Consider the following 57100-nt stretch of genomic DNA (forward strand, 5'->3'; position numbering starts at 1 on the left):
AACCGGTCGGCGGGTTGGCGGTACACCTGCTCGGGGGTTCCGACCTGAGTGAACCTGCCCTCACGCATCACCGCGACCTGATCCGAGATCGAGAGCGCCTCCTCCTGGTCGTGCGTCACGATCAGGGTGGTCACCCCGGTGTCGGACAGCGCCCGGGCCACCGACTTGCGGGTGGCCGCGCGCAGCCCGGTGTCCAGGGCGCTGAACGGTTCGTCTAGCAGCATCACCACCGGCCGGCGGGCCAGGGCCCGAGCCAGTGCGACGCGCTGCTGCTGACCGCCGGAGAGCTGGTGCGGCCGGCGTTGCGCGAACGAGGAATCCAGGGACACGGTAGCCAGCAACTCGTTGACCCTGGCCCGGGCCGCGGCACCGCGCTCGGGTAGGCCGTAGGCCACGTTCTGGGCCACCGTCAGGTGCGGGAACAGCGCGCCGTCCTGCGCCACGTAGCCGACGTCGCGGCGGTGGGGAGCGACAGTACTTGTGGGGCTTGTCATCTGGCGCCCACCGATGGTCACGGTGCCCGCGTCGGGGGATTCGAAGCCGGCGATCACCCGCAGCAGCGTGGTCTTGCCGCAGCCGGACGACCCGACTACCGCGGTGATGGTCCCCGGCGTCAGGGTCAGGTCGATGCCGTCGAGCACGACGGTGCCGTTGAAGGACTTGTGGAGTCCACGTACCTGCAGAACGTCCTCGGTCACAGGGCGGCCACCTTCGTCGACTGGCGCAACAACATCAGGGTCACTGGGATCGACAAGGCGATCAGCATCAGGGCGTAGGGCGCCGCTGCGGCGTAGTCCAGTTCGCTGCTCAACGACCAGAACCGCATCGCCAGGGTGCGGGTGCCGGTGGGCGCGAGCAGCAGCGTCGCCGTCAATTCCGTTGCCACCGCGACGAATACCAGCGAGGCGCCGGCAGCCGCGGCCGGGGCGGTCAGCCGAAGCGTGATACGCACGAACGTGCGCGCAGACGAGGCTCCGAGTGAGCGCGAGGCCTCTTCCACCGACGGCGGCACCTGCGCCAGGCCCGAGCGCAGGCTGACCAGGGCGCGCGGCAGGAACAGCAGCACGTAGGCGCAGATCACCAGAGCCGCAGTCTGATAGAGCGGGGGAGCGTAGTGGATCGCCACGGTGACCAGGGCGAGTGCGGTGACGATGCCGGGCATCGAGCTGGTGATGAAATTGGCGCCCTCGATCGAGCGGGCCAGCAGGCCGCTGTAGCGGACGGCGACCCAGGCGAACGGGAAGGCCAGCACCGTGGTCAGGACCGCGGCAGCAGCGGCCAGCGCGGCCGTCTGGGCCAGCGCGGTGCCGATCGGTGCGGGTTCCCACACCTGCGCGCCGCCGATCCACAGCCACCGTGTCAGCGTCCACAGCGGCACTCCCAAGGCCAGTGCGGCCAGGGTCAGTAGCCCGGTGGTGGCCGGCAACATGGTGCGGCCCAGGCGCATCGGTGTGCTGGAGCGTTGCGCTCCGGAACCGATCCGCGCGAAGCGCGCGTTGCCGCGGGCCGCCGCCTCGGTGACCAACAGCAGCAGGCACAACAGCACAAGGACGGCGGCCAACGTGGCGCCGGCGGCGCCGTCGAAGGTGGCCTGGAACTGTTCGAAGATCGCGGTGGTGAAGGTCGAGAAGCGGATCATCGCGAACGCGCCGTATTCGGACAGTAGGTGAACACCGATCAGCAGGGCGCCGCCCAGGATCGCCAGGCGTAGCTGGGGCAGTACCACCCGAAAGAACACCCCGGACGATCCGGAGCCCAGCGCCCGGGCCGATTCCTCCAGTGCCGGATCGATGCGGCGCAGTGTGGCCGCGGCCGGCACGTAGACGAACGGGAAGTACGACAGCGTCGCGATCAGGATGCCTGCCGGCATTCCGTGCAACGTCGGCAATACGCTGACCCAGGCGTAGCTGTTGACGAACGCCGGTACTGCCAGCGGCGCGACGAACACCGGCCGCCACCACGTGCGCCCCGGCAGGTCGGTGCGCTCAACCAGCCACGCCGCGCCGACTCCGAGCACCACGCACACCGGCACGGTGATCAGCACCAGGCCCGCGGTGTTCAGCAGGAGCTCCCCGACGCGGGGCCGCACCACGAGCTCGATCACGCGGCTCGGACCGGTGGTGATCACCGACCACGCGACGTAGCCCAGCGGGATGAAGGTGGCCGCCAGCAACAGCGCCACGGCGGTGCCCAGTACCGGCCCCGGCCGTGCGCCTGCGGAGCGCTGCAGCGTCGCCGGCGGCGTTGACGGGGGCTCTGTCGCGACCAATTAGAGCAGGCCAGCCTTCGTCATCAGATCGGTGACCTTGGCGGCATCGAGATTGGACGGGTTGACCGCGGGCGCCTGCAACGTGTCCAACGGAGGCAGGGCCGGGTTGGCCGCGACGCCGCTGGCGACCGGGTATTCGAACGAGGTGCCCTTCTGTAGCACCTCCTGACCGGACTTGCCGGTGACGAACCGGAGGAACTGCTGGGCCTGATCCTGCTTCTTGCTGGATTTCAATACGCCGCCGCCGGACAGGCTGACGAAGGCCCCGGGATCCTGGTTCTTGAAGTAATGCAATGCGGTGTTGCCGCTGATCTCCTTGGTCTTGGCCTGATCGCGGAACCAGTAGTAGTGGTAGATGATTCCGCCGTCCACCTGGCCGTCGTTGACGGCGCGCAGCGTGGCGATGTTGTCCTGGAGCACAACGGCATTGGTCTTCAAACCGGCCAGCCACTGCGCGGTGGCCGGCTCGCCCTTCAGGTCGAGGATGGCCGCGACGATCGCCTGGAAGTCCGCCTTGGCCGGCGGTGCACCCCAACGGCCCTTCCACTGTGGCTGCTGCAGATCCATGATCGAGTGGGGCAGCTGGTCGGCCGGGAGCTTGGACTTGTTGTAGACGAAGACCGTCGAGCGGGCCGCCACGCCGGTCCACTTGCCCGACGACGGCCGGAACTGGTCCGGGACCTGATCGAGGGTCTGCTGCTGGACGTCGGCGAACAGCCCGGCCTTCTCGACAGCCGCCATCGCCGGGGAGTTCTCGGTGAGGAACACGTCGGCGGGTGAGGCATTGCCCTCGGCCACCAGCTGGTTGCCGAGCTCGGTGTCACCGCCCTGCCGGTAGGTGACCTTGATCCCGGTCTCCTTGGTGAACGCGTCGATCCATTCCTTGGTGAGGGACTCGTGCTGGGCGTTGTAGATCAGCAGCTCGTCAGACTCCGAACTGGAACACGCGACCATGCCGGCCGCGACCGCGACGGTCGACAGGACAACAGCAACCCGGCGGGTCCAACGTGTGCGCATCAAGTGAATCCTCTCGGTATTAGCTGAGCATCACCTAAGGACACTACCGGGGCCGGCGGGTGCGAAACCTGAGACGCCGTGAATCGCTGACCGACGGCCATCGGCATCGACGGTGCCGCTACCGGATGTGTCGGAGCGCCTTCAGGCCTTCCTGCACCACGACGTCTGGACTGTGCTCGTATTCGGATCGAAGTCTCTCGTATAACGGGGAGTTCTCCTGGCTTGCGGGAGTGTGTAGTTCGCGTGCGGCCGCCTGCGCCGTAGCCGCGCAGCCGAGAACGTAGTTCGACATGGCATAGGCGGTCGTTAGTACGTTGTCGACACCGTCCTGCTGCAGTCGTTTACAGAGAGTCTCGGAGAAGTTGAGGTAGGCGGGTCCGCGAGGAGGGCGCAGTGTCACGACAGTCACCGCCCACGGATGCGCGATCAGGTGACGGTAATAGGCCACCAGCAGGTCGAGGTGGCCTACTTCATCCATGGCCCGTCGAAATGGGGCATCGGTTGTCAGCGCGTGGTCGAGGGCGAGGTCGAGGACATCGTCGACACTGCTGATACGGGAGTAGAGGCTCGCGGGAGCTACGCGCAACGTTCCGGCAAGGCTGCGTAGCGAGAGCGCCTGAATGCCATGTTCGTCCAACATGTCGACTGCTTCGCGGGCGATGTCCTCGACCGCGACTGCCCGAGCGCGGCGGACAGGTTTGGCGCGTAACCAGTAACTCACACCCAAGCTTAACCGAACACTGTTAGTTTAAAGGGGTGTTCGACTCCACACTGCTGCCGCTCGCCGGCTCCCGAACCAGCCTCCGCCCTCTCGCCGCACGCGATGCCGCCATCTATGTCGAGGGCACTCGCGACCCTTCGGTTCGTGCCTACGCGCACCTACCGGAACCGAACTACACGGTCGAGTTGGTGACTCGACTGGCGAATACGGTTGTTCCAGAAGGGCTTCGCCGAGCGGATCTGGCAATGTTGAGCATCGTCGACGCGACGACCGATGACTTCCTGGGCAGCCTCGTCATCTTCGACGTGACTGCCGAGAGTGCCGAGGTCGGCTTCTGGCTCCACCCGGATGCCAGAGGCTCGGGCCGATCAATTGACGCTCTGGAACTTGCTTCCGAATTCGCATGTCGTAGTGGTCTCGTCGCGATCACCGCCCGAACCGCCACGGACAATCGCGCATCGCAGAAAACCTTGACACGTGCGGGATTCGAAGTGCTGACAACGGCTACCGGGATTGCTCCATCCGGACATGAAGTCGAACTTGTCCACTACGAACGCCGACTCTCCCCGGAGAAGGGCGGGGACCATAGGCGCCGAGCGTCTCTGGGAGCGCCTACCGAGGAGAAGTCCATATGACAGACCGCAACGCGCCGTATCGACTATCGAGAGGTTTCAGCCCATGCCCACCATCGCGCTGGGTGGCACGAGCTCGGTCAGAACTTCCTCACCGATCGCACAGCGGTTGACAGGATCGTCGGCCTTGTCACCAAGGCAGACGGACCCATCATCGAAATTGGCTCCGGCGGAGGGGCATTGACGCTTCCTGAGCAAACCCTGTGTCGGCCGATCACAGCAATCGAGGGCGCAGTACCGCGTGGTGTCATGGGGTGAGTGCGCCGAAGATCTCCGCCCAGTTTCCTCCGGCGGCATCCATCGCATTCCGAGTCTCAACGAGAACGTCCCGAGCGATCTGCTCGAGCGTGGTCTCCGCGGCAGGGCTCTCAGTGCCCTTGATGACCCTCATGCCCTCTGCGGTTGCGGTGAACTGCTCTTTCCATTGCCCGGCGGATGACAGCAGGAATCTGAGGTGATAGGGGTAGTGGAAGTCAGGCACCGGCACTCCGGCTTCTGCAACATTCTTCAGTGAGATGACGATCAACCGCAGTTGTTCGGACTCGAACGAACAAGATTCCGGGTCCGCCAATCCTGAGGATTCAGGTGATCCATCAACGAGATCCCGCCAGTACGCACGATCGTGAAGGCCGTCCCGTTGCTCCATGTGTGTCTCCGCGAAGACCGACATGAGTTCGTTGTCGTTGATGAGTGGGGACAGGACCAGATCTTCGCTGTAGTCGTAACCGAAGAAGTACCGAGTGCCGTCAACCTCGATCGATTCGATTCCTCCGATGTGGCGGTAATCCCGAAGCAGCGGTGCGGGAATACCTGTCGCCGCTGTTTCTTCGCCGTCGGGGGTTCCGCTGTCGCATCCCTGGATGCTCATCATCGCTCCATTCATCCGCGACTCCGACCTCGTTGATCGCAGTTCGCCCTTGCCCCCATGTAGTGGACACGGGATTTCGGTTGATCGGCTTGACAGCGTAGCGGCCGTCTGGGCAGCCCGGGTCGGTTGCCGGACGGCATCTTTGATGCGGCTCGTCAACACGCATCAGATCGGGGCCCTGTGGATGAAATCGACGCTGGGGATAAGTCGGCCTGATTGAGCCGGTTCTGTCGGACCGTGTCCGCACGGTGTGGGCATGAGTTCTCTGACACGGGCCGAGATCGGCGCACTGGGTGAACAGTTGGCCGTCGAGCATCTGGCGGCACAGGGGTTGCGGACGTTGACGCGCAACTGGCGGTGTCGATACGGCGAGCTCGACGTGATCGCCGAAGAGGTCGCCACGAACACGGTGGTCTTCGTCGAGGTGAAGACCCGTACCGGGGACGGTTTCGGTGGGCTTGCCGAGGCCGTCACGGCGCAGAAGGTGCGCCGTATCCGCCGGTTGGCGGCGCTATGGCTGGCTGAGCAGGAGTCTCGCTTCGCCGCGCTGCGTATCGATGTGATCGGGGTGCGCGTCGGCCGGCGCCGAGAACCGGAACTGACGCACCTCAAGGGGGTGGGTTGAAATGGGTTTGGGTAGAGCCTATTCGGTGGCCGTACGCGGCGTGGACGGCGTCATCGTGGAGATCGAGGCGGACATCACGTCGGGGCTGCCCAGCGTGAACCTGGTGGGGCTGCCCGACACCGCCCTGCAGGAATCGCGGGACCGGGTGCGCGCGGCGATCACCAATTGCGGCAACACGTGGCCGATGTCGCGCCTGACGTTGGCGTTGTCCCCGGCCACGCTGCGCAAGGTCGGGTCGGTCTACGACGTGGCACTGGCGGCGGCGGTGCTCTCGGCGCACACCAAGTCGGCGTGGGCACGGCTGGAAAAGTCGGTGTTGCTCGGTGAACTCGCTCTCGACGGCCGGGTCCGTCCGGTGCACGGCGTATTGCCGGCGGTACTGGCGGCCAAGCAGGAGGGCTGGCCCACGGTGGTGGTGCCGGTCGACAACCTGGCCGAGGCCAGTCTGGTCGACGGCATCGAGGTCTGCGGTGTGCGAACCCTGCGGCAACTGCAGGCCTGGCTCGACGGTAAGGGCGATCTGCAGGCCCGGGTCGCTGCGCCGGGCCACGCTCTGGAAGCGACGGCGGATCTCGCCGATGTGGTCGGGCAGGCCCAGGCTCGTTATGCCGTCGAGGTGGCGGCCGCCGGTGCCCATCACCTGATGTTGACCGGGCCGCCCGGTATCGGGAAAACGATGTTGGCGCAACGGCTTCCGGGCTTGTTGCCGCCGCTGTCGTCGGCTGAATCGCTTGAGGTGACCGCGGTTCATTCGGTGGCGGGGCTGTTGGCGGGGGACACACCGCTGATCACCCGGCCTCCGTTTGTGGCTCCGCACCACACCTCGAGCGTGGCGGCACTGGTCGGCGGCGGCAGTGGGTTCGCGCGTCCCGGGGCGGTCAGTCGGGCGCACCGGGGTGTGTTGTTTCTCGACGAGTTCGCCGAAATGGGATCCAGTGCCCTGGAGGCGTTGCGAACTCCCTTGGAGGACGGCGAGATCCGGTTGGCTCGCCGCGATGGGGTGGCCTGTTATCCGGCCCGGTTCCAACTGGTTCTGGCGGCGAATCCCTGCCCGTGTGCCCCACCCAATTCGGCCGACTGTGTCTGTTCGGCCCAAGCCAAGCTCCGGTATAGGGGCAAGTTGTCGGGGCCTCTGGTGGATCGTGTCGACTTGCGGGTGGAGCTGTATCCGGTCAGTGCAGGGGCGTTCATGCCACAGTCGGGCGAGTCCAGCGCGGTGGTCCGTGAGCGGGTCGCCGCGGCGCGCCTGGCCGCCCGGGAACGGTGGAAACCGTACGGGATCGGCACCAATGCGGAGGTCGGCGGACCGTTGCTGCGGCGCGAATTCCGATTGCCCAAAGCCGCGATGGAGCCGTTACGGTCGGTACTCGACCGTGGCGTGATCAGCATGCGCGGTGCCGACCGTTGTTTGAGGGTCGCTTGGACCCTGGCGGATCTGGCCGGACGGACCATGCCCGCCCATGAGGACGTCGCCACCGCATTGAGCTTCCGGCAGGCCGGGGGTGTGGCATGACCGACGAGGTGCGGCGTGCATGGGCGTATCTGTCGCGGGTGGCCGAACCGCCGTGCCCGCAGTTGGCGGCCTTGGTCACGCAGGTGGGTCCGGTCGAGGCGGCCGGCCGGGTCAAAGCCGGACAGGTCGACACCGAGGTGTTGCGCCGAGTCGAGGCGCGGCGGGAATTCGATTGTGCGGCAGAGGACCTGGATGTCCTCGACAGGATGGGCGGGCGATTGATCACGCCCGATGACGACGAGTGGCCGCTGCTGCGCTTCCGGGCGTTTCGCGGGGATGCGGTACCCAAACGCTCGAACGGACACCCTCCGCTGGTGTTGTGGGCGGTCGGGCCCGTGCGCCTCGACGAGGCGGCCGAGCGGGCCGCGGCGATCGTCGGGACCCGTGCGGCGACCGCCTACGGCGAGCATGTCGCCGCTGAGCTGGCCGCCGGTCTCGTCGAACGGAACGTGACGGTGGTGTCCGGCGGGGCCTACGGCGTCGATGGGGCAGCCCACCGCGCGGCGTTGGCATGTGAGGGAGTAACGGTCGCGATCGTGGCCGGTGGTATCGACAACCCGTACCCGGCCGGGCACAGCGCGCTGTTCCACCGGATCCGCCAGGACTGTCTGCTGGTCAGCGAGTACCCGCCCGGGACATCGCCGGGCCGGTTGAGGTTTCTCACCCGCAACCGGTTGGTGGCCGCGCTTTCCGGTGCGACGGTGGTGGTGGAGGCGGGGGTGCGCAGCGGCGCGGCCAATACCGCGGCGTGGGCCAGGTCGCTGGGCCGGGAAGTGTGTGCCGTTCCGGGGCCGGTGACCTCGGCCGCATCGGCGGGCTGCCATGCGCTGTTGCGGAACGGCGCTGTTCTGGTCGACCGGGCCGAGCAGATCGTCGAACTCGTCGGTCGGATAGGCGAACTGGCGCCAGAGGAACCCCATCCGGCTGGGCCCCTCGATGGGCTCGCACCGGTTGAGAAACAGGTCTACGACGCGCTGCCGGCGCGCGGTGCACACACCGTGGACGAGATCGCGATGCTCGCCGCGCTTCCGCCGCACCAGGTGCTGGCGCCGTTGACGATGCTGGAGTTGGCCGGGCTGGTCGAGAGCGTCGACGGATGCTGGCGGATCGCGCGTCGGCGCCGGGTCCGCGCAGCAACCCCCGGGTCGGTAGGGGAGGGCCAGGTATCCGCCGATTTGTTGTGAGGCCGGCCGGGGTCCGGGGGAGATCCGAGGCCTGATTCACGTAGCACCCAGGCTGGCCCGTGGTCTCCGTATAGTCGATGAGGTCGGCTAATAAACGAGCGGCAGATGATCTTGGAGGCGCCATGGCAGGACGACCAATGCATACATTCCAGGTGGTGCATCGCGAGCAATTGACCCCCCATATGGTCAGGTTGGTGCTGGGTGGATCGGGTGAGGGGACGGGCTTCGACACGTTCTCGCCCAACGACTTCAGCGATGCCTACGTCAAACTCGCCATCGTTCCCGCTGCGGTGGATGTGTCGGCGCTGCCGAAACCCTTGACGCTGGACAGCTTTCAGGACGTGCCCGCCGAACTGCGCCCCACGGTGCGGACCTACACCGTGCGCAAGTTCGACGAGGAGCGCCGCGAGATCACCATCGACTTCGTCGTGCACGGTGAGCAGGGCGTGGCCGCACCCTGGGCCGCGGCAGCGGTGCCGGGCCAGCCCGCCTACCTGATGGGGCCCAGTGGGGCCTACAACCCGGACCCGGCCGCTGACTGGCACCTGTTGGCCGGTGACGAGGCCGCTCTGCCGGCCATCGGTGCCGCCCTCGAAGCCTTGCCCGCCGATGCGACCGGCAAGGTCTTCATCGAGGTCGCCGGCCATGAGGACGAGGTCGAGCTCACCGCTCCGGCCGGGGTCGAGGTCAACTGGATCCACCGAGGGGGGCGAGCCGACCTGGTCGGTGACGACAAGGCCGGAGACAACGCACCGCTGATCGCCGCGGTCAAGGAGGCGGCCTGGCTGCCGGGTCAGGTTCAGGTGTTCATCCACGGCGAGGCCCAGGCCGTCATGCACAACCTGCGTCCCTACATCCGCAAGGAGCGCGGCGTCGCGGCGAAATGGGCGGGGTCGATCTCGGGGTACTGGCGCCGCGGGCGCACCGAGGAGACGTTCCGGCAGTGGAAGGCCGAGCTGGCGAAAGCGGAGGCCGACACCGCGGGCTGAGACCAGGTGGCAAGGTAGCCGTCATGGCGTACGGCGACTATCAACTCGAGATCTACCTGCAGGGGCTGTCGGGCGTGCTGCCGACCATGCCGATGGACTACGCGGGGCTGGAGGCCAAGGCCCAGGCGGCCATGCCGGCCTCGATCTGGTCCTATGTGGCAGGCGGGGCCGGCGACGAGCGCACCCAGCAGGTCAACCGCACCGCTTTCGACCGGTGGGGGCTGATGCCCCGCATGTTCAACGCCCACCGGGAACGCGACCTGTCCGTCGACCTGTTCGGGCTCAAACTGCCGACGCCGTTGTTCATGGCACCGATCGGGGTGCTGGGCATCTGCGGGCAGGACGGTCACGGTGATCTGGCCGGCGCCCGCGCCGCCGCGCGCACCGGGGTGCCGTTGGTGTTGTCCACCCTGACCGAGGACCCCCTGGAAGACGTCGCCGCCGAATTCGGGGACACCCCAGGCTTTTTCCAGCTGTACACACCGACCGACAAGGATCTGGCCGCCAGTCTGGTGCAGCGCGCCGAGAAGGCCGGATTCAAGGGCATCGTCGTCACGCTCGACACCTGGGTGCCGGGTTGGCGGCCGCGGGACCTGGCCACCTCCAACTTCCCGCAGTTGCGGGGCAAGTGCCTGGCCAACTACACCAGCGACCCGGTGTTCCGGGCCGGGTTGCCGCAGCCGCCCGAGGAGAACCCGCAGGCCACCGTGCTGCGCTGGGTCAGCCTGTTCGGCAATCCGCTCACCTGGGACGACCTGCCGTGGCTGCGGTCACTGACCAAGCTGCCGCTGATCCTCAAGGGCATCTGTCACCCCGATGACGTCCGGCGGGCAAAAGACGGCGGCGTCGACGGTATCTACTGCTCCAATCATGGTGGGCGCCAAGCCAATGGCGGCCTTCCCGCGATCGACTGCCTGCCCGGCGTGGTCGAGGCCGCCGACGGGCTGCCGGTGTTGTTCGACTCGGGAATCCGCAACGGCGCCGACATCGTCAAGGCGCTCGCACTGGGTGCCACCGCGGTAGGTGTGGGCCGCCCGTATGCGTACGGGCTGGCGCTGGGCGGCGCCGACGGCATCGTGCACGTGCTGCGGTCGATGCTCGCCGAGGCCGACCTGATCATGGGCGTCGACGGGTACCCGACGCTGGCCGATCTCACGCCCGACGCGTTGCGGCGGGTCGACTGACCGGACCGGCGTTGCCGGACGGCAGATCACCGGACGTCCCCGGGATTACGGTCAAAGGGTGCGCTCCGTAGTCGCTCGCGGTTTGACGATCGCGGCTGTCGCCGTGCTGGTCCTCGGCGGGTGCGGCGGCGGGCCCCGGCAGCCGTTTCCGCCCGCCGCGGGGCGCGGGCCGTGTCAGGTGACCGAACAGACGGATGTGCCGGCGACCATGCGCGACGGCACCGTGCTGCGCGCCGACGTGTACCGGCCGCGTATCGACCGTCCCGTTCCGGTGCTGCTGATGCGCACCCAGTACGGGAAATCGGGCGCTCAGGCCGAGACGCGCTACCGGCCACCGGATTGGTTCGCGTCGCACTGTTATCTGGTGGTCATTCAGGATGTCCGCGGCCAGGGCGCCTCGGGCGGAGTCTTCGAAGAGTTCACCCACGACATGGACGACGGCTACGACTCCGTGGAGTGGGCTGCGGCGCTGCCCGGGTCCAGCGGCAAGGTCGGCATGTACGGGTCGTCGTATGTCGGCGCCACGCAGTGGTTGGCGGCAGTCACCGCTCCGCCACATCTCGTGACGATCGCGCCGGCCAACACCGCCTCGGACTACTACGACGGATGGACGTATGAGGGAGGGCAATTCCGGCTGGCATTCGTCCAGCCGTGGGCCATCGGCTCGCTGGCGTTGACCGCCGCGGAGAACCGTCACGATCAGGCCGCGGCAGCGCAATTGACCGCGGCCGCGGCCGATCCCACCCGCTGGATGAACTTCCGGCCGTTCAAAGACGTGCCGTCGCTACAACCGGGCAACCCCGCTGTCGCGCCCTGGTATTTCGACTGGATCCGGCATTCGACTCGTGACGACTTCTGGCAGCGGGTCAGCATCAGGGAGCGCTACGGTTCGGTGCGGGTACCCGTCCTCGACTTCGAAGGCTGGTATGACGCCTTTCTCGCCGGCGGTGTCGAGAACTTCACCGGCATGGTCGCACACGGCGGCACCCAGACGGCCCGGGGCAACCAGCGCCTGGTCATCGGTCCGTGGGACCACGTCAACTGGGGTCGGCCCGACTCCGAACCGGCTCCACTGCTCCGCGGGATCGGGGCGGTCGGCAACAGCCCGATCAATGAACTGATGGTGGCCTGGTACGACCACTTCCTCAAGGACACCGATGCTCCCGACGGAAATCCGGTCACGACCGGTCAGCCCCGCGTCGACTACTTCCTCATGGGGGCGAACAAGTGGAAGTCGGCGACGCAATGGCCACTGCCGCAGACCCGGTGGACGACCATGTACCTGTCCGGTCCGGGCGGAATCGCCGATCGCCAAGGCCAACTCGTGGCCGCCGCACCCGGTGCACAGGCAGCCGACACCTACACCTACGACCCGGCTTTCCCGGTGCCGAGCACGGGCGGGCATTCATGCTGCGGCGCGCTGAGTGGCCCGCAGGGCCCGTACGACCAGACCCCCGTCGAACAGCGTTCCGACGTCCTGGTCTACAGCAGCCCACCGCTCGACCATGACACCGAGGTGACGGGGCCGGTATCGGTGCGGCTGTGGGCCCAATCCAGTGCCGTCGATACGGATTTCACGGCCAAACTTGCGGTGGTGAAACCAGACGGCCAGGTGATCAACCTCAACAACGGCATCGTGCGGACGGCGTTTCGGGATTCGCTGTCCAACCCCACTCCGATCCTGCCCGGGCAGCCCTATCCCTTCCAGATACAGGTCTGGCCGACCAGTTACCAGTTCGGCACCGGTGATCGCATTCGACTGGAGATCTCCAGCAGCGACTATCCGCAGTTCGCGCCGAACCCGAACACCGGCGCGCCGTTCGGGCAGGACACCCAGGTCCGCACCGCCAACCAGACCGTCCTGCATGACGCGCAGCACCCGTCCGCGGTGACCCTGCCCGTCATCCCGTGACGCTCGGGTCGGTGTAGCGCTGAAGTTCTGAACAGGTAAAACGCCAGGTAATTGGGGGTGGCGCCCAGAATATTCATGCGTGTAGCATTTTCCTTCATGAGTGTAGAAACCGTTCGCGGGCGGGCCGCTCACCTGGGCCCCGAGCGGCGGCGCCCGCAGGTGCTGGATGCGGCCCTGGCGATTGCGGTGTCCGAGGGGGTCGCGGCCGTCACGATCGGCGCGGTGGCTCAGCGACTCAAGGTCACCCGCCCGGTGGTGTACTCGTGCTTTCCCGATCGGGTCGAACTGCTGAGGGCCTTGCTCGAGCGGGAGTTGGCGCTGTTGGTCCAGGGGGCGGTCGATGCGCTGCCCTACGGCCGCGCGGACGCTGACGAAGCCGTCTTCGTCGAGGGCTTCCAGGCGCTGCTTGAGACGGTCGCCGGCCGGCCCGATTCCTGGCGGCTCGTGATGAGCGCCGACCCGGATCCGGCCGTGGCCAAACACTTCCGCAACGGTCGCGCGCTGATGGTCGGCAAGGTCTCCCGACGGCTGGCGCCCACGCTGGAACGTTGGGGCACCACCGACGCCGACAGGAAGCTGCCGGTGCTGGTCGAACAGTTCGTGTCCACCTGTGAAGGCGCGGTGCGGACCTTGTTGCACGACGACGGAAAGAACTGGACCCCAACCACATTGGGTGAATTCATCGGATCGGCCACCTATCGGGCGTTTCGCACCGCCTGATCCAGAACAGAGGAGTTATCGCATGTCTGATCTCCAGCCGATGGCTGACTATGGGTTCTTCGGGCCGGATTCGGTGACCTGGAAGGTCTGGGGTCATGCGACCACGCCGATCATCGGACTGCAGCGCGCCGTGGTGGTCGAGGAACTCGATCCCGCCCTGATCGCCGCGGTCGACACCACCGGCGCCAACTACGACCGGCCCCGCACGCGTTACGACCGGACTGTGCGCTACTTCGCGATGGTCGCGTTCGCCGACACCGAATCGGTGCTCAAGGCCGCCGATGTCCTGGTGAAAGTCCACTCGAAAGCCATTGGTACCGAACCGCTCAGCGGCAACAAGTACGACGCCAACGACCCCCAGTCGCAGCTGTGGATCCTGCTGACCGGCTGGCACTCGGTGCTCAAGGCCTACGAGCTGTACGGCGGCGGAACGCTGACGGCCGAGGAGGAGGCCCGCTACTGGCAGGACTGCGCCCGCGCGGCCGAGTTCCAGACCTGCGATCCGGCCGACGTCCCGCGGACCCGCGAGGGCATCAACGAGTACTTCGAGCAGATGCGGCCACACCTCGCCGTCAGCGAGGCCGCCCGCGCGATGATGGACCACCTGCTCAACGCCAAGGTGGTGCTGCCGCCCGCGCCGCGGATCGCGAAGCAGGCCGTCGAGATTCTCAACTGGTTCCTCCGTGCGGGCACCATCGCCACGATGCCGAGGTGGATGCGCAGGCTCAGTGGATTCGATCAGCCGCGCGTGGTGGACCTGGCCGTGCGGCCGGTGCTCAAGCTCGGTTTCGGCGTGGTCAACCGCGTGCCGCGGCTGAAGCTCTTGGTGGCCAAGATCATTTCGCCGTCCGTGGTGCCGATCGCGGGCCCTTACATCATGGGCATACCGCCGCGGTCGACCGAGGTGCTCAGCCCCGAAGAGGGCCGCAAGCGTTACGGCTACGCCAAACCCGCCGATGCACATCACGAGCTGCGGGCCCGCCAGCACGAGCGGGTGTTCGGGCAGGGGCAACTGCCCAGCGACGAGGGCCTCGTCGAATCTCAGTCCTACCTAGGGAGTTTGGCGTGACCGCACGATCTGATGTCCTGTTCGACCCGAACCGGACCGACTTCGACCAGTTCGACACCAGAACCCGGGAGATCTTCCGGGCCACCATCGACTTCTTCGAGTCCCACGGCAAGCGGTGGCTCAAGCAGCAGGACCGGGATCGGGTCTGGTACAGCGACTTTCTCGACCTGGTCAAGCGGGAGGGCATCTTCGCGACGTTCCTGACCCCGGCATCTGAGGCCGACGGCGACCCCGACAAACGCTGGGATACCGCGCGCAACGCCATGTACAGCCAGATCCTCGGGTTCTACGGCATGCAGTACTGGTACGTCTGGCAGGTCACGATCCTCGGGCTTGGCCCGATCTGGCAGTCGGAGAACGCGGCGGCGCGGAAGAAGGCGGCCGCCCTACTGGATTCGGGGGAGATCTTCGCTTTCGGGCTGTCCGAGCAGGCCCACGGCGCCGACGTCTACTCGACCGACATGGTGCTGACACCGAATGCGGACGGGTCGTACGCGGCGAGCGGTGGCAAGTACTACATCGGCAACGGCAACCTGGCGGGCATGGTCTCGGTGTTCGGCCGTCGCTCCGACAAACCCATCATCGACAGTGCCGACCTCGACCGGCGCCGTCCTGAGCAGGATTTCGACGGATACCTGTTCTTCGCCGCCAACAGCCAACATTCGAACTACCACCTGCGCAAGAACGTCGTCGATGGCCAGATGTACGTCGCGGCGTTCGACCTGGAGAACTATCCGGTCAGTGCCGACGACATCCTGCATGAGGGTAAGGCGGCCTTCAACGCCGCGATCAACACGGTCAACATCGGCAAGTTCAACCTCGGATTCGGGGCGATCGGGGCCTGTGAGCATGCGATGTACGAGGCCGTCACCCACGCCGAGAACCGCGTGCTGTTCGGCCGGCGGGTCACCGAGTTCCCGCAGATCCGCCGCATGCTCGCCGACGGCTACGCCCGGTTGATCGGGATGAAGCTCTACAGCGAGCGGGCCATCGATTACATGCGCAGCGCAAGCCCGGACGACCGGCGCTACCTGTTGTTCAACGCGATCGAGAAGATGAACGTCACCCGCGAGGGCGAGAAGATCGTGACGTTGCTCGCCGACACCATCGCGGCCCGGGCCTTCGAATCCGACATGTACTTCACCATGGCGCTGCTGGGGCTCACCGGCTTGCCGCGGCTGGAGGGCACGGTGCACGTCAATATGGCACTGTCGCTGAAGTTCATGCAGAACTACATGTTCGGCGCATCCGATGCGGGGCTGGCGGCGCTGTCCGTGCTGCCTGTCGGCCGGGCTCCGGCGCCGCTGGTGAGCGCGCTCGCCGGTGGCCTGCGTGCGGCCGGGGGTGCGATCGCAGGTTCGCCTGTGGCGCAACGTATTCCTCAACTCAAGTCGCTGCTGGCCGAGGTGCCGGAGATTCCGACGCGCAGGGATGCGACCAACGACGACTTCCTGTTCCGGCAGGGGCCGAGCAGCGGGTTGGGGAAGATCAGGTTCGGGGACTGGCAGTCGGTGCTGCGCCAGTTCTCGTCGACGCCGAATGTCGCGGTGTTCCTCGACCAGGCCCTGGCGTTGCAGACCCTGCTGGCGGTGGCGACACCCACCGCCGATCAACAAAGCAATGTCGACTTCCTGTTCGCGATCGGTGAGATGTTCACCCTGATCCCATACGCCCAGCTGATCCTGGAGCAGGCGGAGATCGAAGCGATCGACACCGATCTGATCGACCAGCTCTTCGAGGTGCTCGTCACCGACATGTCCACGCACGCGACCAAGCTGCACTGCCATCCGGATGCCACCGCCGTGCAACAGCAGCGCGCCCTCGACATCGTCAAGCAGCCGGTGGCCGACGCCGCGCGCCGGGATCGCGTGGTGGCAGGTGTGCGCGGACTGGCCGGCCGCTACGAGATGAACCCGTGATGGTCACGCGACGGTAGCGGCTCGGCGCGTCAGGTGCGGGGCGGGCGTACTTCTGCCACCGTGGCACGGTGCCCGCAGTTCAGGATGTGCTCGCCGAGTTCGACGAATACCTGGCGCTGCAGTGCGGCAGGTCTGAGCACACTCGCCGGGCGTACCGCGGTGACCTGTCGGCGTTGTTCGACTTCACCGGCGGTGGCCTGGAGACCGTGACCCTGCCGGCGCTTCGGTCCTGGCTGGCCGGCCAGGCCACGGCCGGAGCAGCGCGGACCACGCTGGCGCGACGCACCTCGACGGTCAAGACCTTCTGCACCTGGGCGGCCCGGCGGGGATTGCTGTCGGAGGACGTCGCGGCTCGGTTGCACGTACCCAAAGCGCACCGCACCCTGCCCGCGGTGTTACGTCGCGATCAGGCGATCGACGCCATGGAGGCGATGAATTCCGCTGCGCGCGAAGGTGATCCGCTGGCCCTGCGGGACCGGCTGATCGTGGAGATGCTCTATGCCACCGGGATCCGGGTCAGCGAGTTGTGCGGGCTGGACATCGACGATATCGACACCTCACGCCGGGTGCTGCAGGTGCTGGGCAAGGGCAACAAGCAGCGCACCGTCCCCTTCGGGGAGCCCGCACACATCGCGTTGACGGCCTGGCTCGCCGAAGGCCGCCCCGCCGTGGCGACTGCCGATTCCGGCCCGGCGCTGTTGCTCGGCGCCCGCGGCAAACGGCTCGATCCGCGTCAGGCCCGCACAGTCGTGCACCAGACCGTCTCTGCCGTCGACGGCGCCCCCGACATCGGCCCGCACGGGCTGCGCCACAGCGCGGCCACCCACCTGCTCGAAGGCGGTGCCGACCTGCGCATAGTGCAGGAGTTGCTGGGCCACACCTCGCTGGCCACCACGCAGCTCTACACCCATGTCACCGTCGAAAGGCTGCGGGCAGTGCACGACCAGGCCCACCCGCGGGCCTGACATCCCGGAACGTGAAGAACTAGGAGAACGCGCAATCCGATCCATCGTGGACCTGCCGTCCGGACCCGTCTCGTATCTCACCTGGGCGCCCCACCAACCCATTTCGACCGTCGTATTGCTGCACGGCGGCGGCGTGGACAACGCGTCGTTGTCATGGGGCGGCATCGGCCCCCGACTGGCCGACGCGGGTTACCGCGTCATCGCCCCGGACCACCCCGGCTACGGTCAGAGCCCGCCGGCGCACCGGCCGGTGACCCAGGACCGGTTGGTCGCCTACGTCGCGGAGTTCGTCGACGGGTTGGAGCTGGACCGCTATGTGATCGGCGGGTTGTCGCTCGGTGGCGGTATGACGATCGGCCACGTGCTGGACCGCCCGGACCGGATGGCCGGCGCGATGCTGCTGGGCAGCTACGGCATCATGCCCCGGCTGTCGGACGGAGCGCTGTCGGGTGCCCGTCAACTGGTCACCTGGGCGATGGTGCGCACGGGTCTGCTCGGTGCGGTGACCCATTGGGTCGGCACCAACCGGGCTGCGATGACCCGCAGCATGCACGCGCTGATCAGGGATCCGCGGCAGCTGACCGACGCGTTGATGGACGAGATCATGGCTGCGGCAGCACAACCCGACGGATTCGACGCGTTCGAACAATGGCAACGCGACCAGGTCGGGTGGAACCGGCTGCGCACCGACTACACGTCACGGCTGTCGGAGGTGAGGTGCCCTGCCCTCGTCATCCACGGCGATCGAGACCCCGGCGTTCCCGTCGCGCGAGCCCGCGCCGCTGCCGAGCTGATCCCGGATGCGCAGCTGAAAATCGTTGGCGGTGCCGGACACTGGGTTCAGCGTGACCAGCCGGACGTCGTACTCGCCGCGATCAGCGGATTCCTGCGGGACATCAGCGCAGCAGCCTGAGCACCTCGGCCAGGTGCGGCAGAGCTGATTCGCGGCCGGGCCATTCGTCGAACACCGTCCAATAGCTGATGCCGAATCGGTGCTGACGGTCGGCCAACGCCTCGGCCATCTGCTGATACGTGCCCAGCAGCACGAACGGGGACTCCAGCAACAGCTCCGGATCTGTCTCCAGCTGGGCGGCGAGCTCCGCGGCGGCCTTCGCCGGATTCTCCGTGGGCACCACGAACTGGATGAGCGCGTTCAGTTCGATGTCCTCGAAGCGATCGCCGGCCGCCTCGCGCACAACCGAGATGCGGTCCTGCAGGCCCGCCGCATCGAAATGGGTCAACCGCACTTCGGTGGCGTCGTGGTTGTGACTGAAACCTGCCAGGCCGGCGATATCGGCCACCCGCCCCGCCAACCGCAACACCCGGGTGCCGTTACCCCCGACGAGCAGTGGAACGGCAACGTCTGGCGCCGCGACCAGCTCGCCGGCGGCGGCGCGCACACAGTAGTGCGCCCCGTCGACGTTGATCGGCTCGCCGGCGAGCAGCGGGCGGATCACCTCGACCGACTCGACCAGACGGTCCACGCGCGTGCCGGCGGAATCGAACCTGAGGCCGGCGGCGTCGTACTCGGATTTCATATGGCCCGCGCCCAGACCCAACTCGAACCGTCCGCCCGACAGTGCCGCCGTCGTCGCCGATTCGCGCGCGACGTCGACCGGGTGCCGAAGATCGTTGTTGAGCACCAGAGTTCCGGTGTGCAGTCGGGTGGTCACCGCGCACGCCGCTGCCGCGCCGGCGAACGGTGACAGTGACCCGATCAGATGGTCGGGAATGGTCAGTACGTCGAATCCGGATTCCTCGACTGTGACGGCGAATTCGGCGAAGTCCGTGCCGCGGGGCAGCGCGGTGTGCAGACCGAATCGCATGGGCCGGTTGCGGTGGGATCGCGACGCGGTGGTCATGGTTCCGACAGTAGGCCGCCCTGACTGCGGTGTGAGTGTGCGCAAAACTGTCACCGGTGGAGCGGTTTGAGCCGGATCGGGGTCTCGGCCAGCAGCCCGAGCGGGTCGACGTAGTCGGCCCGGGCCGCCGCACCCCACATCGCACCCCAGTGCAGGCACGCGGCCACCCCACATCCGGGATGGCCGGCCAAGAGCGTGCCGAGCAGCTGGCCCGCACTCACCGTCTGACCGGGCCGTACCGCGGCCTGCACCGGCTCGTAGCTGGTCCGTAGCCCACCCGGGTGGGCGACCGATACCACCGGACGCCCCGCGAGCACGCCGGCGAAGACGACGGTGCCCGGGCCGGCGGCGTAGACGGGTTGCTGGGGCGCGGCCGCCAGATCGACGCCGCGATGGCCGCGGTTCCAGTTGGGGGAGGGGGCGTCGAAACCCCTGGTCACCGCCGGTCGCGGTGATACCGGCCAATGCAGCCGCGAGCCCTCGGCGTTGGCGGTGACCGGCAAGATCGATGCCAATCCCAGCATCAGCACGGCGGCGCCAAACCTCACCATCTCAGTTCAGCGCCGTCCCGGCGCGGGCGAAAGCCCCGAAACCCGGGTTGTGGATGAATGCGTCCGGCTTCGCTGCGTGGTAAAAGCACCCCTGTTCAGCGTGTAAACTTCTACCCGCAGCTCGCTTGCGGGCTGACTTCGCGTGTCTGCGCATTCGACTGCCGCAACGGGGTCGTACACGGGTGCCGACGGTCCTGACCTGGGATTCCCCAGATCGGGTTCGGCAACCAGTGGGCACCAGGGCCTGGCATCACCCGACGCCGGGCGACAACCGACATAAAGGAACCACCAACTCATGGCTGTTGTAACCATGAAGCAGCTGCTTGACAGCGGCGCTCACTTCGGGCATCAGACCCGTCGCTGGAACCCCAAGATGAAGCGGTTCATCTTCACCGACCGCAATGGCATCTACATCATCGACCTGCAGCAGACGCTGACCTACATCGACCAGGCGTACGAGTTCGTCAAGGAGACGGTCGCCCACGGTGGCACCGTCCTGTTCGTCGGCACCAAGAAGCAGGCGCAGGAGTCCATCGCCGAAGAGGCCACCCGCGTCGGCATGCCCTACGTGAACCAGCGCTGGCTGGGCGGCATGCTCACCAACTTCTCCACCGTGCACAAGCGCCTTCAGCGTATGAAGGAGCTCGAGGCCATGGAGCAGACCGGTGGCTTCGAGGGTCGCACCAAGAAGGAAATCCTCATGCTCACGCGTGAGAAGAACAAGCTTGAGCGCAGCCTCGGCGGTATCCGTGACATGGCCAAGGTGCCGTCGGCCATCTGGGTCGTCGATACCAACAAGGAGCACCTGGCGGTCAATGAGGCCATCAAGCTGGGCATCCCGGTCATCGCGATCCTGGACACCAACTGCGATCCCGATCAGGTCAACTACCCGATCCCGGGCAACGACGACGCGATCCGTTCGGCCGCCCTGCTGACCAAGGTCGTCGCCTCCGCGGTGGCCGAGGGCCTGCAGGCTCGCGCCGGCCAAGGTGCCGGTGAGAAGCAGGACGCCGCGGGTGTCGAGCCGCTCGCCGAGTGGGAGCAGGAGCTGCTGGCCGGTGCCACTGCAGGCACCCCCGAGGGCGAGGCCGCTGCTGCACCCGAAACATCCACTGACGCTTCGTAATTCCAGGAGAAGTCTTTAAATGGCTAACTACACCGCTGCCGACGTCAAGCGACTGCGGGAGCTGACTGGCGCCGGCATGCTCGACTCGAAGAACGCTCTGGTCGAGGCCGGCGGCGACTTCGACAAGGCTGTCGAGCTGCTTCGTATCAAGGGCGCCAAGGACGTCGGCAAGCGCGCTGAGCGCGCCACTGCCGAGGGCCTGGTCGTGGCCAAGGACGGCGCGCTGATCGAGTTGAACTCCGAGACCGACTTCGTCGCCAAGAACGCCGAATTCCAGGAGCTCGCCGAGCAGGTCGTCGCGGCTGCCGCCGCTGCGAAGGCCGGCGACGTGGATGCCCTCAAGGCCGCGAAGGTCGGGGATACCACCGTCGAGCAGGCCATCGCTGACCTGAGCGCCAAGATCGGCGAGAAGCTCGAGCTGCGTCGGGCCGCCTACTTCGACGGCACGGTCGAGACCTACCTGCACAAGCGTGCCGCGGACCTGCCGCCGGCCGTCGGTGTGCTGGTCGAGTACCAGGCCGGGGACGCGGACAAGGGCAAGGAGGCCGCGCACGCGGTCGCTCTGCAGATCGCCGCGCTCAAGGCCAAGTACCTCACCCGTGAGGACGTGCCCGAGGACATCGTCGCCAACGAGCGTCGCATCGCCGAGGAGACCGCGAAGGAAGAGGGCAAGCCCGAGCAGGCTCTGCCCAAGATCGTCGAAGGTCGCGTCACGGGCTACTACAAGGACGTCGTGCTGCTGGACCAGCCGTCGGTGTCCGACAACAAGAAGACCGTCAAGGCACTGCTGGACGACGCCGGGGTCACCGTGACCCGCTTCGTGCGGTTCGAGGTCGGTCAGGCCTAACACACCAGAAGACCCGGGCGGCACACCCACCGCCCGCCGCAAAACCCCGCGCTCATTCCGGCGATCCCGGAAAGTGCGGGGTTTTGTTCATTCGTGATGCGGTCGGTGCCGGGTAGTTGCTTTCGCAGGGGCTAGGGGCTTTGCCGATGTGGGAGTGTGGCAGGTACCAATGGTGTTGGAGGTGACATGCGCGTAGGTGTGGTATTTCCGCAGACGGAACTCGGCGGAGATCCGGGAGCCGTGCGCGCCTACGGCCAGCGTGTCGAGGAGCTGGGCTTCACCCACATCCTGGCTTACGACCACGTCGTCGGCGCCGATCCGGCCGTACACCGGGACTGGGCGGGGCCCTACGACCTGTACACCACATTCCACGAGCCGATGGTGATGTTCGGTTACCTGGCCGCCGTCACCTCGCTGGAGTTGGTGACCGGGGTGGTCATCCTGCCGCAGCGTCAAGCCGTACTGGTGGCCAAACAGGCGGCCGAGGTTGACCTGCTCACCGGCGGGAAGCTGCGCCTGGGCGTCGGGCTGGGCTGGAATGCGGTCGAGTACGAGGCGCTCGGCGAAGATTTCGGAAACCGCGGCAAGCGGTCCGAGGAGCAGGTTGAGCTGATGCGCCGGCTGTGGACCGAATCGTCGGTCACGTTCGAGGGCCGTTACCACCGGGTGACCGGTGCCGGCCTGGCGCCGTTACCCGTGCAGCGCCCGATCCCGGTGTGGTTCGGAGCGGCCTCCGCCCGGGCGTTGGAGCGGGCCGGGCGGCTGGGCGACGGCTGGTTCCCCATGATCGGACCAGGCCCGGAGCTCGACGATGCCCGGGCCCGGGTCGAGCGCGCCGCCGTTTCCGCAGACCGCGACCCGGCGACCATCGGGATGGAGGGGCGAGTGGGCTGGGCCGGCGATCCGGACCAGACCGCAGCCGACATCGCGGCATGGGCCGACGCCGGAGCCACCCACGTCACGGTGAACACCATGGGTGCCGGACTGCGGACAGTCGACGAGCATCTGGCCGCGCTGCAGAGCGTGGCTCGGGCGCAGTGATGTCGGCTTGCTAGCGTCACAGCGTGACTAGCGGTCCGCGCCCAGCGCGAAATGCCCCGACCCGCCTGAGCGCCTTCGGCGACGATGCCCTCGGCGAGCACGATGCCGTCGGCCTGGTAGAGGAACTGCGGGCCGGCCGGGTATCGGCAGCCGACCTGATCGAGGCCGCCGTCGCGCGGGTCGAGGCGGTCAATCCCACCCTCAACGGTCTGGCGTTCGAAGCCTTCGATCGGGCCCATGCCCGGGGCGCGGCCCCCAGCCGCTACGGCGGGTTCTTCGACGGTGTCCCGACCTTCGTCAAGGACAACGCCGCGGTCCAGGGCATGCCGACCATGCGCGGTACCGACGCGTGGGAACCCCGGCCCGAAACGGCCAACGGTGACTTCGCCCGCGCCTACCTGGCCACGGGTCTGGTACCGCTGGGCAAGACCCGGCTCTCGGAGTTCGGTTTCAGTGCGTCGTGTGAGCATCCGCGGCTCGGGCCGGTCCGCAACCCGTGGAACCCGGCCTTCACCGCGGGTGCGTCGTCCTCGGGCTCCGGTGCGTTCGTCGCATCGGGGGTGGTTCCCATCGCCCACGCCAACGACGGGGGCGGGTCGATCCGGATCCCGGCCGCCTGCAACGGGTTGGTCGGCCTCAAGCCCACCCGGGGCCGGCTTCCGCAGGACAAGGACATGCGGATGATGCCGTTGCGGATCGTGTCCGACGGGGTGCTCACCCGATCGGTGCGTGACACCGCCGCGCTGCTTCGGGAGATGGAACGCGTCTACCACAATCCCAAGCTGCCGCCGATCGGCGATGTCAGCCGCCCGGGCAAACAGCGCCTGCGCATCGCGGTGTGCACGCAGTCCATCGTGCACGATGCCGGTCCGGAGATGACCGAGCTGACGCACAAGACCGCCGCGCTCCTCGAGGAACTCGGCCACCAGATCACCGTGATCGGCAACCCGGTCCCGGCCCGGTTCAAGGATGATTTCCTGCTGTACTGGGCGTTCCTGGCGTACGCACTCGTACGCGGCGGGAAGCGGTCCTTCGGCCCGAGTTTCGACCGCGACAAGCTCGACAGCCTGACGCTCGGGCTGGACCGGCTCGCCTCGCGCAACTTGCATCGGGTCCCTCCGGCGATCGTCCGGCTGGCGCGGTCGCGGCGGATCACCGAGCGTCTGTCCAACAGCTATGACGCGGTGCTCATGCCGACCCTGGCCGAGCCCACCCTCGAGATCGGCCGTCTCGACCCGACGGCGGACTACGAGCAGATCATCGACCGTCTGCTGGGGTGGGTGGCGTTCACCCCGTTGCAGAACGCCACCGGGGATCCGGCCATCTCGCTGCCGCTGGCCCAGACCGACACCGGCCTGCCGGTGGGCATGATGCTGTCGGCGACCCGGGGCCGGGAAGCCCTGCTGCTGGAGCTGGCCTACGAGCTCGAGGAGGCCAGGCCTTGGCCGCGCATTCAGGATCCGGCCCCCGCGGCCCCGCGCAAGCGGGCGCGAAAAGCGGTGAAATAGCCGGTTTTTGCGCACCCCGGGCGCTGGTACAGAGGTGCGGCCCCGCCTTCGCGTGCCGGTTTTGGTCAGGTGCTGGACACGCAACTGGCAGCGTCCTCCTATGATGACCGGCAGGTGTCAGAGTTTGCGGGGGTGGGAATGACGTCTGGGCCAGACGACCAGTGGAGCCAGGACGGTCGGGGATCGATACGTTGGCAGGATCCGGCTACCGCCACGCCGCGGCCACCGACCGTGGCCGAGGCACGTCAACGCGACAAGGCCCAGAAGGCCCGTGAGGTGGCCGCGCAGTTCGCGGCCCTGCAGGAACAGAAGGCCCAGGACCGCAAGGCCAGGAACGGCAAGATCCTGATGGGGTCGGTGGCCGTGGTGGGCGTGGTGGGCGTGGTCGCACTCGGCTACCACCTGCTGCACAAAGAGGAAATCGCGGCGTCGTGCGTCAAGGAGGGCACCAACGAGGTGGTGCCCGATTCGTATTGCTCCAGTGGACACAGCGGTTCCGGGGGCACGTTCATCTACCTGGGCTCGCCGTACCGGTACTACTACGGCGGCAACAACGGCGGGGTGGGCACCATTGCCCGGGGCGGGACCATCGAACAGCCCAAGGGCACCACAGCCAAGACCAAGTCTGGGACGTCGATCTCGCGCGGCGGCTTCGGTTCGTCGTCGAGCTACGGCAAAAGCTCGGGAAGCTGAATGCGCCGTCAACGTAGTTCCCCGCGGGCCGGCTGGGAACAGATCGTCGCCGACCAGGGGATGTGTTACGGGACTCCGGCGCGCGACGCGACCGGTGCCGACCGTCCGTACTGGGACGAATCGGTGCACTACGTCTTCGACATGGACGAGGTGCTCTCGATCGAGGCCTCAGTGGAGGTGCTGCACTCGATGTGCCTTGAGGCCGTCGAGCACGTCGTACTGACCGGGCGCTACCGCGACTTCGGGCTTCCCGAATGGAGCTGGGAGCACATCGAGAAGTCCTGGCGGCGTAGTGATCCGCACCTGTACGGCCGGTTCGACCTACGCTACGACGGCCGCAGGCCGCCGGTACTGCTGGAGTACAACGCCGACACGCCGACCACACTGCTGGAAGCGGCGATCCTGCAATGGCACTGGAAGACCGACGTGTACCCGGCCGACGATCAGTGGAACTCGTTGCACGAGAAGCTGGTTGCCCGCTGGGCTGAGATCAGGGACCGGCTTCCGGGACCGGAGACGTACTTCACCTGGTCGGGGGCCGAACTCAGCGGTGAGGATCACGTGACCGTGGCCTACCTCCAGGAGTGTGCGGCCGAGGCCGGGCTGCGCACCGTGGGTCTGGCGATCGAGGACATCGGGTTCGACCCGGATCTCGACCGATTCGTCGACCTCGAGGAAGCCCCCATGGCGTCGATCTTCAAGCTCTACCCGTGGGAGTGGATGCTCGACGACGATTTCGGCCGCCGGGCGGTCGAACAGCTGCCTGCCACCATGTGGGTGGAGCCGCTGTGGAAGACGCTGCTGAGTAACAAGGCGATCCTCGCGGTGCTGTGGGAGATGTATCCCGGGCACCCGAACCTGTTGCCCGCCTACGTCGATGACCCGCACGAGCTGACCGACTACGTGCGCAAACCCAAATTGGGACGTGAGGGCGCCAACATCACCATCGTGGGCGCCGGGTACGAGACCGAGACGGGCGGCGTGTACGGCGAAGAGGGCTACGTGTACCAGTTGCTCGATCCGCTACCGCAATTCGACGATATGCGTCCCGCATTGGGCGCCTGGATCGTCGGCGACGAATCCGCCGGACTCGGGATCCGCGAGACCTCCGGTCTCGTCACCGACAACGGCGCTGCCTTTGTGCCACACCGCATCCCGCTGTGACCTGGAAGGAATAACCCCTATGACAACCACTCTGGTTGTGCTCGGCCCCGATTACTGGTCGGTCCTCGGTCACGGGGTGTCGGCGATCGTGCTGTACTCGATTGTCGGTGTGGCGCTGTTGATCCTGGGTTTCTACGTGATCGACTGGACCACGCCGGGACCGTTGCGGGCCCTGGTGCAGGCCGGGCGCCCCAACGCCGCTGCGATTACGGCGTCCGGCGTGGTCTCGATGGCGTTGATCATCGTGCTGGCCATCTACAGCTCGTCGGGTGACCTGATCCAAGGTCTGATCACCACCCTGGTGTTCGGTCTGTTGGGCATTGCGGCCCAGGCGTTCTCGGTCCGGCTGGTCGGTGCGATCAAGGGGATCGACATCGGCGGCGTTCTGGCCTCCGAGAAGTTCACCCCGCAGGTCCTGGTCGTCACGGCTTCCTATCTGGCCTTCGGCCTGATCATCGCGGCCGCCATCCTCTGATTCCCTCCCGCTTGCGGGGGACTGCTCGGGCTAGAGGGTGCGGCAGACGGCGGCGGCCGCACGGGCCAATGCGGCCGGGCCGTCACGTAAGGCCTGATCCAGCGGAGTGCCCGGTGCGGTGATGGCCACCAGTTTCTCGACGCCGTTGGCCAGCAGTACATCGGCGTCGGCCGCCACCCGGCCGGCGAAGATCACCACCCGCGCACCGGTACGCACGGCTACCCGGGCGACACCGAACGGTGTCTTGCCCAACATGGTCTGGGCGTCCACGCTGCCTTCGCCGGTGAACACCCAGGCCGCCCCGGCCAGCGACTGTTCCAGTCCCACGGCTTGGGCGATCACGTCGACACCCGGCGCACATTCGGCGGCAAGGAATTCCATCAGGCCGAAGCCCAGGCCGCCGGCGGCACCAGAGCCGGGACGGTCGGGCCGGGCGTGACCGAGCGCAGCGCCGGTCACCGCGACCAGGCGGGTCAGCGCGGCTTCGAGAATCTCGACGTCGTCAGGTGTGGCACCCTTCTGTGGGCCGAAAACTGCACTGGCACCACCGGTTCCGAGCAGCGGTGCGGTGACGTCGGACGCAATCCGGATGTGAGTGTCAGCCAGTCGGGGATCCAGACCCGAGACATCGATGTGCCGGAGCCGGGCCAGGGCAGCGCCGCCCGGCGGTAGTGCGGCACCCGCGGCGTCGGTGAAGGAGACGCCGAGGGCGGTGAGCATGCCGGCCCCGCCGTCATTCGTCGCAGAACCGCCGATCCCGATCAGCAGCTCGGCCGCGCCGTGGTCCAGCGCCGAGATGATCAGCTGGCCTACCCCGAACGTGCTGGCGCGCAGGATGTCTCGATCCGCCGGAGCCACCAGCTCCAGGCCCGAGGCGCTGGCCATCTCGATCACGGCCAGGCGGCGCTCGGCGATGTAGCCATAGGTGGCGCGGACCGGCCGACCCAGTGGATCGCTGACCTCGACCGTGACGCGGTCTCCGCCGAGCGCGTCGACGACGGCGTCTACCGTCCCTTCGCCGCCGTCGGCCATCGGTACCCCGATGCACTCGGCGTCGGGCAGTACCGACCGGACGCCCTCGCGCATCGCTGCCACCGCTTGCGACGCGGTCATCGACTCCTTGAACGAGTCCGGGGCCAGAACGATCTTCATGCGCCTGGGACATTACCGACTGCGCGGCTGTTCGGCGCGCCACGCGCGCCCCTCAGATCACCGCCTGGGCCAGGAGTCGCTTGAGTTCGCGTCGCTGCAGGGGGTCGAGCCGGTCGAGCACATTGTCCTCGGCGGCAAGCACTGCCGCTTCGGCGCGTTTGAGCAATTCGGCTCCCTCGGCCGTCAGTTCGGCCGGGAGTGCCCGTCCCGAATTGACGGTGGCGGGTCTGCGTACCGCACCGCGGTCCTGCAGGCCGCGCAGCACGTTGTTCATGGCCTGCGGTGAGACGTTGGTGTGGCGGGCGAGCTCGGCGTTGGACTGGCCGGGAAACAGAGACAGCACTCGCAGGCAGACGAATTCGGGCAGCGTGAGTCCGAGTGGCTGCAGCTGCGCGGTGACCTTCGGCTGCAGCACCGCGACGACGCGGTACATCAGGTATCCGAGTGGCTGCTCCTCGAGGGTGCCCCCCGTTTCGGAGTTCATATCAAGCATATTGACACATATCAACCACGTTGATATACCGGACGTATGACCACACCAAGCGAAATGTCAGATGCAATGTTCGAATCGGCTTACCGCGGTGAGGCTCCCGAGTTCGCCGGGGTGCGCCCGCCGTGGAGTATCGGCGAACCGCAGCCCGAGATTGCGGCACTGATCGCAGAAGGCAAGTTCCACGGCGACGTCCTCGACGCCGGCTGTGGTGAGGCGGCCACCGCGCTGGACCTGGCAGAGCGGGGGTTCACCACGGTCGGGCTGGACCAGTCGGCCACCGCCATCGACATGGCCCGGGCCGAGGCCGCCAAGCGGGGGCTGACCAACGCGACCTTCGAAGTCGCCGACATCAGCGCGTTCACCGGCTACGACGGCCGCTTCGGCACGATCGTCGACAGCACGTTGTTCCACTCCATGCCGGTGGAACTTCGTGAGGGCTACCAGCAGTCGATCGTCCGGGCCGCTGCACCCGGCGCCTCCTACTTCGTGCTGGTGTTCGACAAGGGGACGATGGGTGATACCGGGCCGGCCAATCCGGTCACCGAGGCCGAATTGCGCGAGGTCGTCGGTAAGTACTGGGTGATCGACGATGTCCGGCCGGCCCGCATCCACGCCCACGTGCCTGCCGAATTCGCCACCTTCGCCGATTTCGCCGGGATGGACATCCGTGACGAGGGCAATGACCGCAAGTCGGTGGCGGCCTGGTTGCTTCAGGCGCACCTGGGGTAGTTGCCGGTTGACCTGCGCCCGCCGGCGACACTCGGTCCGCGAAGGCTCCCCCCACTAGGTGTGTTGCCCGCCATAAGGCAGGATGGAGAGGCCGTCCAGGGGTAACCCGGGTGGCTCTCTACATGCGAGGAGTGCCGAGGAGACCGATGGCGGATCCGAATATCGCCGGCGAGGGCGCAGCACCCATTCGTCCCTTCTACACGAGGGTTCTGCTGAAGCTTGGCGGAGAGATGTTCGGCGGTGGCCAGGTCGGCCTCGACCCCGACGTCGTGCACCAGGTTGCCCGCCAGATCGCCGCAGTGGTGCGCAGCGGCGTCCAGGTCGCGGTCGTGATCGGCGGCGGCAACTTCTTCCGTGGCGCCCAACTGCAGCAGCGCGGCATGGAACGCACGCGCAGCGACTACATGGGCATGCTCGGAACCGTGATGAACAGCCTTGCGCTGCAGGACTTCCTGCAGAAAGAGGGCATCGATACCCGCGTGCAGACCGCCATCACCATGGGGCAGGTCGCCGAGCCGTACATCCCGTTGCGGGCCGTGCGGCACCTGGAAAAGGGCCGCGTCGTCATCTTCGGTGCCGGCATGGGCCTCCCGTACTTCTCCACTGACACCACCGCCGCGCAGCGGGCTCTGGAAATCGGGGCCGAGGTGGTGCTGATGGCCAAGGCCGTCGACGGCGTCTACACCGCCGACCCGCGCGAGGATCCGAACGCCGAGCTTCTCACCGAGGTCAGCCATCGCGAGGTCATCGATCGCGGCCTGCGGGTCGCCGATGCCACCGCCTTCAGTTTGTGCATGGACAACCGGATGCCGATGCTGGTGTTCAACCTGCTCACCGAAGGCAATATCGCCCGCGCGGTGGCGGGTGAGAAGATCGGAACACTGGTCACCACCTGAACGGGAAACGGGAGAAGCCGACGTGATCGACGAAACTCTCTTCGACGCTGAAGAGAAGATGGAAAAGGCCGTGAGTGTGGCCCGTGACGACCTGTCCGCCATTCGGACCGGCCGGGCCAATCCGGGCATGTTCTCCCGCATCAATATCGACTACTACGGGTCGATGACGCCGATCACGCAGATGGCGAGCATCAACGTCCCCGAGGCGCGCATGGTCGTCATCAAGCCCTACGAGGCGGGACAGCTCAAGCCGATCGAGGACGCGATCCGCAACTCCGACCTCGGGGTCAACCCGACCAACGACGGCAGCATCATCCGGATCTCCATCCCGCAGCTCACTGAGGAACGCCGCCGCGACCTGGTCAAACAGGCCAAGTCCAAGGGCGAGGACGCCAAGGTGTCGGTGCGCAACATCCGCCGCAAGGCCATGGAGGAGCTCAGCCGGATCAAGAAGGACGGCGAGGCCGGCGAGGACGAGGTCGGGCGGGCCGAGAAGGACCTCGACAAGTCCACCCACACCTACACCAGCCAGATCGATGACCTGGTCAAGCACAAGGAAGGCGAACTGCTGGAGGTCTAGAGGCCGATCAGCAAATACCTTTCGTGACAAACGCACCGGTCGGAGAACCGCAGAAAAAACAGTCCCGGGCCGGCCGTAACCTTCCGGCCGCCATCGCCGTCGGCGCCGTCCTCGGCGCCATGGCGATCGGTACGCTCCTGTTCGCGCCGATGTGGTGGCTGCCGTTGCTCGCGGTGGCCATCGCCATCGCCACTCACGAGGTGATCCGGCGGCTGAGCGAACAGGGTTACGCGCTGCCCACCGTCCCGCTGTTACTCGGTGGTCAGGCGATGATCTGGCTGACCTGGCCGTTCGGCGCGCTCGGACTGCTGGGCGCCTACGGCGGGACGATCGTCGTCTGCATGGTGTGGCGTCTGGTCGGTCAGGGGCTGGACCAGCAACCGGTGAATTACCTGCGCGATATCGCCGCGACGGTCCTGCTTGCCACGTGGGTGCCGTTGTTCGCGGCGTTCACCGCGCTACTCATCTTCGCCGATCACGGCGGAGTCCGGGTGTTCATCATCATCGTGACGGTCGTCTTCGCCGACATCGGTGGCTATGTCGCTGGCGTCCTGTTCGGCAAGCATCTGCTGGCGCCGGCGATCAGCCCCAAGAAGTCCTGGGAGGGTCTCGGCGGTTCGCTGTTGTTCGGTATCGCCGCCGCCGTTTTTTCGGTGGTATTTCTGCTGGACAAGCCCGCGTGGGTGGGCGCGCCGCTGGGCTTGCTGCTGGTCATCACCGGCGTGCTCGGCGACCTGGTCGAATCGCAGATCAAGCGTGACCTCGGGATCAAGGACATGGGCACGCTGCTGCCCGGTCACGGTGGAATCATGGATCGCATCGACGCGATGTTGCCCGCGGCCGTCGTCGGCTGGATTGTGCTGACCCTGCTGGCGTGAGGCGCGGAAGCCGCGCGTCACGACGCGCGGCCGACCATCGCCTACCGGGATGGTTGCGACGCCGGCGCGTAGACGTACCGGCTGGTGGGGACCGAGTCCAGGTTGGTGTGTGCTCCGAACCGGGTCACACTCTCGATCATCAGACCGAGGCGTCGCTGCAACTCGGCATCGTCGCCGCCGCTGCCGTAGAAAGCGTGCGGGTCGGTCATGGCCGACATCGGGAACAGCTCCTCGACCAGGGCGTCGACCCGCTCCTCACCGAGAACCGTGCGCAGCACCCGGTTCTGCACGTAGCCGAAGTTCGCCTGCGTCTCGATGGCCACCGTGGTGTGCTGTCCCTGCCAGCGGTGCAGCCACTCTTGGGGGGTGAGGTCGGCGGGGATTCGCAGGAATCCGATCTGGGCGAGCGCCGGGGTGCGTTGCCCATCGGCGACCGGCGGTGGCACCAACCGCACCGTTTCCTCGACCTCCCACCCCACGCAGTGATCGGCGACCCCGGACAGCAGTTCGGAGATCGCGGTCGGCTCGGCCTCGGTCCAGATGCTGACCACCGCGTTCACCGGAGTGTCGAACGCCGTGATGCGCAGCTGTGTGGGGGCGACATCGGCATCGTCCACATTGACCTGCAGACGGCTGGCGCCGGCTGCGTGGATCGCCTCGCGCAGCTGCGGTGCATGCAGCACCCGATCGAGATCCGAGCCCCACAGCGCGTACATGAACTTCATGGCTTGTCCCTCTTTCGAATTGTCGGTCATGCGATCGCCTCGTCGAGCTCGATCGCCAGGATGGCGCCCGATCGCGGGGTGCCGGTGTCCGTCGGTGCCACCGACGTCGAGGCGCAGATGTAGAGCGTGCGACCCTGCGTCCCGCCGAGCTGGCAGGCCACCGGGTACCAGTTGCCGGTGCCGATGACATGGGTCTGTTCGCCGGTCCGGTCAACGCGGACAACGGCATTGGAGTTGGGCGAGGCGAACCACACCGCACCGCTGGGGTCGGCACAGATCCCGTCGGGAACCCTCCGTCCGAGGTCGGCGAACACCTGTTGGTCGGACAGGGTGCCGTCGGGATCCCGGCGAAAGCTGGTGAGCCGGCGGGCCAGTGACTCGGCGAGGATGAGCCGGGTTCCGCCGTCGGCCAAGGCCATGCCGTTGGGCACCAGCACGTCACCGGAGACCACCTGAACCGCGCCGTCCACGTCCACCCTGATGAGTTTCGTCGGGGTGGGGGAGCCCCCTTCGTAGTAGTCGAAGCCGATGTCGCCGATGTAGGCCCGGCCGGCATCGTCGACCAACATGTCATTGCTCGGTCCGCGGTGATACGGCGACAGATCGGCCACCGTCGTGGTGGTCTGACCGTCATAACGCAACAGTTTCCGGTTCAGCATGGACACCACCAGCAGATCGCCGTCAGGCGTCCAACCGAGGCCCGACGGCCGGCCGGCGACATCGAGTACCGGCTCGCACGCCTGCCCGGGCACCAGCCGGAACACGGTGCCTGCGTGCTGGTCGGAGAACCACAGCGCGCCGTCGTGCCAGCGCGGGCACTCCGGGAAGGTCAGGCCCTCGGCAACGGCCCGAGGGCCGTCCGCGATCACTTGATCACCGATTCACGGATGGCCTCGCCGAGAATTGCTATGCCCCTTCGCATTTCCTCGTCATCGACGTGGCTGTAGGCCAGCCGCAGATATCCTGCCCCGTCGGAAGCGGCGCTGTCGATCATGAACCGCTCGCCCGGGCGGAAAGCCACGCCGCCCTCGGCGGAGCGGCGTCGAACCTCGCGCCAGTCGACCTGATCGGACAGCTTGAGCCACAGGTAGAAGCCGCCCTCGGGGACTGAGAACGTCACCCAGGAACCGCAGTGTTCCCGAACCGCGGCCACCGCGACATCGAGCTTGCGCCGGTACACGTCGTTGGCGCGGTCGATCTGCTTGTCGAAGTCACCGGATGCGACGAACCGCGCCAAGGCCCGGCAGGTCCACAGGCTCGGGCCCAAGTCCTGCCGTACCGAACCCAATCCGGTGATCAGGTCCTGCGGTCCGGTCATCCACCCGATTCGCAGCGCAGGTGCCACGGTCTTGCTGAAGCCGTGTGACTGCATCACCCTGCCGGTGGTGTCCATCGACAGCAGCGTGGGAATCGGCTCGCCGTGGTAGCGCAGGTCGCCGTAGATGTTGTCCTCGATGATCAGGAAGTCGTACTCCTGCGCCAGCTCCAGGATGCGTCGGCGTCGCGGTTCCGACGTCGAAACGCAGGTCGGGAGCTGGAAGGTGGCGACGATGTACAGCAGCTTCGGGACCACCCCCGCGGCGGCCATTTCCGCCAGACGCGATTCCAGCGCGTCGGGATCGAGGCCGTCCGCGTCGATTGCCACGGGCCGAATGTCGGCGCCGCGCATTTTCGCGTACCGCAGCGCGTAGGGGAATGTTGCGGCCTCGACCAGCACGCCGTCGCCGGGGTTGACCAGCGCGTTGATCGCCAGGGCAATGGCCTGCACCGAACCGGAGGTGATGATCAGGTTGTCCGGGCCCAGGTCGGTGCGCGCATTGCGCTCACCCAGCCACCGCGCCAGTTCGCGGCGCAGGTGCAGACTGCCCAGGACCAGCTCGGTATAGCCGGTATTGCCGTACACGATCTGGTCGCCGGGTCCGTCGACGTCCAGCGACACGTACTCCAGTGCGCGCGCTCCGTCGTGGGCGAGGACGTCGCTGTGCAGGTGATCAAGCGTGCCAATCGGGAACGTCTCTGCGGACGGAATCCCTTGGTCGAAGTTGAAGGTGACCGGTACCGGGTCCTGCGGGGGCACGAAGGGTGCCACGCGCGCGATATCGGATAAGAACTTCTGAACGTCGACCACGGCGCACGGCTCCTTCGTGTTTGTTCGATGCCACATTTACAGTTGGCTGCGATGAGTGAGGCTGTCGAGGTTCCCGGAAAGCGTCCTGCGGTGCAGCGACGCAGTCAGGTGACGGCTTCCCGGGTGCTCGATGCCGCGCTGGAAATCCTGGCCGAGTCGGGGGCGCAGGGCTTGACCATCGCCGCGGTCAGTGAGCGCTCCGGAGTCTCCAACGGCGCCATCTACCATCGCTTCGCCGACCGTCGACAGCTCCTGGTCGAAGCCCATGCCAGGTTTTTGAACCGGCTCAGCGAATCCAGCGAATACCGTTCGGCGCCTTGGTATCCAGCCACGGACAGGCAGGTGTTCGTATCGGGCTTCGTGGCCATGTTCTTGAGCGCTGTCGCGGACAATCGTGCTCTGCTCTTCGTCTTCGTCAGTCTCGGCCGGGCGGATCCGGACATGTGGGCGGACGGAGTCGAGTGGAGCCGGTCCTTGGCGCGGGATTTCGGCCGGGTGCTCACGGAGCGATTCGGGTGCAGCGCCGCCGCTGCCGACACCGCATTCCGGATGGTGTACTCCTACGCGTTTCTGCCGGCTGTGTTCGGCAGTGACGAAATTACTTCGGTTGCAATGGACTCGGCCGTCCGTGCCGAACATCTGGCGACCGCCGTGGAGGCTGTCTTGGAACGGCACTGATTGACCCTCTCGTGCACTCTCGCATCAAAACAGAGCGCTCACTCTGGTTTTAGAACACGTTACAACTCGGCGGTGTTCACGCGCAATGACGGTGCTGGGATACTGGACGTGTTATGTCTGCTGAAAGTAAGCCGTTACCGCTGGTCTTCGACGCCCCGCGACGTGCCATGCCGCCGCGGCACCTTGCCGACCTCGACCAGGACGGCCGGGCCGAGGCGGTCGCCGAGCTGGGGTTGCCGAAGTTCCGCGGCAAGCAGCTGGCCAACCAGTACTACGGCCGACTCATCGCCGACCCGCAGCAGATGACCGATCTGCCGGCCGCGGTGCGCGACCAGGTGGCCGAGGCCCTGTTCCCGACGCTGATCGATCCGGTGAAGCAGATCCAGTGCGATGCGGGGGAGACCCGCAAGACCCTGTGGCGTGCGGTTGACGGCACGACCTTCGAGTCCGTGCTGATGCGCTACCCGCAGCGCAACACCGTGTGCATCTCCTCGCAGGCCGGCTGCGGCATGGCCTGCCCGTTCTGCGCGACCGGCCAGGGCGGCCTCAAGCGCAACCTGTCCACCGCCGAGATTCTGGAGCAGGTCCGGTCGGCGTCGTCGGCCATGCGCTTGGAGCATGACGGTCGGTTGTCGAACATCGTGTTCATGGGCATGGGGGAGCCCCTGGCCAACTACAACCGGGTGCTGGCCGCGGTGCGGCGCATCATCGCCCCGCCGCCGAACGGCTTCGGCATCAGCGCCCGGTCGGTGACGGTGTCGACGGTGGGCCTCGCCCCGGCCATCCGGAAACTGGCCGACGAGCGCCTCGGTGTCACACTGGCCGTGTCCCTGCACACCCCCGACGACGAACTGCGCGACACCCTGGTTCCGGTGAACAACCGGTGGAGCGTCGACGAGGTCCTCGATGCCGCGCGCTATTACGCCGACGTCACCGGCCGGCGGGTGTCCATCGAGTACGCGCTGATTCGTGACATCAACGACCAGCCTTGGCGCGCGGACCTTTTGGGGAAAAAGCTGCACAGCAAGCTGGGGCAGTTGGTGCATGTGAACCTGATTCCGCTCAACCCCACGCCGGGCAGCAAGTGGGATGCCAGCCCCAAGCCGGTCGAGCGGGAGTTCGTCAAGCGGGTCCAGGCCAAGGGAGTGTCGTGCACAGTGCGTGATACCCGGGGCCGGGAAATCGCCGCGGCCTGTGGCCAGTTGGCTGCCGAGGGCTAGTTATTGCGCCGAGACTGCGCCCAGATCGCGTTTTTGCGGAAAATGGCGATCTGTACGCAGTTTCGGTGGGCTGTAGGCAGTCTCGGGCGCTGGCCTAACCCGGCGGGTTGGTGAACCAGAGATTCTCCTCGCGCAAGCTGCGGCTGCGCCAGCCGTCGGGCGTGCGCGCCAGCTCATGGTGGTAGTAGCCGCCGCACGCGCTGATCTGGGCCATCCCCGGCAGCTGCATGGGGTTGTAGAACATCGCCCGTACCGTCGCGGTGTCGCCGTCGGTTTCGAGGATCTCGATGTTGGTGATGTAGTGCATGCTCCACGGGATCACCCCGAAGTTCGCGGCGAACCAGTCGACGACTTCGTCGCGGCTGCCCACGGTGGCGCCTGCCGACGAGTAGTCGATGTGGGCGTCCTCGGTGAACACCGAGCGGTACAGCTCCCAGTCCTTGGAATCGACGGCCCGGGCGTACCGGTACAGCAGGGCCGAGATGTCGGAGTACTCACTCACTCGGGCATCCCGATGGTCTTCGACTCGAAGTACTCCTTGAAGCCTTCCTCGCCGTTGCGCCGACCCAGACCGCTCTGCTTGGAACCGCCGAACGGGCTGTTGATGCCGAAGTGGCTGCGGCTGTTGATGGTGACGTTGCCGGTCCGGATGCGCCGCGCGACGGCGAATGCCCGGTCCACATCTCCGGACGAAACCTCCCCGGACAGGCCGTAGATGGAGTTGTTGGCGATGGCGACCGCTTCGTCGTCGGAGTCGTAGGGCGTGACCGTCAGCACCGGTCCGAAGATCTCCTCCTGCGCGACCTGTGAATCGGGGTCGACGTCGGCGAGCAGGGTGGGCTGGGTGTAGTAGCCGGTGGGCAGGTTCTCCGGAACACCGCCGCCGGTGACCAGCCGGGCGCCGGAATCGATGCCGGATTTGATGAGCCCGAGCACCTTCTCGCGCTGGGTGGCGCTGATCTGCGGCCCCTGCATGATGCCCGGGGTCCACGGATCCCCGACCGGGAAGTTCTCCATCGCGCCCTTGAGGAGCGCGATGCCCTCGTCGTACCGGCTGCGGGGGAGCAGGATTCGGCTGGGCAGGATGCACGACTGCCCGCTCATGACGCAGGCCATCATCGCCGCGATCGGCAGGGCCGAGTTGAAGTCGGCATCGTCGAGCACGATGTGGGCGGACTTGCCTCCCAGTTCGAGCATGGTCTTCTTGACTGTGGAGGCGCCGGCGGCCAGTATGGCGCGCCCGGTCGCGGTCGACCCGGTGAAGGTGATCATGTCGACCCGCGGGTCCGCCGACAGTGCGGCGCCGACTTCGTTGGCATTGGACACGACGACGTTGAACACGCCGGCCGGGATGTCGGTGTGTTCGGCGACGATGCGGCCCAACTCGGTACCCGACCACGGGGTGAGCTGCGCGGGCTTGAGGACGACGGTGTTACCGGCCATCAGCGCCGGCACCGTCTCGGCGATGTTGAGGTAGAACGGCACATTCCACGGGGTGATCGCACCGACCACACCGACCGGCTCATAGGCGATCTTGCGGCGCGCCGGCCCGAGCTGGGTCTGGTGCACGCCGTTGTCGACGACGTAGTCGAAGTTCTTCCCGTGCTCAGCCCAGTGCTTGACCTCGCCGATCGGGTCCTCGATCTGCGAGCCCGTGACGGTCACCGGACAGCCGACCTCGGTGATCAGCACCCGGCGCAGCCGCTCCTTCTCGGCCTCCAGCGCGTCGTGCAGCTGCATCAGGCAGTGGTAGCGGAACTCGACGTCGCGGCTCCAGTCGGTTTCGTCGAATGCGCGGCGCGCGGCTCCCACTGCACGCTCGATGTCGGGCACCGTGCCGTCGGTCGCCTGGCCGGCCACCTGTTCGCTGGCGGGGTGGACAACGTCGAATTTCGCACCGCTGCCGGTGTATTGGAGCTCACCGTCGATGAGCATCCGCTCGTCACCGGCGAGCACGCCGGTGTCGCTCTGCACCTGAGTCATAGGAGACAGCTTTACAAAAATTGCGTGCCGTGTCACCCCTTTGAAGAAAGGATTGACCGATCGATAAGTCTCTGCGATCGTAGAGTCTTGTGGGCGCGAGGGCAGGAGGTGCGGAAGGTGAAGAGCGGAAGAGGGGTCAGTTTGCGTCGGGCTGTTTGATCCCGACGGCGTGACGTAGCTGTGCCAGGAATTGATCGCCGTCATCGCTGCGCACGACGTAGTGCGAGACTGCGACCCGGATCGCGGTGGCAGCCTTGACCGGGGCATTGGTGCCCGACAGGAGTTTGAGCAGCCGCGCCCGCATGAGCGGCAAGACGTTGGCCAGCTGTGTGATGACGACTTCGGGCTCGATGTCGATGAGCCGGACCCCGGAATACGACTGCTGGTACTGCACGATGAAACGCAGTGCGGCATCGAGTTTCTCATTGCCCCGCAGGCCAACGGTGGCGCGGCTCATGCCGTGGTCGAACATCTCACGCTCATAGGTGCCGAACGCGTCGAGAAGTTCCTGCTTGTCGGCGAACCAGCGGTAGAGCGTCGGCCGAGACACCCCGGCCTGCAGTGCCACCTCGGAAAGGCTCAGCTTGGTCTGGCCGCTGCGGGCCAGTACCTCGGCCGTTGCGACCAGGATTCGATGGCGCGTCGAGGTGTCTTCGGCTGATGTGCCCCGCTGCGCGGTTACAGGTTCATTCACGTCCAGGCCTTGGTTGATCGTGGTTCACCAAATGGTAGGACCATCACAGCAACTTCTTGAGTATTGCCACAGTCTCCAGGTCGGCCAAAGCTGTCACACCGCGTCTGGCGCCCTCCAGTGCGATGCCTTCGTCCTGCATGCCGCCGAGGCCCGCGGTGATGACGGGTGCGGCATACGCATAGATCGCACCGACGCGATAACGCTCCCACAACTCGTCGTGGTCGAGGGAGGGGCCGCCGGCCGCCGCCAGTGCGCGGCGGTACTCGTCGAGCAGGTCACGCTCGGCGGCCTGCCGGTCGGCCGTGGTCATGCAGGTGACCAGCGTGTACGCCAGCTCGCGGCCGGGATGGCCGCGGCGCACGGCCTGCCAGTCGAGCAGACCCGCCTCGCCGTTGCGGAAGAACAGATTGCCCGGATGTGCGTCACCGTGCATCACGGTATGCGGCGGGCGGTCCAGCAGCTGCGCCGCCGCGCGGTAGTTCTCGTCGATGAACCGGCCATCGGCCACCGGGATGTCGGTGTTCTCGGCCAGTCGTTTGGTCGACATCTTCAGTAGCGAGCCGGTCATCAACGAGGTGTGGTCACCCGACGCCGAGTACAGCCAGCCCAGCGGCCCGCTGCCGGTGCGGGCCGGCAGTTTGTCCCAGAATGCCGCGTGTACCCGGGCCAGCAGCTCAACCGTCATGGCGGCCCGGTCTCTGTCCAGCGGGTGCAGGGTGTCCGGGAACTCGCAGGCGCTCAGTGTCAGGTCCTCCAGCGCCAGCACGTACCGCCCGGTGAGGGCGTCGAAGGCCGCGCCGTAGGCGCGGGGAACTCCGGGCAGGCCGTCGGCCAGCTGTTGATAGAACCGAACCTCGGTGTGCCCCAGCCGGCCCAGCTCACCCATCATCCGGGTGGCGGCCGTTTCGGCGGGCATCTTGACGAACACCGATTCGGGTACCCCTGCTCCCGACAGCGCCAGCCGCGCGCGTGACGACGTGCCCGCATCGCCGCCGATCACCGACACCGATTCGACCCTGCGTCCGGTGAGCTCGGACAGGTAGGCCGCATCGAGATCGGCGATCCGGCGGGGCAGTGCCCGCATGCATCCGATCGCCGCATCGGTTGCGATACGTTGCACCCCGTGACCGATGTGCGCGGCCAGACCGGCGACGGGGACGAGGTGGCGGGCCGGTGTGAGCATTCGCCAAGTTTACAAATTTGCGACAAATTGTAAAGCGGTTTCGGGAAGGAGTGGTGATGGCGGGTCCGTTGGAGGGGTTTCGGGTCATCGAGTTGGGCGTCTGGGTGGCCGCACCGGCCGCCGGCGCACTCCTGGCTGACTGGGGCGCCGACGTCATCAAGATCGAGCCGCCGTCGGGCGACCCGGCGAGAACATTCGGCCGGATGCTCGGCCTGGATCCGGACCTGGGGGTGGCGGCCAACCCGCCGTTCGAGATGGACAACCGGTCCAAACGCAGCATCGTGCTCGACCTCGGTACCGCCGAGGGGCGGGATGCCGTAGGCGAATTGCTTTCCACCGCAGACGTTTTCCTGACCAACGTGCGGCCCGCCGCATTACGGCGGCTGGAACTCGACTTCGAGACCGTCGCGGCACGCAATCCGCGCCTGGTGTACGGGTTGATCACCGGATACGGACTGAGCGGACCCGAGGCGGACCGGGCCGCCTACGACGTCGCCGCCTTCTGGGCCCGCGCCGGGCTGGCCGACCTGCTCACCCGGCCCGGGGACACTCCGCCGTTTCAGCGCGGCGGGATGGGGGACCACTCCGCGGGGATGACGCTGGCGGCCGCGGTGTGTGCCGCGTTGCTCGCCCGAAACCGCACGGGGACTGGCCAATTGGTCAGCACCTCGCTGTACCGCCAAGGCGCCTACACCGTCAGCTTCGATCTCAACACGCTGCTGATGAGCGGTGAGCAGATCGCGATCGGCCAGCGTGAGGCGATGGCCAATCCGTGCATGAACAATTACACCGCCGGTGACGGGAGTCGGTTCTGGATCGTCGGGCTGCAGGGGGACCGGCACTGGCCCGCATTGTGTCGCGTGGTGGCCCGTGAAGATTGGCTGACCGACCCGCGTTTCGCCACGGCGCGTGATCGATACGTCAATGCCCGCGAGCTGATCGCCGATCTGGACGCCATCTTCGCCGAGCATCCGATGGAGCACTGGGCCACCCTGTTCGACGGTGAACCCGACTTCTTCTGGTCACCGATCAACAGTCTCGACGACGTGATCGCCGACGAACAGTTCCACGCCGCAGGTGGGATTGTCGAAGTCCCCGACGGGATTTCGACGGTGCCGATGGTGGCCAGCCCGGCCGACTTCTCGGCCACCCCGTGGCAGCCGCGCATGGTCGCCCCGGCGCTCGGCGCGCACACCGACGAGATCCTGGCCGAGCTGCGGGCGATCAGGATCGCTGAGCGTTGATTCCCGCGAGCAGTTGATCGAGCTGCTCGCGGGTGACCTTGCCTGCCGAGAAGGCGGCCATCCGCCCGATCGGCACCGATTCGAGCATCCGCAGCAGATTGCTGCCGAGTGCGGAATCGGCCGCTCCGAATGGCGAAGCGCTACCCAGCACCGTCAGAATCGTCTGCGCCGCCGCCGGGTCGGCGAGCAGCTCGCCCAGCGTTGAATCGCGGGTGAACGGCTGTGTCGGTTCATCGCCGGCCAACGTCACCGTCGCCGTCAGCCGAAGATCCCGGCTCGATGCGCCGACCGACACCGCGTACTCGCCGGGCTCGACATCCCAGCGCCCGGCAGTCGTGCTCCAGTACGCGAGATCGCTTCGGCTGACCGGGATCTCGACGGCACATTGCTCGCCCGGCTCGACCGTCACCGCGGTGAAACCGGCCAGCCACCGGACAGGCCTGCCGACAGCGGAGCCGGGTAGCCCGGCATAGACCTGCACCACCTCACGGCCTGACCGGGTGCCGGTGTTGGCCACCGTCAGCCGCACGGACAGTCCATCGCCGACGGCGTTGACCTCGAGGCCGGAGTAGTCGAACCGGGTGTAGGACAGGCCGTGGCCGAATGGGAACGCCACCGGCATGTCCCGCGTGTCATACCAGCGGTAGCCGACGAACATCCGCTCGCCGTAGACCGTATGGCCGGATTCCGACGGAAAGTTGAGGTAGGCAGGAGAATCCCGCAGCCGCAACGGCACGGTCTCGGCCAGCCGACCCGACGGGTTGACGACGCCGAACAGCACATCCGCCAGCGCGCCACCTCCGGCCTGCCCGAGCAGGGCACCGTCCACGACGGCCGGGGCCAGGCCGGCAACGGCGTCGAGGCGTACCACGCCGCCGTGGGACAGCACCACCACGGTGCGGGGCTGGGCCTCGACGACGGCGCGTAGCAGGTCGAGCTGAGCGGCGGGCAGATCGATGTGCTCGCGGTCGTAGCCCTCGGACTCCTCTTCGGAGGTGAGGCCGAGGAATACGATCGCGGTTTCGGCGGATTCGGCGGCGGTGACCGCGGCTGCGATGTCGCTTCCCGCACAATGGCTCACCGGGTGATCGCCTGCGAGCCTGCGGATCTCGTCCAGCGGGATGTCGAGGCGCGTCGGATTCACATGAGAACTGCCGCCACCCTGATATCTCGGCTCCTGGGCGAATCCGCCGATGACCGCCAGCGGTGACGGCGCCAGCGGCAGCAGATCACCGTCGTTCTTCAATAGCACGATGGCCCGCTGTGCCGCCTCGCGTGCCAGCTTGTGATGTGCATCGATATCGACCGCACTGAATGACGCTGCGGTGGTGCCTGTTTCGGTGACCCGCTGGGTCAGTCGAGCGACGCGCCCCGCGGCGCGCGCGACGACAGCCGGGTCCAGCTGCCCGGCGCGTACCGCGTTCACCACCTCAGCGTCGGAGACACCGCCGCTCGTCGGCATCTCCAGGTCCAGGCCCGCGGCCACGGCCGCGACCCGGTCCGCCACCGCGCCCCAGTCGCTGACCACCACGCCGTCGAAACCCCATTCGTCGCGCAGCACCGTGGTCAGCAGCCAGGCGTTCTCCGACGCGTAGACCCCGTTGATCCGGTTGTAGGAACACATCACGGTCCAGGGCTCGGCCTGGCGCACCACGATCTCGAATGTCCGCAGGTAGATCTCACGCAACGTGCGGATGTCGACGTCCGAGCTGGCCCGCATCCGGTCCTGCTCGGCGTTGTTCACCGCGAAATGCTTGAGCGATGCACCGACACCGCGGCTCTGCACCCCGCGCACCCACGCCGCGCCCAGCGCCCCCGAGAGCAGCGGATCCTCCGAGTAGTACTCGAAATTGCGCCCGCACCGCGGGTCACGCTTGATGTTGACTCCCGGCCCGAGCAGCACATGCACGCCGAGCGCGCGGCTTTCGTCGCCCAGCGCCCGGCCGACCCGCTCCACCAATTCGGGGTCCCAGGTCTGGCTGAGTCCGACCGCTGGGGGAAAGCAAGTTGCCGGCTCACTGCCGGAGAGGCCCAGATGGTCTGTGGCGCTGCCGGATTGCCTGCGTACCCCGTGCGGGCCATCGGTCAGCACAATCGCGGGTACGGGGCCGATCGCCTTGGTGGTCCAGAAGCTGGCGCCGCTGCCCAGCGCGGCCTGTTCGGTCAGGTCAAGCCCGACGATGGGATCAGCTGAGTCGGTCACCGAGCCCAGGGTAGCGCCGGCTGTGAAATGCCCTGGTCAGTGCTGATGTTTCCCTCTGGCGGCATGGCGTAACTGCGCGAGAAATTCATCGGCGTCATCGCTGCGCACCAGGTAGTGGCAGACCGCCACCCGCACCGCGGTGGCCGCGGCGATGTCGGCATCCGGCCCGGAAGTCAGCCGTTGCAGACGCTCCCGCATCAGCGGGATCACCTGGGCGAGCCGCTTGATGACATGTTCGGGTTCGATATCGACCATGCGCAGTCCGGGGTAGGACTGCTGATATTCGACGACCGTGCGCAACGCGGCGTCCAGGTGTTCGTCCTCGGGAAGGTCCTCGGAGGCCTTCGCCACGGCTTGTTCGTAGTGCTTGCGCTCCCACACCACGAATGCGTCGAGCAGTTCCTGTTTGGACGCGAACCAGCGGTACAGCGTGGGCCGGGAAACCCCGGCCTGCGAGGCGACCTCGGACAGGCTGAGCTTGGTCATCCCGTTGGCCCCGAGTACCTCGGCGGTGGCGGCCAGGATTCGCCCGCGGGTGCTGCTGTCGTCGTCGATGGACGATGTTTCCGCCATACCCACAGCTTTACAAACTATCGGCGAACTGTCACGCTGATTCGCGGCGCGACACCGTCGTCGGACGCCCGTGCAGGAGGGAACACCGTGACAGTTGCCAGCTCACCGCAGGCACGCGAATACAGCCCATTCGACATCACGTCGCACGATTTCTGGAGCCGGTCATTCGCCGAGCGTGACGAGACATTCGCGCAGTTGCGCGCCGGTGCGGGCCTGAGCTGGCATCAGCCGCTGTCGACGATGTTCGACGTCGAAGAGCCCGGATTCTGGGCGGTGACGCGCCGAGCCGACATCCAGTTCGTCAGCCAGCATCCTGAGCTGTTCACCTCGACCCAGGGTGTCGCGCTGGACCCGATGCCGGCCGACGTGCAGAAGTTCGCCACCTTCTTCCTGATGATGGATCCGCCTGAGCACACCACGTACCGGCGTCTGATCAGCTCGGCGTTCACCCCGCGCAATGTGCGCAAGATCGAGGAGCAGATTCAGCGCAACGCCGTCGCCGTCGTTGACGATCTGATCGGCGCAGGCGACGTCGACTTTGTCGAGGCGTGCTCGGCGCAGCTGCCGATGCGGACGATCTCCGACATGCTCGGTGTGCCCACCGCCGATCAGCCCGCGCTGGCCAAGGCCGCCGAGAAGCTGTTCAGCATGAGCGATGACGAGTACTCCTCGCTCGAAGAACGCGCCATGGCCACCATCAACGAGATCATGCTGATCTCGAGCACGGGGGTGGAGCTGGCCAAGTTCCGGCGGGCCAATCCCGGTGACGACCTGATGACCAGCATCGTCAACGCCGAGGTCGACGGGCACCGGCTGACCGACGAGGAGATCGGCGCGTTCCTGATCCTGCTGGCCTCGGCGGGCAACGACACCACCAAGCAGACCACCACTCACGCGATGATGGCGCTGGCGGCCAATCCGGACCAGAAGGATTGGCTGTTGGAGGATTTCGACAACCGGATCGGTCTTGCCACAGAGGAATTCGTGCGGTGGGCCACACCGGTGATCCAGTTCGCCCGGCATGCCACCGAGGACGTCGAGCTGGCCGGCCAGCAGATCAGGGCGGGTGACAAGGTGGGGCTGTTCTACTGCTCGGGCAACCGGGACGAGTCGGTGTTCACCGACCCGCAGCGTTTCGACCTGAGCCGCTCACCCAATCCGCAGGTCGGGTTCGGCGGTGGTGGTCCGCACTTCTGTCTGGGCAACCAGCTGGCCAAGACCGAGTTGCGACACCTGTTCCGCGAGTTGTTGACCCGGCTGAAGACCGTCGAATTCGGTGAGCCCGAACTGCTGTACAGCAGTTTCGTGCACGGCATCAAGCGCGTGCCCGCGCACGTCGGGTAGATCAGGAGTCGAATCCCAAACCAACCGCATCAAGGGTGCGCAGCAGGGCATTACGCCGGCCTTGATTGTGATCCGCTCGATTCAGCGCCCATCGGGTGGCGTTGATGCCAATCGAGGTCAGCGGTTCTGGCGGGAAGGGCAGTGGTTTGCGGCGCACCATCTTCAACGCGGTTCGGGCAGTGCACCGACCGTCAAGGTGATCGAGCATGACTTCGGCGGCGAAACGGGTTGCCCCCACCCCCAAGCCGGTGAAACCGGCCGCGTAGGCAACCCGCCCTCGGCGGGCGAGGCCGTGAAACGCCGCGAACTGCGTGCACGTGTCGATGGCCCCGGCCCAGCGGTGACTGAAGCGAATGCCCTCCAGTTGTGGATAGGTCGCGAGGAAGTGCGATGCGAGCGTGCGATAGGACTCGGGTCTGTCCTCGTAGCCGGCGCGAACGTGACGACCACTGTGATAGATGGCGTCATAGCCGCCGTAGAGGATTCTGTTGTCTTGGGTCAGCCTCGAATAGTGGAATTGATTGGCCAGATCACCGACGCCCTGGCGGTTGTGCCATCCGATCGAGTCCATCTGGGCCGTCGAGAGGGGTTCGGTCATCAACACGTAGTCGTAGACCGGCACGGTGCGCAGCCGGTTGCGGCGCAGCAGTGACGGGAACACGTTCGTGGCCAACGCGACTCGATCCGTGGTGACCGTGGTGCGCGGTGTGTGTACGCATACGGCGGTCGGGTTGTCGGTGTCGACTTTCTGCACCGGTGAGTGCTCGAAGACCTCGACGCCGAGTTCGGCGGCGACCCGCGCGAGTTCACGGGCGAGCCGGCCCGGATGCACGAGGGCGCAACCTTCTCGGTGCCACTCTGCGGCCAGATACAGCGGGCTGTTCACCTGTGCTCGGGTCTGTTCGCGGTCGAGGCGGAGCTGCGGATCCAGCCAGTCGATCTGATGCTGGTCGACTGCGACGCTGAGGGAACCCGGCATCTCCCACTGGCATTCGATGCCAAGCTCACCGATGTCGGCCTCCATGGCTGCGAGGTTCTCCATGCCCAGCCGTTCCAGCTGTTCGTACTCGCCGGGCCAGCGCGTCTGACCGTTGCTCTCGCCATGGGTGAGGCTGGCCTCGCAGAATCCGCCGTTGCGACCCGATGCCGCCCAGCCCGCGGTTTCGGCCTCCAGCAGCACCACGCGGGCACTCGGGTTGCGCCGCTTGGCCAAAACCGCGGTCCACAGCCCGAGGTAGCCGCCGCCGACGACGGTCAGATCGGCGGAGGTGGATGACGTCAACGTCGGATACGCGGTGTCATCGTCGGTGTCGTCGAGCCAGAACACCGACGCGACACTGTCTGCCAGCGCGGCGCTGACCACGCGGGCATCAGGAGCGTGGCGCTCGTATGCGGTCGAGTGTGTGGTGGGCATTGATTTCTCCTGTTCCTCGGTTCGGCGGCAGAGTTCGATCGGTGGCAGCGACATGCCTAGCGCTGCGCGGCCCAAAAGTTCGGCGGTGTCGTCAAATTCGGGACATCGCTGCGATCGGTCTGCTCGATCAGACGGTGACGTAGACCTTGCGCAGTCGTTCGGTCACCGTCCACACCGTGCGTGCACCCGCGGCTAGTCGGGCGACGTCGCCTATCTGCAGGTGAAGTGGGGCGGTGCCGTCGTCGAATTCGACGACGGCACGTCCAGCCAGAACAACGAACACCTCTTCTGCCTCAACGTCGCGCATCGTGCCTTCGGTCATCTCCCACACGCCGATCTCGAGCTCGCCGAGCGTCCCGAGTTCGGCGCTGCCCGTTTGGGGCCGGCCAAGAACCAGTTGATCGGTCGGGACGTCGGTCAGTTCGAGCGCGATCGTGCCCGCCGTGACCGAGCAATTGGATCCGAGGGCGGTCATGTGTTCGCCAGGCCCGGTGCCTGCGGTCGGTTCATCATCTGATCTCTCCTCGTTCTTGTTGCTCCGGGGGCAGTGCGGTCGTTCGGCGAGTGCCTGGTCCTGCGTGGTGCAGCTGATCGCGAAGCATGTTGTGTACCAAGGATTTAGTCTGCACGACACCGATCAGGTCGCGGCGTGGCAGTGTGTAAGGTTCGGCATCCGAGGTCTTACACTTTGTTGCCGGAAGTGGCTATCCTGCAGGGTATTTCACCCTGTCCGGTCTTCGGTCGAGCTTGTCGGATGCCACGGCTGTAGGTCAGACGGCGGACTTGGCGGTGAGGCCGAGCAACAGATCGGCCATCTGAAGGATGGCATGTGTGGCCCGCTCGGGCGGCCACTGCTCAGGATCCTCTGTAGTGGCGAAGTAGAAGCCTCGGATGGCCAGGTAAATGGCGTCGGCAATCGCGTCGGGGTCCGAGTCCGCCGGTGCCAGCTCCTGCACATCGGTGCGAATGAGTTCGTGGTGTTCGGCGGCGTCGTTGCGCAGCAATTCCGAAGCGCCGTCGCTCGACGCGCGTGACACCAGGTCGAGCCAAATCTGGCGGGCGGCCCGATCATTGTGCAATGTCGTGGTCGACCACCGAATTTGTTCCCGCAGTCTCGATCGCGGGTCGTCTTGCGCCCCGGCGATCGCCTCGGCCTGCTCACGTCGCCAGGCGGACAGTTCGTAGCGGACGGCGTTCAGCAGAAGGTCCGCCCGAGACTTGATGTAGTTGGTCACCACGGTGGTCGAACCGCCGAGCTCGGCGGCCACCGCGCGGATAGTCACGCCGGCGGGGCGCTCGCGTGCGGCGACCCGCAAGGTGGCCTCGGCGATCTGATCCAGGCGCGCAGCAGCATCGACTTCGATCGGCATGTGCGCTACCTCCCTGTCCCTTGACGAAGTGACGTGCGTTACGCCACACTATCGTACGCCGTTGTACAACAACGTTGTGTCACAGTGTTGCAGGAAACTCCGCTGACGCAACGTCGGGCCCGTGTTCTGTTGCGCCCGTTCGAAACTCGGAGAGGAGGCGTGCATCGGTGAATGCCTCGATTTCCCTGCGTTGGGTGGTCAAGCGCGTGATCGCGCTGGTCGTGACCCTGGCCGTGGGCAGTGTGCTCGTCTATGGCGCGATGTTCGTATCCCCAGGTGATCCGGCAACGCTGCTCGTCGGGGGTTCCAAGCCCAGTCCGGAGGCGTTGGCCGCGGCGCGAGCGGAGTTTCACCTCGACGAACCCTTCTTGCAGAGCTACGCCCGGTGGCTCGGTGGTGTGGTGCGCGGAGACTTCGGGGTGTCACTGATCAACCGTGCGCCGGTCGGCGAACTGGTTGCCAGCCGGCTGGGTACGACGGTCTTCCTGGTGGCCTATGCGGCCGTCTTCATCGTCATCGGTGGCGTGGTATTGGGAGTTCTGGCCGGCTGGCGTGGTGGGCGCACGGCGACGGCGATGACCAGTGTGACCACGGTCCTGATGGCCGCTCCGACGTTCGCCGTCGCGGTCATCCTGATCGCCGTGTTCGCCTCGGGATTGGGCTGGTTCCCGGTCTACGGGGGCGGGGCAGGGTTCCTGGACCAACTGTGGCACCTGACGCTGCCCGCTGCTTCGCTTGGATTCGCCTGGATTGCCTACGTCGCCAACATCACTCAGGAGGCCGTACGCCGGGAGATCACCTCTGAACACGTCGAGACGGCACGCAGTCGGGGCATCGCCGAGTCGGCGATCATCTGGCGGCACGTGGTGCGCAACGCATCGGGGCCGATCGTGGCGGTCAACGGGTTGTCGATCGCCGGGATCTTCGCGGCGACGTCGGTTGCCGAACAGGCCTTCGGGGTCAACGGCATCGGCTCCCTGCTGGTTCAGAGTGCAGCCCGGCAGGACATCGTGACCGTGCAAGCCGTCACCCTGATCATGATCGCCGCGTTCGTCGTGGTGAACACGCTGGTCGACATGTTGAGCGCGATGCTCGACCCGCGGCTGGCCGGGGGAGTTGCCGTATGAGCGCCATTCAACTCGCTCCGCGCCGGGTGCGTCGATCCGGTGACGGGTCGTTCACCTGGGTGACGTGGACATGTGTCGGCTTCTTGGCGATCGTCGTCGGCATGGCCGTCCTGGGGCCGTGGATCGCTCCGCATGGTGCGCTGCAGGTCGATGCACTGGACATTCACGCGCTGCCCAGTGCCAATCACCTTCTGGGCACGGATGACACGGGCCGCGACATCCTCAGCCGCATCATTGTCGGCGCCCGGCCGAGCCTGGTCGGGCCGGCCCTGGTGGTGCTCACCGCCGCCCTGGTGGGGACCCTGCTGGCAGTCATCGCAGCCTGGCGACGCGGCTGGGCCGATGCGCTCATCTCGCGAATCTTCGATCTACTGTTCGCTTTTCCCGGCCTGATTTTGGCCATCATCGCCGTGACCGTATTCGGCCGGGGGCTGCTGAGTCCGGTGCTCGCATTGGCAGTGGCCTACGTGCCCTACATCGGTCGGGTGGTGCGCGTCGCTGCATTGCGCGAAAGGTCACAGCCCTACGTCGCGGCCCTGCAGATCCAGGGGTTCTCACCGGTATGGATCTGTGTCCGACACGTCGTACCCAACCTGCTGCCCGTCGTGGTCGTGCAGACCAGCCTTGCGTTCGGCTACGCACTGCTGGACCTCGCGGCCATCTCCTACATCGGGCTGGGCGTGCAGCCACCCGATCCCGAATGGGGGCTCATGGTCGCCAACGGCCAATCCTCGATCCTGTCCGGATACCCACAGCAGTCCATCTTCGCGGGTTTGATCATCGTCGCAACCGTCGTGTGCGTGAACCTCGTGGGCACGCGGCTGGCGGCCCGAGTGGGGGGGCGATGATGACGTCGCTGTTGACAGTAGAGCGCTTGAAGGTGCAGGTGCCTACGCTCGATCGACCACTGCTGCGGGAGGTCTCGCTTCAGGTCGGTGTCGGCGAGGCAGTGGCGTTGGTCGGCGAATCGGGTTCGGGGAAGTCGCTCACCACCCGGGCGATACTGCGACTGCTTCCCCGAGGATCTGATGTCCAAGGTGTGATCGACTTCGACGGACTCGATGTGATGCAGTTGAGCGGCAAGGCATTGCGCCGCTGGCGCGCGACCGACGTCGGGATGATCTTCCAGGACCCCGAGGCGCACATCAATCCCGTGCGCACCGTGGGTGATTTCTTGTTGGAGGGCTTGGGTAATCGATTCGCCAACCGGCATGCGGCGTACAAACGCGCGATGGAAATGCTGCGGGAGGTGGGCATCAGTGATCCCGAGCAGCGCGCGCAACGACGGCCGCACGAACTGTCGGGCGGACTGTTGCAGCGGGTGATGATCGCATCGGTGCTACTCCGGCAGCCACGACTGTTGCTGGCCGACGAACCCACCACCGCACTCGACGTCACGACCCAGGCGGATGTCATGGCCATCATCGACGAACAACGTCATCAACGAGGGATGGCAATGCTTTTCATCACCCACGACCTGGATCTCGCCTCTGCGGTGTCCGATCGAATCGCGGTCATGTACGCCGGCGCCATCGTCGAACAGGCGCCGGCCGAAGCTCTGGTCGACACCCCGGCTCATCCCTACACCGCTGGCCTGTTGCGGTCGCGACCCGAGCTGGGCCGTGCGGGTGAGCTGCATCCCATCGCGGGGCGCCCCATCTCGGGAGCGGAGGTTGGGCAGGGCTGCGCGTTCGCGCCCCGATGTGCGGCGGCGATGGACGTCTGCCTGACCGAAGATCCTGAATTACGCCCTAGCGCAACTGGATCGGTGGCCTGCGAGTTGTGGCAGGATCGCCGAATCGCACACCCGACAGAGGTGTTGCATGTCTGAGCCGGTCTTGGCGATCAGCGCGCTGCGAAAGACGTTCACGGTCCGCAATGGCCGCAAGTCCGAGGACTTCGTGGCCGTGGACGACGTTAGTTTCAGCATCGACGAGGGCCGATCCCTGGCCGTCGTCGGAGAGAGCGGTTCTGGAAAATCGACGTGTGCCCGCATCGTCGTGGGACTGGAGACGCCGACGTCGGGATCGGTGATGGTCTGCGGCACAGCGGTCGACGACGACATGTCCCATGCCCGGCGTCGCGCGCTGGCCCGCAAGGTGCAGATGGTGTTCCAGGATCCTTACTCTTCGCTGGATCCGCGCCAGCGGATCGGGGATGCGTTGGAGGAAGTCATCCACCTGCATACCGACCTGAGTCGCTCCGCATCCGCTTCCCGAGCGCGAGAACTGCTGTCGCTGGTGGGCCTGGATGACCAGCGCTACGCCGATCATCCGCGCACGCTATCGGGTGGGCAGCGACAGCGGGTGGCGATTGCTCGCGCGCTGGCCCCCGGACCTCGTGTGCTCGTGCTCGACGAACCGGTTGCGGCACTGGACGTGTCGATTCAGGCGCAGATACTGCAGGTGCTGCAGGACGTGCGTGCAGCGACCGGTGTCGCGTTGCTGTTCATCACGCATGATCTCGCTGTCGCCGAATTCATGTGTGACGACGTCGTCGTCATGCGCTCGGGTCGAATCGTGGAGTCCGGCCCGATCCAAGACGTGCTGACGGCACCCCAGAATCCCTACACGCAGGCACTGCTGACGGCCGTGCCGCGGCGGGGATGGAAACCCACTCGTCGTGACCATTCGGTCATCGGTCCCAAGGAAAGGCCTGGAACATGAAGACGATCTGTTCGCCCACGCGGCGGTCCGCAGTGGCCGTCCTCGCCGTGAGTAGTGTGCTGCTTGCGGGCTGTGCAGGCAGTGGTGGTCAGCGTGACAACGCGTCACCACCGAAACTGCAGACCGCGACACCCGCGGCCGGCGGTGCGATCGACACCCTGCGGTGGGCGTTGCCCGAAGGCGAGCCGGCCTCGGTCGACCCTGCCAAGGTTGGCGACTACTCTCCGGCGGCAGTCGCGACGAACGTCTGCGAAAGCTTGGCGGCCTTCGACGCCGACTTCAACCTGCGGCCGAACCTCGCCGAGAAGATCACCAAACCTGACCCGACGACCTATGTCTTCGACCTGCATCCCGGTGTGACGTTCAGCAACGGTGATCCCCTGACCCCGGATGACGTTGTCTACAGCCTCAAACGCAATGCGGATCCCGAGGTGGGGTCCTTCTGGTCGTCCTACTACCAATCGGTGTCCTCTATCGATGTGACCGGCCCGAATCAGGTGACCGTCCGACTCAGCCGGCCCGACGTGTTGTTCGAATCGGCCATGGCCAGTCTGGGCGGAGCGGTATCTCAGCGAAAGTTCGTCGAACAAGCCGGAAACCGCTATGGCACACCGACCGGCGGGGTCATGTGTACCGGCCCGTTCACGATGCAGTCCTGGAAGCCCGGTGAGTCGATCACGCTGAAGCGGAACGAGACATACTGGGATCGCGAGCACGCCGCGAAGGCGGCGACGGTCGACTTCCGGATCGTCTCCGAGCCGAGCACCCTCACCACTGCACTCCAAGCCGGAGAATTCGACGGCGCCTACGAGTTGCCCGTCTCGACCCGAAGCGCGCTGGCCAACTCCACCACCGGCGTCGTGTACGACGGTCCCAGCACCCAAATGATCGAACTCATCCCCACCGAGAAGGCCGGGCCGATGAGCAATGTCGCCGTGCGGACCGCGTTGGACCTGGCCATCGACAAGAAGGCTCTCGCGCAATCGGTCTATGGCGGCGCAGCAGAACCGCTGAAGTCGTTCATCCCGCCGTTCATGTGGGGCTCGGGACCGGCGCGCTCGGTCTACCAACAGGCCTACGACAAGCTGCCCGACACCACCGAGGCCAACATCGAGGAGGCCAAGAAACTCGTCGACAGCGCCAGACTGACCGACCGGGCGTTCACCGCCGCCGTCGGCTCGGGTGACGAGGCCGGTCTGCGCACGCTGACGTTCGTGCAGGCGGCAGCCAAGGAGATCGGCCTGGACATGAAGATTCAACAGGTACAGCCCACCGAGAACTCCGAGATGTTCTACGACGAATCTGCCCGTGCTGCAGTCGATCTCCTGTATGCCAAGGGATACTCCGAGTTCGCCAATCCGCTTGCCTATGCGCCGGAGTTCGCTGTCGAGGGCGGGCTGTTCAACTGGACGGGCTACTCCGATCCGAAGGTTCATGACCTGCTGGAGCAAGCACGTCAAACCGACGACCCGCAGAAGTCGGCAGAACTGTTCACCGAGGCGCAAGCGCTGTTCGTCCCACAACAACTCGCCATCGCGCTGGTCTCTCCCAACGAGAGCCTGTTCCTGAAAAACAACATCAGCGGCGCCCCGGCTTCGTTCGCCTACATCGACATGCCATGGGCCGCCATGATCGGAGCAAAGTAGTGACAACAACACTCAATGCCGAAGTCGCATCGCAACCAGCGCCACTCGATCCACGGGCGGATCCGGTGATGGTGGCCATGCCCGACGGCGTCCGACTGGCCACCGATGTCTACCTACCCGAACCGACGACCGTGCCACGCCCCACCGTGCTGGTACGCCTGCCGTACGACAAGTCCGGCCGCTACACCTTCCTGCCGCAGATCGCCGCTCGGTTGACGGCACACGGATTCGCCGCTGTCCTGCAGGACGTCCGCGGAAAGTTTCGTTCCGAAGGTGAGCGCGACCCCTTCGTCAACGAGTCCGGTGACGGCCACGCGACCCTGGACTGGATCGTCGAGCAGCCCTGGAGCAACGGCATCGTCGGCATGATGGGGGACTCCTACTACGGTTTCACCCAGTGGGCGGCGGTTGCTTCGGGTCATCCGGCACTGCGGGCGATCGTTCCACGCGTCACGGGATCCGAGTTCTTCACGATGTTTTCCCCTGACGTGGTCCCGCGCATTCCGCTCTACGAGTGGATCGTGCACACGTTCTCCATGAGCGGCATGCTGGAACGACCGCTGATCGCCCGCACCGACGGCACTCGGTACGGGTTGCCCGAGGCCGCGTCGCAGATTGCGGACACGCTGGCGTCGTTGGTCGCCGGAAACGCCGACGGCTCCTTGATCACCCGCGCCTTCGGAGGGGGCAGCCCGGCGTCAGGACTGCAGATCCCGGCACTGCACATGGGCGGTTGGTGGGACAACCTTCAGCGCGATCAACTCGCCGACTGGCGACGTGTCGCCGGCGCGCCCGCAGCCGAGCACCAGTTCCTGCGTATGCGCGCCTCCGACCACGAGGACTTCCATCTGCACGAGGACCACGAACCGCACTTCGACCACGAGGTGGACGATGAGGCGCTGCGCAACTACCTCGACGTCATGATGGCCGAACCGCTGGCATTCTTCGATCACTACCTGCGCGAACGCCTGGGCCGCTGGCAAGCGCCGCGGGTGCGCTACGAGGTGGCCAACGCCGACTGGTGCGTGGCCGACCGTTGGGAATCGGGCGACACCACCGCGGTGAGCCTGATGCTGAGCCGCGCCGAGCTGGCGCTGTCGAGCAGTGACGGCGGGCAACTGTCACCGGCGGCGCCCACGGACAGCTCTACCGCCAGCTGGACACACGATCCGGACGCGCCCGTGCCGTACCTGATCGGCTCGGACTGGGGACAGTGCGCGAATCTGCCTGACGAGCAGGAACTTCACCTCCGCCCGGATGTAGCCACGTTCACCACGGCACTGCAGGGCGCACCCTTCGACATCGTCGGTCATGTCGCCGCCGAGTTGCATGTAGAGGCCTCCGGTCCGAGTACCCATGTCATCACCCGACTGTTGGATGTCTATCCCTCGGGCCGGGCTCGCGTGATTCTGGAAGGGGCCGCCGTCGCCCACACCGGGTCGGGCACCCAGCGGGTCACCGTCGACATGGGGGACACCGCCTATCGGGTGCGGGTCGGTCACCGACTGCGACTCGCGGTCATGTCCTCCTGTTTTCCGCTGTACCCGGTGCACCCGGGCACCGACGCAGACGTGTGGCATCCGACGTCGACGGCGAAGTCCACCCATCGACTCCACTGCTCGACAGCGGCGCCGTGCACGCTCACACTCCCCGTCCGGGGAGGGAGCCCGTCGTGACCTGAGCTCGGGCGGGTGGCTTCGTGTCTGCTTGTGTGGGAAGGGAACTCCTACCTCGCCGGTCTAGCGGGAGGGGCGTGGGCGGACCAGCACCGACTGCTGGATCGCGCCCACCGCGCCGGTCTGGTCGAACAGCGTCCCCACTGTGGCACCGATGCCGTCGGGGCCGTAGCTGGTGTCGGCGCGGATGCCGATCCACTCCCCGTCGGGCACCCGGTGGATGTGCACGACCAGGTCGGTGTTGAGGAATGTCCACTTGCGGATGTCGATCTTGGAGCCGATGCCGTTGGCGTCATCGGCCACCGCGAACAACCGCTGCAACGGTGTCATCGGCTCGCCCTTGACCACGTCGACCGTCGGCTTGAGCCAGGACCCACCCGGGCCGGGCGCCTGCGGCACGGTCAGCCAGCGCCAATCCACGCTGTGCACGTAGTTGGTCTCCCAGTTCTTGGCCATGTCGCGGCCGCGGGCCTGCTCCAGCGGCGGTAGCGGCTCGACGCCGGTGTGGGTGAGCGCGGTGGTGTCCAGTTGCAACATCCGCCAACCGCTGGCCCGCGCCACCACCCGGGGAGCACCGTCGGGTCCGGGTGCCAGCATTTCGGCGCTGACCAGTTCGATCTGCTTGCCCGGCCGTTCCAGCTGTGCGCGCACCCACAGGTCGCCTTCCGACGGCACGCCGCCCATCAGATCGATGGCGACCCGGCTCAACCGGGTGTCGGCGCGGTACTCACAGCGTTCCAGCGCCCGCACCAGCAACGCCGACACCGGCGCACCGTGCTGGATGGCCGCCGACCAGGTGCCGCGGGCCATGTCGGTCGCGCGGAACCTCTCACCGGCCGCGTCGTTCTCGTCGATCAGTTCGTAGTAAGAATCAGACATATCTACCGTTCAGTGGTGATGATGGGTGTCGTGATCGCCCGGTGCGGGGGTTTCGACCATGAGCGCATCGACCCGCGACAGTTTGGTGCCGATCAGGCGTTCCGGATAGGCGTCGGTGGTGGTGACCAGGAACAGGGTGCGTCCCTCGGCGCCGCCCAGGGCGCACGCGATCGCGGTGCGGCCGTCGGCGTCGACCCGGTGCGTGACCGTCGCCTCGCCCTGTCCGTCGGCGGCGAAGCGCTGGAACTCCTGCGCCAAGGTCAATGCCGCCCACACCCCGCCCTCGACGTCGATCGCGAGGCCGTCCGGCGGGCCGTCGAGCCCCTCGGCGAACACCCGCCGGTCGACGAGGCCGCCGTCGGCATCGATCGTGAAGGCGCTCAGTCGTCGCGCGGTGGACTCGGCGACGATCAGGGTGGTGCCGTCCGGGGTGATCACCATGCCGTTGGGAAAGTCGAGATGTTCGGCGACCACGGTGACCTGGTCATCGGGGTCGATGCGCACGATCACCCCGCCCCGACCCTCCCCGTCGCTGCGCTCGCCCCCGATGCGGGCCTGGGATCCGACATAGGCCCGGCCGTGCGCGTCGACCACCATGTCACCGAGGGCCGCGGGGGCCAGGTCGCTGAGGTCGGCCAGCAGCTCGACGGTGTCGCCGTCGTAACGCAGCACCTGGCGGCGCTCGGTGGACACGATCAGCAGGGTGCCGTCGGGCCGAAAACCCAACCCGGAGGGCGAATGTCCGGGGACGGGCAGGGCGGTCAT

At 66.6% G+C, this 57100-nt stretch carries 56 protein-coding genes and 1 pseudogene (2 of these 57 running past the window's edge); 34 read left to right on the forward strand and 23 right to left on the reverse strand.

All coding sequences use genetic code 11. The features are described from left to right. The 4 genes from ACZYZ7_RS01115 to ACZYZ7_RS01130 all read right to left on the reverse strand — a co-directional run. Positions 1–698: the 5' portion of an ABC transporter ATP-binding protein gene (locus ACZYZ7_RS01115; protein WP_463740052.1), read on the reverse strand. 361 nt of this gene lie to the left of the window's left edge; the window shows 698 of its 1059 coding nt (coding positions 1–698); the start codon lies at positions 696–698; its stop codon lies off the left edge, out of view. Next, positions 695–2269 (reverse strand): ABC transporter permease, encoded by a 1575-nt coding sequence (locus tag ACZYZ7_RS01120; RefSeq protein WP_463740053.1) that lies wholly within the window; start codon positions 2267–2269, stop codon positions 695–697. The genes ACZYZ7_RS01115 and ACZYZ7_RS01120 overlap by 4 nt, the downstream gene beginning before the upstream one ends. Then, on the reverse strand, positions 2270–3286 hold the full coding sequence (locus tag ACZYZ7_RS01125) for an iron ABC transporter substrate-binding protein (RefSeq protein WP_463740054.1): 1017 nt from the start codon (positions 3284–3286) through the stop codon (positions 2270–2272). Between the two features lie 118 nt (positions 3287–3404). After that, a complete protein-coding gene (locus ACZYZ7_RS01130) occupies positions 3405–3926 on the reverse strand; it encodes a TetR/AcrR family transcriptional regulator C-terminal domain-containing protein (protein ID WP_450068787.1) in 522 nt (173 codons plus the stop codon). A gap of 116 nt (positions 3927–4042) precedes the next feature. On the opposite strand from ACZYZ7_RS01130, the gene ACZYZ7_RS01135 reads away from it, so the two are divergent. Together ACZYZ7_RS01135 and ACZYZ7_RS01140 are read left to right on the forward strand one after the other, a co-directional pair. Then, a complete protein-coding gene (locus tag ACZYZ7_RS01135; RefSeq protein WP_463740055.1) occupies positions 4043–4642 on the forward strand; it encodes a GNAT family N-acetyltransferase in 600 nt (199 codons plus the stop codon). Between the two features lie 18 nt (positions 4643–4660). Continuing rightward, positions 4661–4897, forward strand: coding sequence for an rRNA adenine N-6-methyltransferase family protein (locus ACZYZ7_RS01140; RefSeq protein ID WP_463740535.1), 237 nt, complete (start codon positions 4661–4663; stop codon positions 4895–4897). Here the strand turns inward: ACZYZ7_RS01140 and ACZYZ7_RS01145 are convergent. Further along, the gene (locus tag ACZYZ7_RS01145) at positions 4887–5669 is read right to left on the reverse strand and encodes a hypothetical protein (RefSeq protein ID WP_463740056.1); all 783 of its coding nucleotides are present in this window, start codon (positions 5667–5669) and stop codon (positions 4887–4889) included. The genes ACZYZ7_RS01140 and ACZYZ7_RS01145 overlap by 11 nt on opposite strands. A 94-nt stretch (positions 5670–5763) precedes the next feature. On the opposite strand from ACZYZ7_RS01145, the gene ACZYZ7_RS01150 reads away from it, so the two are divergent. From ACZYZ7_RS01150 to ACZYZ7_RS01200, 11 genes are all read left to right on the forward strand, one after another. Beyond that, positions 5764–6132, forward strand: coding sequence for a YraN family protein (locus ACZYZ7_RS01150; RefSeq protein ID WP_167857800.1), 369 nt, complete (start codon positions 5764–5766; stop codon positions 6130–6132). 1 nt (position 6133) lies between these two features. Continuing rightward, positions 6134–7645, forward strand: coding sequence for a YifB family Mg chelatase-like AAA ATPase (locus ACZYZ7_RS01155; RefSeq protein WP_450068790.1), 1512 nt, complete (start codon positions 6134–6136; stop codon positions 7643–7645). Then, positions 7642–8829: a DNA-processing protein DprA gene (dprA, locus tag ACZYZ7_RS01160; RefSeq protein ID WP_463740057.1), complete on the forward strand. Its 1188-nt coding sequence runs from the start codon at positions 7642–7644 to the stop codon at positions 8827–8829. Before ACZYZ7_RS01155 ends, dprA begins: the two co-directional genes overlap by 4 nt. 122 nt (positions 8830–8951) lie before the next feature. Then, complete coding sequence (locus ACZYZ7_RS01165; RefSeq protein ID WP_463740058.1) at positions 8952–9818, forward strand: siderophore-interacting protein; 867 nt, start codon at positions 8952–8954, stop codon at positions 9816–9818. A 23-nt stretch (positions 9819–9841) separates the two neighbouring features. Continuing rightward, positions 9842–11002, forward strand: coding sequence for an alpha-hydroxy-acid oxidizing protein (locus ACZYZ7_RS01170; RefSeq protein ID WP_463740059.1), 1161 nt, complete (start codon positions 9842–9844; stop codon positions 11000–11002). Between the two features lie 58 nt (positions 11003–11060). Then, entirely contained in the window at positions 11061–12914 is a 1854-nt protein-coding gene (locus ACZYZ7_RS01175) for a CocE/NonD family hydrolase (protein ID WP_463740060.1), read from the forward strand. Positions 12915–13010: 96 nt separating this feature from the next. Continuing rightward, positions 13011–13634, forward strand: a complete 624-nt coding sequence (locus ACZYZ7_RS01180; RefSeq protein WP_135453648.1) for a TetR/AcrR family transcriptional regulator — start codon at positions 13011–13013, stop codon at positions 13632–13634. A 22-nt stretch (positions 13635–13656) separates the two neighbouring features. Further along, on the forward strand, positions 13657–14703 hold the full coding sequence (locus ACZYZ7_RS01185) for an oxygenase MpaB family protein (protein ID WP_463740061.1): 1047 nt from the start codon (positions 13657–13659) through the stop codon (positions 14701–14703). Beyond that, complete coding sequence (locus ACZYZ7_RS01190; RefSeq protein WP_463740062.1) at positions 14700–16622, forward strand: acyl-CoA dehydrogenase family protein; 1923 nt, start codon at positions 14700–14702, stop codon at positions 16620–16622. Before ACZYZ7_RS01185 ends, ACZYZ7_RS01190 begins: the two co-directional genes overlap by 4 nt. 68 nt (positions 16623–16690) lie before the next feature. Then, on the forward strand, positions 16691–17587 hold the full coding sequence (locus tag ACZYZ7_RS01195; RefSeq protein ID WP_463740063.1) for a tyrosine recombinase XerC: 897 nt from the start codon (positions 16691–16693) through the stop codon (positions 17585–17587). A 46-nt stretch (positions 17588–17633) separates the two neighbouring features. Beyond that, complete coding sequence (locus tag ACZYZ7_RS01200; RefSeq protein ID WP_463740064.1) at positions 17634–18500, forward strand: alpha/beta fold hydrolase; 867 nt, start codon at positions 17634–17636, stop codon at positions 18498–18500. On the opposite strand, the gene ACZYZ7_RS01205 is transcribed toward ACZYZ7_RS01200, so the two are convergent. Together ACZYZ7_RS01205 and ACZYZ7_RS01210 are read right to left on the reverse strand one after the other, a co-directional pair. Then, the gene (locus ACZYZ7_RS01205; protein ID WP_450068799.1) at positions 18484–19449 is read right to left on the reverse strand and encodes a TIGR03621 family F420-dependent LLM class oxidoreductase; all 966 of its coding nucleotides are present in this window, start codon (positions 19447–19449) and stop codon (positions 18484–18486) included. The genes ACZYZ7_RS01200 and ACZYZ7_RS01205 overlap by 17 nt on opposite strands. A 59-nt stretch (positions 19450–19508) precedes the next feature. Further along, positions 19509–19934 (reverse strand): annotated as a pseudogene (locus tag ACZYZ7_RS01210) (M23 family metallopeptidase); the annotation flags it as partial. 361 nt (positions 19935–20295) lie between these two features. On the opposite strand from ACZYZ7_RS01210, the gene rpsB reads away from it, so the two are divergent. The 7 genes from rpsB to ACZYZ7_RS01245 all read left to right on the forward strand — a co-directional run bounded on the left by rpsB (position 20296) and on the right by ACZYZ7_RS01245 (position 26854). Then, a complete protein-coding gene (gene rpsB / locus ACZYZ7_RS01215; protein ID WP_135453654.1) occupies positions 20296–21126 on the forward strand; it encodes a 30S ribosomal protein S2 in 831 nt (276 codons plus the stop codon). Between the two features lie 19 nt (positions 21127–21145). Further along, a complete protein-coding gene (gene tsf / locus ACZYZ7_RS01220) occupies positions 21146–21973 on the forward strand; it encodes a translation elongation factor Ts (RefSeq protein WP_135453655.1) in 828 nt (275 codons plus the stop codon). 186 nt (positions 21974–22159) lie between these two features. Beyond that, complete coding sequence (locus tag ACZYZ7_RS01225; protein WP_135453656.1) at positions 22160–23014, forward strand: LLM class F420-dependent oxidoreductase; 855 nt, start codon at positions 22160–22162, stop codon at positions 23012–23014. Positions 23015–23037: 23 nt separating this feature from the next. Next, the gene (locus ACZYZ7_RS01230; RefSeq protein ID WP_450068800.1) at positions 23038–24522 is read left to right on the forward strand and encodes an amidase; all 1485 of its coding nucleotides are present in this window, start codon (positions 23038–23040) and stop codon (positions 24520–24522) included. Between the two features lie 138 nt (positions 24523–24660). After that, on the forward strand, positions 24661–25215 hold the full coding sequence (locus ACZYZ7_RS01235; RefSeq protein ID WP_135453657.1) for a hypothetical protein: 555 nt from the start codon (positions 24661–24663) through the stop codon (positions 25213–25215). Further along, positions 25216–26379, forward strand: coding sequence for a glutathionylspermidine synthase family protein (locus tag ACZYZ7_RS01240; RefSeq protein WP_135453658.1), 1164 nt, complete (start codon positions 25216–25218; stop codon positions 26377–26379). It abuts the gene before it with no gap. Between the two features lie 19 nt (positions 26380–26398). Continuing rightward, a complete protein-coding gene (locus ACZYZ7_RS01245; RefSeq protein ID WP_450068801.1) occupies positions 26399–26854 on the forward strand; it encodes a DUF350 domain-containing protein in 456 nt (151 codons plus the stop codon). Positions 26855–26884: 30 nt separating this feature from the next. On the opposite strand, the gene ACZYZ7_RS01250 is transcribed toward ACZYZ7_RS01245, so the two are convergent. Continuing rightward, positions 26885–28006, reverse strand: a complete 1122-nt coding sequence (locus ACZYZ7_RS01250) for a glycerate kinase (RefSeq protein WP_450068802.1) — start codon at positions 28004–28006, stop codon at positions 26885–26887. 52 nt (positions 28007–28058) lie between these two features. Continuing rightward, on the reverse strand, positions 28059–28499 hold the full coding sequence (locus ACZYZ7_RS01255) for a MarR family winged helix-turn-helix transcriptional regulator (protein ID WP_450068803.1): 441 nt from the start codon (positions 28497–28499) through the stop codon (positions 28059–28061). Positions 28500–28535: 36 nt separating this feature from the next. Here ACZYZ7_RS01255 and ACZYZ7_RS01260 point away from each other — a divergent pair, with 36 nt between their 5' ends. From ACZYZ7_RS01260 to ACZYZ7_RS01275, 4 genes are all read left to right on the forward strand, one after another. Beyond that, positions 28536–29228 (forward strand): class I SAM-dependent methyltransferase, encoded by a 693-nt coding sequence (locus ACZYZ7_RS01260; protein ID WP_450068804.1) that lies wholly within the window; start codon positions 28536–28538, stop codon positions 29226–29228. Positions 29229–29374: 146 nt separating this feature from the next. Continuing rightward, positions 29375–30124: a UMP kinase gene (pyrH, locus tag ACZYZ7_RS01265; RefSeq protein ID WP_135453663.1), complete on the forward strand. Its 750-nt coding sequence runs from the start codon at positions 29375–29377 to the stop codon at positions 30122–30124. Between the two features lie 22 nt (positions 30125–30146). Then, positions 30147–30704, forward strand: a complete 558-nt coding sequence (gene frr / locus ACZYZ7_RS01270) for a ribosome recycling factor (protein ID WP_135453664.1) — start codon at positions 30147–30149, stop codon at positions 30702–30704. 23 nt (positions 30705–30727) lie between these two features. Next, a complete protein-coding gene (locus tag ACZYZ7_RS01275; RefSeq protein WP_450068805.1) occupies positions 30728–31582 on the forward strand; it encodes a phosphatidate cytidylyltransferase in 855 nt (284 codons plus the stop codon). A gap of 41 nt (positions 31583–31623) precedes the next feature. Here ACZYZ7_RS01275 and ACZYZ7_RS01280 read toward each other — a convergent pair whose 3' ends face one another. From ACZYZ7_RS01280 to ACZYZ7_RS01290, 3 genes are read right to left on the reverse strand one after another with little or no spacing between them, the layout of a single operon-like run. Continuing rightward, positions 31624–32337 carry a hypothetical protein gene (locus tag ACZYZ7_RS01280; RefSeq protein ID WP_450068806.1) on the reverse strand — a complete coding sequence of 238 codons (714 nt, stop codon included), beginning with the start codon at positions 32335–32337 and terminating at the stop codon, positions 31624–31626. After that, a complete protein-coding gene (locus tag ACZYZ7_RS01285; RefSeq protein WP_450068807.1) occupies positions 32334–33176 on the reverse strand; it encodes an SMP-30/gluconolactonase/LRE family protein in 843 nt (280 codons plus the stop codon). Before ACZYZ7_RS01285 ends, ACZYZ7_RS01280 begins: the two co-directional genes overlap by 4 nt. Then, complete coding sequence (locus tag ACZYZ7_RS01290; RefSeq protein WP_450068808.1) at positions 33173–34435, reverse strand: aminotransferase-like domain-containing protein; 1263 nt, start codon at positions 34433–34435, stop codon at positions 33173–33175. The genes ACZYZ7_RS01285 and ACZYZ7_RS01290 overlap by 4 nt, the downstream gene beginning before the upstream one ends. 51 nt (positions 34436–34486) lie before the next feature. Here ACZYZ7_RS01290 and ACZYZ7_RS01295 point away from each other — a divergent pair, with 51 nt between their 5' ends. Together ACZYZ7_RS01295 and rlmN are read left to right on the forward strand one after the other, a co-directional pair. Further along, positions 34487–35113: a TetR/AcrR family transcriptional regulator gene (locus ACZYZ7_RS01295; protein WP_450068809.1), complete on the forward strand. Its 627-nt coding sequence runs from the start codon at positions 34487–34489 to the stop codon at positions 35111–35113. Between the two features lie 113 nt (positions 35114–35226). After that, complete coding sequence (gene rlmN / locus ACZYZ7_RS01300) at positions 35227–36333, forward strand: dual-specificity RNA methyltransferase RlmN (protein WP_450068810.1); 1107 nt, start codon at positions 35227–35229, stop codon at positions 36331–36333. 94 nt (positions 36334–36427) lie between these two features. Here rlmN and ACZYZ7_RS01305 read toward each other — a convergent pair whose 3' ends face one another. The 4 genes from ACZYZ7_RS01305 to ACZYZ7_RS01320 form a co-directional block, all read right to left on the reverse strand. Beyond that, positions 36428–36835 carry a nuclear transport factor 2 family protein gene (locus ACZYZ7_RS01305; protein WP_450068811.1) on the reverse strand — a complete coding sequence of 136 codons (408 nt, stop codon included), beginning with the start codon at positions 36833–36835 and terminating at the stop codon, positions 36428–36430. Next, positions 36832–38316, reverse strand: coding sequence for an aldehyde dehydrogenase family protein (locus ACZYZ7_RS01310; protein WP_135453671.1), 1485 nt, complete (start codon positions 38314–38316; stop codon positions 36832–36834). The genes ACZYZ7_RS01305 and ACZYZ7_RS01310 overlap by 4 nt, the downstream gene beginning before the upstream one ends. Before the next feature lie 136 nt (positions 38317–38452). Continuing rightward, positions 38453–39010: a TetR/AcrR family transcriptional regulator gene (locus ACZYZ7_RS01315; RefSeq protein ID WP_135453672.1), complete on the reverse strand. Its 558-nt coding sequence runs from the start codon at positions 39008–39010 to the stop codon at positions 38453–38455. Between the two features lie 43 nt (positions 39011–39053). After that, positions 39054–40193, reverse strand: a complete 1140-nt coding sequence (locus ACZYZ7_RS01320) for a phosphotransferase (protein ID WP_450068812.1) — start codon at positions 40191–40193, stop codon at positions 39054–39056. A gap of 56 nt (positions 40194–40249) precedes the next feature. On the opposite strand from ACZYZ7_RS01320, the gene ACZYZ7_RS01325 reads away from it, so the two are divergent. Then, positions 40250–41437, forward strand: coding sequence for a CaiB/BaiF CoA transferase family protein (locus ACZYZ7_RS01325; RefSeq protein ID WP_450068813.1), 1188 nt, complete (start codon positions 40250–40252; stop codon positions 41435–41437). Here ACZYZ7_RS01325 and ACZYZ7_RS01330 read toward each other — a convergent pair. Both ACZYZ7_RS01330 and ACZYZ7_RS01335 read right to left on the reverse strand, forming a co-directional pair. Then, a complete protein-coding gene (locus ACZYZ7_RS01330; RefSeq protein ID WP_450068814.1) occupies positions 41418–43640 on the reverse strand; it encodes a glycoside hydrolase family 3 C-terminal domain-containing protein in 2223 nt (740 codons plus the stop codon). The two genes, ACZYZ7_RS01325 and ACZYZ7_RS01330, sit on opposite strands and share 20 nt — an antisense overlap. A 36-nt stretch (positions 43641–43676) precedes the next feature. Next, entirely contained in the window at positions 43677–44213 is a 537-nt protein-coding gene (locus tag ACZYZ7_RS01335) for a TetR/AcrR family transcriptional regulator (RefSeq protein WP_450068815.1), read from the reverse strand. An 87-nt stretch (positions 44214–44300) separates the two neighbouring features. Here ACZYZ7_RS01335 and ACZYZ7_RS01340 point away from each other — a divergent pair, with 87 nt between their 5' ends. Beyond that, entirely contained in the window at positions 44301–45557 is a 1257-nt protein-coding gene (locus tag ACZYZ7_RS01340; RefSeq protein ID WP_450068816.1) for a cytochrome P450, read from the forward strand. A 1-nt stretch (position 45558) separates the two neighbouring features. On the opposite strand, the gene ACZYZ7_RS01345 is transcribed toward ACZYZ7_RS01340, so the two are convergent. The 3 genes from ACZYZ7_RS01345 to ACZYZ7_RS01355 form a co-directional block, all read right to left on the reverse strand. Next, on the reverse strand, positions 45559–46971 hold the full coding sequence (locus ACZYZ7_RS01345) for an NAD(P)/FAD-dependent oxidoreductase (protein ID WP_450068817.1): 1413 nt from the start codon (positions 46969–46971) through the stop codon (positions 45559–45561). 127 nt (positions 46972–47098) lie between these two features. After that, positions 47099–47446 carry a cupin domain-containing protein gene (locus tag ACZYZ7_RS01350; protein WP_450068818.1) on the reverse strand — a complete coding sequence of 116 codons (348 nt, stop codon included), beginning with the start codon at positions 47444–47446 and terminating at the stop codon, positions 47099–47101. Between the two features lie 295 nt (positions 47447–47741). Next, positions 47742–48341, reverse strand: coding sequence for a TetR/AcrR family transcriptional regulator (locus ACZYZ7_RS01355; RefSeq protein WP_450068819.1), 600 nt, complete (start codon positions 48339–48341; stop codon positions 47742–47744). 167 nt (positions 48342–48508) lie between these two features. Here ACZYZ7_RS01355 and ACZYZ7_RS01360 point away from each other — a divergent pair, with 167 nt between their 5' ends. Genes ACZYZ7_RS01360 through ACZYZ7_RS01385 form a run of 6 tightly spaced genes read left to right on the forward strand, consistent with a single transcriptional unit; the run spans position 48509 to position 55456 of the window. Beyond that, positions 48509–49468, forward strand: coding sequence for an ABC transporter permease (locus tag ACZYZ7_RS01360; protein WP_450068820.1), 960 nt, complete (start codon positions 48509–48511; stop codon positions 49466–49468). Next, complete coding sequence (locus tag ACZYZ7_RS01365; RefSeq protein WP_450068821.1) at positions 49465–50316, forward strand: ABC transporter permease; 852 nt, start codon at positions 49465–49467, stop codon at positions 50314–50316. The genes ACZYZ7_RS01360 and ACZYZ7_RS01365 overlap by 4 nt, the downstream gene beginning before the upstream one ends. A gap of 38 nt (positions 50317–50354) precedes the next feature. Further along, positions 50355–51299 carry an ABC transporter ATP-binding protein gene (locus tag ACZYZ7_RS01370; protein WP_450068822.1) on the forward strand — a complete coding sequence of 315 codons (945 nt, stop codon included), beginning with the start codon at positions 50355–50357 and terminating at the stop codon, positions 51297–51299. Next, the gene (locus ACZYZ7_RS01375; RefSeq protein WP_450068823.1) at positions 51292–52134 is read left to right on the forward strand and encodes an ABC transporter ATP-binding protein; all 843 of its coding nucleotides are present in this window, start codon (positions 51292–51294) and stop codon (positions 52132–52134) included. The genes ACZYZ7_RS01370 and ACZYZ7_RS01375 overlap by 8 nt, the downstream gene beginning before the upstream one ends. 47 nt (positions 52135–52181) lie before the next feature. After that, the gene (locus ACZYZ7_RS01380; protein ID WP_463740065.1) at positions 52182–53780 is read left to right on the forward strand and encodes an ABC transporter substrate-binding protein; all 1599 of its coding nucleotides are present in this window, start codon (positions 52182–52184) and stop codon (positions 53778–53780) included. After that, positions 53780–55456 carry a CocE/NonD family hydrolase gene (locus ACZYZ7_RS01385; protein ID WP_450068825.1) on the forward strand — a complete coding sequence of 559 codons (1677 nt, stop codon included), beginning with the start codon at positions 53780–53782 and terminating at the stop codon, positions 55454–55456. The genes ACZYZ7_RS01380 and ACZYZ7_RS01385 overlap by 1 nt, the downstream gene beginning before the upstream one ends. A 63-nt stretch (positions 55457–55519) precedes the next feature. On the opposite strand, the gene ACZYZ7_RS01390 is transcribed toward ACZYZ7_RS01385, so the two are convergent. Continuing rightward, positions 55520–56335 carry a thioesterase family protein gene (locus tag ACZYZ7_RS01390; RefSeq protein WP_450068826.1) on the reverse strand — a complete coding sequence of 272 codons (816 nt, stop codon included), beginning with the start codon at positions 56333–56335 and terminating at the stop codon, positions 55520–55522. 9 nt (positions 56336–56344) lie between these two features. After that, positions 56345–57100: the 3' portion of an SMP-30/gluconolactonase/LRE family protein gene (locus ACZYZ7_RS01395; protein ID WP_450068827.1), read on the reverse strand. 144 nt of this gene lie beyond the right edge of the window; 756 of the gene's 900 nt are visible here — the last part of the coding sequence; the start codon falls outside the window, past its right edge; its stop codon occupies positions 56345–56347.

The organism is Mycobacterium sp. IDUB_17, assembly GCF_055419465.1.

Coding starts and splice junctions, on each gene's coding strand:
- ACZYZ7_RS01125 (WP_463740054.1), bottom strand. CDS start 3,286: ATGCGCACACGTTGGACCCGCCGGGTTGCTGTTGTCCTGTCGACCGTC.
- ACZYZ7_RS01130 (WP_450068787.1), bottom strand. CDS start 3,926: ATGTTGGACGAACATGGCATTCAGGCGCTCTCGCTACGCAGCCTTGCC.
- ACZYZ7_RS01150 (WP_167857800.1), top strand. CDS start 5,764: ATGAGTTCTCTGACACGGGCCGAGATCGGCGCACTGGGTGAACAGTTG.
- ACZYZ7_RS01155 (WP_450068790.1), top strand. CDS start 6,134: ATGGGTTTGGGTAGAGCCTATTCGGTGGCCGTACGCGGCGTGGACGGC.
- dprA (WP_463740057.1), top strand. CDS start 7,642: ATGACCGACGAGGTGCGGCGTGCATGGGCGTATCTGTCGCGGGTGGCC.
- ACZYZ7_RS01165 (WP_463740058.1), top strand. CDS start 8,952: ATGGCAGGACGACCAATGCATACATTCCAGGTGGTGCATCGCGAGCAA.
- ACZYZ7_RS01170 (WP_463740059.1), top strand. CDS start 9,842: ATGGCGTACGGCGACTATCAACTCGAGATCTACCTGCAGGGGCTGTCG.
- ACZYZ7_RS01180 (WP_135453648.1), top strand. CDS start 13,011: ATGAGTGTAGAAACCGTTCGCGGGCGGGCCGCTCACCTGGGCCCCGAG.
- ACZYZ7_RS01185 (WP_463740061.1), top strand. CDS start 13,657: ATGTCTGATCTCCAGCCGATGGCTGACTATGGGTTCTTCGGGCCGGAT.
- ACZYZ7_RS01205 (WP_450068799.1), bottom strand. CDS start 19,449: ATGACCACCGCGTCGCGATCCCACCGCAACCGGCCCATGCGATTCGGT.
- rpsB (WP_135453654.1), top strand. CDS start 20,296: ATGGCTGTTGTAACCATGAAGCAGCTGCTTGACAGCGGCGCTCACTTC.
- tsf (WP_135453655.1), top strand. CDS start 21,146: ATGGCTAACTACACCGCTGCCGACGTCAAGCGACTGCGGGAGCTGACT.
- ACZYZ7_RS01225 (WP_135453656.1), top strand. CDS start 22,160: ATGCGCGTAGGTGTGGTATTTCCGCAGACGGAACTCGGCGGAGATCCG.
- ACZYZ7_RS01235 (WP_135453657.1), top strand. CDS start 24,661: ATGACGTCTGGGCCAGACGACCAGTGGAGCCAGGACGGTCGGGGATCG.
- ACZYZ7_RS01240 (WP_135453658.1), top strand. CDS start 25,216: ATGCGCCGTCAACGTAGTTCCCCGCGGGCCGGCTGGGAACAGATCGTC.
- ACZYZ7_RS01245 (WP_450068801.1), top strand. CDS start 26,399: ATGACAACCACTCTGGTTGTGCTCGGCCCCGATTACTGGTCGGTCCTC.
- ACZYZ7_RS01250 (WP_450068802.1), bottom strand. CDS start 28,006: ATGAAGATCGTTCTGGCCCCGGACTCGTTCAAGGAGTCGATGACCGCG.
- ACZYZ7_RS01255 (WP_450068803.1), bottom strand. CDS start 28,499: ATGCTTGATATGAACTCCGAAACGGGGGGCACCCTCGAGGAGCAGCCA.
- ACZYZ7_RS01260 (WP_450068804.1), top strand. CDS start 28,536: ATGACCACACCAAGCGAAATGTCAGATGCAATGTTCGAATCGGCTTAC.
- pyrH (WP_135453663.1), top strand. CDS start 29,375: ATGGCGGATCCGAATATCGCCGGCGAGGGCGCAGCACCCATTCGTCCC.
- ACZYZ7_RS01280 (WP_450068806.1), bottom strand. CDS start 32,337: ATGACCGACAATTCGAAAGAGGGACAAGCCATGAAGTTCATGTACGCG.
- ACZYZ7_RS01295 (WP_450068809.1), top strand. CDS start 34,487: ATGAGTGAGGCTGTCGAGGTTCCCGGAAAGCGTCCTGCGGTGCAGCGA.
- rlmN (WP_450068810.1), top strand. CDS start 35,227: ATGTCTGCTGAAAGTAAGCCGTTACCGCTGGTCTTCGACGCCCCGCGA.
- ACZYZ7_RS01310 (WP_135453671.1), bottom strand. CDS start 38,316: ATGACTCAGGTGCAGAGCGACACCGGCGTGCTCGCCGGTGACGAGCGG.
- ACZYZ7_RS01320 (WP_450068812.1), bottom strand. CDS start 40,193: ATGCTCACACCGGCCCGCCACCTCGTCCCCGTCGCCGGTCTGGCCGCG.
- ACZYZ7_RS01325 (WP_450068813.1), top strand. CDS start 40,250: ATGGCGGGTCCGTTGGAGGGGTTTCGGGTCATCGAGTTGGGCGTCTGG.
- ACZYZ7_RS01335 (WP_450068815.1), bottom strand. CDS start 44,213: ATGGCGGAAACATCGTCCATCGACGACGACAGCAGCACCCGCGGGCGA.
- ACZYZ7_RS01345 (WP_450068817.1), bottom strand. CDS start 46,971: ATGCCCACCACACACTCGACCGCATACGAGCGCCACGCTCCTGATGCC.
- ACZYZ7_RS01350 (WP_450068818.1), bottom strand. CDS start 47,446: ATGACCGCCCTCGGATCCAATTGCTCGGTCACGGCGGGCACGATCGCG.
- ACZYZ7_RS01355 (WP_450068819.1), bottom strand. CDS start 48,341: ATGCCGATCGAAGTCGATGCTGCTGCGCGCCTGGATCAGATCGCCGAG.
- ACZYZ7_RS01365 (WP_450068821.1), top strand. CDS start 49,465: ATGAGCGCCATTCAACTCGCTCCGCGCCGGGTGCGTCGATCCGGTGAC.
- ACZYZ7_RS01375 (WP_450068823.1), top strand. CDS start 51,292: ATGTCTGAGCCGGTCTTGGCGATCAGCGCGCTGCGAAAGACGTTCACG.
- ACZYZ7_RS01390 (WP_450068826.1), bottom strand. CDS start 56,335: ATGTCTGATTCTTACTACGAACTGATCGACGAGAACGACGCGGCCGGT.